The 57,671-nt window shown below is 58.5% G+C and carries 48 protein-coding genes and 2 tRNA genes (1 of these 50 running past the window's edge); 33 read left to right on the forward strand and 17 right to left on the reverse strand.

Annotated features, from left to right (window positions below; all coding sequences use genetic code 11):
- Position 1: 1 nt before the first annotated feature.
- A tRNA-Lys gene (locus tag KQ940_RS13875) sits at positions 2–77 on the forward strand.
- A 150-nt stretch (positions 78–227) separates the two neighbouring features.
- On the forward strand, positions 228–1,271 hold the full coding sequence (gene nadA / locus KQ940_RS13880) for a quinolinate synthase NadA (protein WP_217414311.1): 1,044 nt from the start codon (positions 228–230) through the stop codon (positions 1,269–1,271).
- Positions 1,272–1,343: 72 nt separating this feature from the next.
- Here nadA and KQ940_RS13885 read toward each other — a convergent pair whose 3' ends face one another.
- Complete coding sequence (locus KQ940_RS13885) at positions 1,344–2,759, reverse strand: M48 family metalloprotease (RefSeq protein WP_246590064.1); 1,416 nt, start codon at positions 2,757–2,759, stop codon at positions 1,344–1,346.
- Between the two features lie 120 nt (positions 2,760–2,879).
- On the opposite strand from KQ940_RS13885, the gene KQ940_RS13890 reads away from it, so the two are divergent.
- Positions 2,880–3,164, forward strand: coding sequence for a sulfurtransferase TusA family protein (locus tag KQ940_RS13890; protein ID WP_425515640.1), 285 nt, complete (start codon positions 2,880–2,882; stop codon positions 3,162–3,164).
- A complete protein-coding gene (locus KQ940_RS13895) occupies positions 3,157–4,236 on the forward strand; it encodes an AI-2E family transporter (protein ID WP_217414313.1) in 1,080 nt (359 codons plus the stop codon). Before KQ940_RS13890 ends, KQ940_RS13895 begins: the two co-directional genes overlap by 8 nt.
- Positions 4,237–4,261: 25 nt before the next feature.
- Here the strand turns inward: KQ940_RS13895 and bcp are convergent, their stop codons facing one another.
- Complete coding sequence (bcp, locus tag KQ940_RS13900; protein ID WP_217414314.1) at positions 4,262–4,711, reverse strand: thioredoxin-dependent thiol peroxidase; 450 nt, start codon at positions 4,709–4,711, stop codon at positions 4,262–4,264.
- A 188-nt stretch (positions 4,712–4,899) separates the two neighbouring features.
- On the opposite strand from bcp, the gene dapA reads away from it, so the two are divergent.
- The 5 genes from dapA (at position 4,900) to KQ940_RS13925 (ending at position 14,082) form a co-directional block, all read left to right on the forward strand.
- A complete protein-coding gene (dapA, locus tag KQ940_RS13905) occupies positions 4,900–5,775 on the forward strand; it encodes a 4-hydroxy-tetrahydrodipicolinate synthase (RefSeq protein ID WP_217414402.1) in 876 nt (291 codons plus the stop codon).
- 11 nt (positions 5,776–5,786) lie between these two features.
- Complete coding sequence (gene bamC / locus KQ940_RS13910) at positions 5,787–7,187, forward strand: outer membrane protein assembly factor BamC (protein WP_217414315.1); 1,401 nt, start codon at positions 5,787–5,789, stop codon at positions 7,185–7,187.
- 50 nt (positions 7,188–7,237) lie between these two features.
- Positions 7,238–7,951, forward strand: a complete 714-nt coding sequence (gene purC / locus KQ940_RS13915; protein ID WP_217414316.1) for a phosphoribosylaminoimidazolesuccinocarboxamide synthase — start codon at positions 7,238–7,240, stop codon at positions 7,949–7,951.
- A 240-nt stretch (positions 7,952–8,191) separates the two neighbouring features.
- A complete protein-coding gene (locus KQ940_RS13920; protein WP_217414317.1) occupies positions 8,192–13,024 on the forward strand; it encodes an NAD-glutamate dehydrogenase in 4,833 nt (1,610 codons plus the stop codon).
- Positions 13,025–13,128: 104 nt separating this feature from the next.
- On the forward strand, positions 13,129–14,082 hold the full coding sequence (locus KQ940_RS13925; RefSeq protein ID WP_217414318.1) for a 2-hydroxyacid dehydrogenase: 954 nt from the start codon (positions 13,129–13,131) through the stop codon (positions 14,080–14,082).
- A gap of 1 nt (position 14,083) precedes the next feature.
- On the opposite strand, the gene KQ940_RS13930 is transcribed toward KQ940_RS13925, so the two are convergent.
- On the reverse strand, positions 14,084–14,725 hold the full coding sequence (locus KQ940_RS13930) for an RluA family pseudouridine synthase (protein WP_217414319.1): 642 nt from the start codon (positions 14,723–14,725) through the stop codon (positions 14,084–14,086).
- Positions 14,719–16,074: a 23S rRNA (uracil(1939)-C(5))-methyltransferase RlmD gene (rlmD, locus tag KQ940_RS13935; protein WP_217414320.1), complete on the reverse strand. Its 1,356-nt coding sequence runs from the start codon at positions 16,072–16,074 to the stop codon at positions 14,719–14,721. The genes KQ940_RS13930 and rlmD overlap by 7 nt, the downstream gene beginning before the upstream one ends.
- Positions 16,075–16,213: 139 nt before the next feature.
- Here rlmD and KQ940_RS13940 point away from each other — a divergent pair, with 139 nt between their 5' ends.
- On the forward strand, positions 16,214–17,206 hold the full coding sequence (locus KQ940_RS13940; RefSeq protein ID WP_217414321.1) for a glycosyl transferase family protein: 993 nt from the start codon (positions 16,214–16,216) through the stop codon (positions 17,204–17,206).
- Here the strand turns inward: KQ940_RS13940 and KQ940_RS13945 are convergent.
- Positions 17,203–18,381 carry a cation:proton antiporter domain-containing protein gene (locus KQ940_RS13945; protein ID WP_217414322.1) on the reverse strand — a complete coding sequence of 393 codons (1,179 nt, stop codon included), beginning with the start codon at positions 18,379–18,381 and terminating at the stop codon, positions 17,203–17,205. The two genes, KQ940_RS13940 and KQ940_RS13945, sit on opposite strands and share 4 nt — an antisense overlap.
- Positions 18,382–18,529: 148 nt before the next feature.
- Here KQ940_RS13945 and nfuA point away from each other — a divergent pair, with 148 nt between their 5' ends.
- The 5 genes from nfuA (at position 18,530) to KQ940_RS13970 (ending at position 24,377) form a co-directional block, all read left to right on the forward strand.
- Positions 18,530–19,123, forward strand: coding sequence for a Fe-S biogenesis protein NfuA (gene nfuA, locus KQ940_RS13950; protein WP_217414323.1), 594 nt, complete (start codon positions 18,530–18,532; stop codon positions 19,121–19,123).
- A gap of 329 nt (positions 19,124–19,452) precedes the next feature.
- Positions 19,453–21,876 (forward strand): endopeptidase La, encoded by a 2,424-nt coding sequence (gene lon, locus KQ940_RS13955; RefSeq protein WP_246590066.1) that lies wholly within the window; start codon positions 19,453–19,455, stop codon positions 21,874–21,876.
- Between the two features lie 137 nt (positions 21,877–22,013).
- Positions 22,014–22,289 carry an HU family DNA-binding protein gene (locus KQ940_RS13960; protein WP_036191212.1) on the forward strand — a complete coding sequence of 92 codons (276 nt, stop codon included), beginning with the start codon at positions 22,014–22,016 and terminating at the stop codon, positions 22,287–22,289.
- 29 nt (positions 22,290–22,318) lie between these two features.
- Positions 22,319–22,395 (forward strand) — tRNA-Asp (locus tag KQ940_RS13965).
- A 104-nt stretch (positions 22,396–22,499) separates the two neighbouring features.
- Complete coding sequence (locus KQ940_RS13970; RefSeq protein WP_217414324.1) at positions 22,500–24,377, forward strand: SurA N-terminal domain-containing protein; 1,878 nt, start codon at positions 22,500–22,502, stop codon at positions 24,375–24,377.
- Between the two features lie 39 nt (positions 24,378–24,416).
- On the opposite strand, the gene KQ940_RS13975 is transcribed toward KQ940_RS13970, so the two are convergent.
- From KQ940_RS13975 to gloB, 7 genes are all read right to left on the reverse strand, one after another.
- Positions 24,417–26,039, reverse strand: a complete 1,623-nt coding sequence (locus KQ940_RS13975; protein WP_217414325.1) for an ABC transporter ATP-binding protein — start codon at positions 26,037–26,039, stop codon at positions 24,417–24,419.
- Complete coding sequence (locus KQ940_RS13980) at positions 26,036–27,061, reverse strand: ABC transporter permease (protein ID WP_217414326.1); 1,026 nt, start codon at positions 27,059–27,061, stop codon at positions 26,036–26,038. The genes KQ940_RS13975 and KQ940_RS13980 overlap by 4 nt, the downstream gene beginning before the upstream one ends.
- Before the next feature lie 4 nt (positions 27,062–27,065).
- A complete protein-coding gene (locus KQ940_RS13985; RefSeq protein WP_217414327.1) occupies positions 27,066–28,163 on the reverse strand; it encodes a microcin C ABC transporter permease YejB in 1,098 nt (365 codons plus the stop codon).
- Positions 28,163–29,968 (reverse strand): extracellular solute-binding protein, encoded by a 1,806-nt coding sequence (locus tag KQ940_RS13990; RefSeq protein WP_343222661.1) that lies wholly within the window; start codon positions 29,966–29,968, stop codon positions 28,163–28,165. The genes KQ940_RS13985 and KQ940_RS13990 overlap by 1 nt, the downstream gene beginning before the upstream one ends.
- Positions 29,969–30,008: 40 nt before the next feature.
- Complete coding sequence (locus KQ940_RS13995; RefSeq protein ID WP_217414328.1) at positions 30,009–30,281, reverse strand: hypothetical protein; 273 nt, start codon at positions 30,279–30,281, stop codon at positions 30,009–30,011.
- A gap of 4 nt (positions 30,282–30,285) precedes the next feature.
- On the reverse strand, positions 30,286–31,665 hold the full coding sequence (locus KQ940_RS14000; RefSeq protein ID WP_217414329.1) for a LysM peptidoglycan-binding domain-containing protein: 1,380 nt from the start codon (positions 31,663–31,665) through the stop codon (positions 30,286–30,288).
- 116 nt (positions 31,666–31,781) lie between these two features.
- A complete protein-coding gene (gloB, locus tag KQ940_RS14005) occupies positions 31,782–32,555 on the reverse strand; it encodes a hydroxyacylglutathione hydrolase (RefSeq protein ID WP_217414405.1) in 774 nt (257 codons plus the stop codon).
- 172 nt (positions 32,556–32,727) lie between these two features.
- Here gloB and KQ940_RS14010 point away from each other — a divergent pair, with 172 nt between their 5' ends.
- The 3 genes from KQ940_RS14010 to dnaQ are packed head-to-tail and all read left to right on the forward strand — an operon-like array spanning position 32,728 to position 34,699.
- Positions 32,728–33,504 (forward strand): class I SAM-dependent methyltransferase, encoded by a 777-nt coding sequence (locus tag KQ940_RS14010; protein WP_217414330.1) that lies wholly within the window; start codon positions 32,728–32,730, stop codon positions 33,502–33,504.
- Between the two features lie 41 nt (positions 33,505–33,545).
- Positions 33,546–33,986 carry a ribonuclease HI gene (gene rnhA, locus KQ940_RS14015; RefSeq protein ID WP_217414331.1) on the forward strand — a complete coding sequence of 147 codons (441 nt, stop codon included), beginning with the start codon at positions 33,546–33,548 and terminating at the stop codon, positions 33,984–33,986.
- Positions 33,983–34,699 carry a DNA polymerase III subunit epsilon gene (dnaQ, locus tag KQ940_RS14020; protein ID WP_217414332.1) on the forward strand — a complete coding sequence of 239 codons (717 nt, stop codon included), beginning with the start codon at positions 33,983–33,985 and terminating at the stop codon, positions 34,697–34,699. Before rnhA ends, dnaQ begins: the two co-directional genes overlap by 4 nt.
- Before the next feature lie 67 nt (positions 34,700–34,766).
- Here dnaQ and nhaB read toward each other — a convergent pair whose 3' ends face one another.
- Positions 34,767–36,275 (reverse strand): sodium/proton antiporter NhaB, encoded by a 1,509-nt coding sequence (gene nhaB, locus KQ940_RS14025; protein WP_217414333.1) that lies wholly within the window; start codon positions 36,273–36,275, stop codon positions 34,767–34,769.
- A 270-nt stretch (positions 36,276–36,545) separates the two neighbouring features.
- Between nhaB and nudC the strand changes: the two genes are divergently transcribed.
- Positions 36,546–37,280 carry an NAD(+) diphosphatase gene (nudC, locus tag KQ940_RS14030; RefSeq protein ID WP_343222663.1) on the forward strand — a complete coding sequence of 245 codons (735 nt, stop codon included), beginning with the start codon at positions 36,546–36,548 and terminating at the stop codon, positions 37,278–37,280.
- 28 nt (positions 37,281–37,308) lie between these two features.
- On the opposite strand, the gene KQ940_RS14035 is transcribed toward nudC, so the two are convergent.
- Entirely contained in the window at positions 37,309–37,641 is a 333-nt protein-coding gene (locus KQ940_RS14035) for an SCP2 sterol-binding domain-containing protein (protein ID WP_217414335.1), read from the reverse strand.
- A gap of 104 nt (positions 37,642–37,745) precedes the next feature.
- Here KQ940_RS14035 and sohB point away from each other — a divergent pair, with 104 nt between their 5' ends.
- Genes sohB through cydC form a run of 7 tightly spaced genes read left to right on the forward strand, consistent with a single transcriptional unit; the run spans position 37,746 to position 45,582 of the window.
- Positions 37,746–38,810 carry a protease SohB gene (gene sohB / locus KQ940_RS14040; RefSeq protein ID WP_217414336.1) on the forward strand — a complete coding sequence of 355 codons (1,065 nt, stop codon included), beginning with the start codon at positions 37,746–37,748 and terminating at the stop codon, positions 38,808–38,810.
- 46 nt (positions 38,811–38,856) lie between these two features.
- Entirely contained in the window at positions 38,857–39,513 is a 657-nt protein-coding gene (locus KQ940_RS14045; protein WP_246590067.1) for a TetR/AcrR family transcriptional regulator, read from the forward strand.
- Between the two features lie 17 nt (positions 39,514–39,530).
- Positions 39,531–39,995: a L,D-transpeptidase family protein gene (locus KQ940_RS14050; RefSeq protein ID WP_425515641.1), complete on the forward strand. Its 465-nt coding sequence runs from the start codon at positions 39,531–39,533 to the stop codon at positions 39,993–39,995.
- A gap of 7 nt (positions 39,996–40,002) precedes the next feature.
- Positions 40,003–41,019: a beta-N-acetylhexosaminidase gene (gene nagZ, locus KQ940_RS14055; RefSeq protein ID WP_246590068.1), complete on the forward strand. Its 1,017-nt coding sequence runs from the start codon at positions 40,003–40,005 to the stop codon at positions 41,017–41,019.
- A complete protein-coding gene (locus tag KQ940_RS14060; RefSeq protein WP_343222664.1) occupies positions 41,016–42,125 on the forward strand; it encodes a mechanosensitive ion channel family protein in 1,110 nt (369 codons plus the stop codon). Before nagZ ends, KQ940_RS14060 begins: the two co-directional genes overlap by 4 nt.
- A gap of 32 nt (positions 42,126–42,157) precedes the next feature.
- On the forward strand, positions 42,158–43,873 hold the full coding sequence (cydD, locus tag KQ940_RS14065) for a thiol reductant ABC exporter subunit CydD (RefSeq protein WP_217414338.1): 1,716 nt from the start codon (positions 42,158–42,160) through the stop codon (positions 43,871–43,873).
- Complete coding sequence (cydC, locus tag KQ940_RS14070; RefSeq protein ID WP_217414339.1) at positions 43,870–45,582, forward strand: thiol reductant ABC exporter subunit CydC; 1,713 nt, start codon at positions 43,870–43,872, stop codon at positions 45,580–45,582. Before cydD ends, cydC begins: the two co-directional genes overlap by 4 nt.
- A gap of 38 nt (positions 45,583–45,620) precedes the next feature.
- Here the strand turns inward: cydC and KQ940_RS14075 are convergent, their stop codons facing one another.
- Together KQ940_RS14075 and mfd are read right to left on the reverse strand one after the other, a co-directional pair.
- Entirely contained in the window at positions 45,621–46,193 is a 573-nt protein-coding gene (locus tag KQ940_RS14075) for a CsiV family protein (protein ID WP_217414340.1), read from the reverse strand.
- Positions 46,190–49,645 (reverse strand): transcription-repair coupling factor, encoded by a 3,456-nt coding sequence (gene mfd, locus KQ940_RS14080; protein ID WP_217414341.1) that lies wholly within the window; start codon positions 49,643–49,645, stop codon positions 46,190–46,192. Before mfd ends, KQ940_RS14075 begins: the two co-directional genes overlap by 4 nt.
- A 225-nt stretch (positions 49,646–49,870) precedes the next feature.
- Between mfd and KQ940_RS14085 the strand changes: the two genes are divergently transcribed.
- Positions 49,871–51,307, forward strand: a complete 1,437-nt coding sequence (locus KQ940_RS14085; RefSeq protein ID WP_217414342.1) for a glyceraldehyde-3-phosphate dehydrogenase — start codon at positions 49,871–49,873, stop codon at positions 51,305–51,307.
- A 61-nt stretch (positions 51,308–51,368) separates the two neighbouring features.
- Here KQ940_RS14085 and KQ940_RS14090 read toward each other — a convergent pair whose 3' ends face one another.
- Complete coding sequence (locus KQ940_RS14090) at positions 51,369–52,340, reverse strand: hypothetical protein (protein ID WP_217414343.1); 972 nt, start codon at positions 52,338–52,340, stop codon at positions 51,369–51,371.
- Between the two features lie 178 nt (positions 52,341–52,518).
- Here KQ940_RS14090 and KQ940_RS14095 point away from each other — a divergent pair, with 178 nt between their 5' ends.
- The 6 genes from KQ940_RS14095 to nqrE all read left to right on the forward strand — a co-directional run.
- On the forward strand, positions 52,519–52,983 hold the full coding sequence (locus KQ940_RS14095; RefSeq protein ID WP_217414344.1) for an Lrp/AsnC family transcriptional regulator: 465 nt from the start codon (positions 52,519–52,521) through the stop codon (positions 52,981–52,983).
- A 283-nt stretch (positions 52,984–53,266) separates the two neighbouring features.
- Positions 53,267–54,607 carry a Na(+)-translocating NADH-quinone reductase subunit A gene (locus tag KQ940_RS14100; protein WP_217414345.1) on the forward strand — a complete coding sequence of 447 codons (1,341 nt, stop codon included), beginning with the start codon at positions 53,267–53,269 and terminating at the stop codon, positions 54,605–54,607.
- A gap of 12 nt (positions 54,608–54,619) precedes the next feature.
- Entirely contained in the window at positions 54,620–55,828 is a 1,209-nt protein-coding gene (locus KQ940_RS14105; RefSeq protein WP_217414346.1) for an NADH:ubiquinone reductase (Na(+)-transporting) subunit B, read from the forward strand.
- Entirely contained in the window at positions 55,818–56,597 is a 780-nt protein-coding gene (locus KQ940_RS14110) for a Na(+)-translocating NADH-quinone reductase subunit C (protein WP_217414347.1), read from the forward strand. The genes KQ940_RS14105 and KQ940_RS14110 overlap by 11 nt, the downstream gene beginning before the upstream one ends.
- Before the next feature lie 3 nt (positions 56,598–56,600).
- Entirely contained in the window at positions 56,601–57,260 is a 660-nt protein-coding gene (locus tag KQ940_RS14115) for an NADH:ubiquinone reductase (Na(+)-transporting) subunit D (protein ID WP_217414348.1), read from the forward strand.
- Between the two features lie 16 nt (positions 57,261–57,276).
- A protein-coding gene (gene nqrE, locus KQ940_RS14120) for an NADH:ubiquinone reductase (Na(+)-transporting) subunit E (RefSeq protein WP_217414349.1) crosses the window boundary here: on the forward strand, positions 57,277–57,671 show its 5' portion. The gene runs 214 nt beyond the window's last position; only the first 395 of its 609 coding nucleotides appear in the window; its start codon is at positions 57,277–57,279; its stop codon lies beyond the right edge, outside the window.

A 57,671-nucleotide genomic window follows, 5' to 3' on the forward strand; every position in this document is an offset into this window, starting at 1 on the left:
CGGGTCGTTAGCTCAGTTGGTAGAGCAGTTGGCTTTTAACCAATTGGTCATAGGTTCAAGTCCTATACGACCCACCATTTTTTCCAGATCCCCGCCTGAATAAGGCTGCGAAAGCGATCAGTGCGGTGAATCCTTACAAGACCGGCCTGTCTAACATTTTGTTGTGATATACTTTGCGCCCTTTTCCACAGCCGCTCGGTTATTCCAGTTAAGCGAAGAACGAACCTATGCTGACCAAACCGGAACTTGATGATCGAATTCTCGTTCAGGAGCATTTTGCTCAGGAACATCTGCCCTCTGCCCTGAGCCCTGTTCAGGTGGAGGAGTACACTCAGCACATTCAGGCCCTGTTGAAGGAGAAGGATGCCTGCCTGGTTGCGCATTACTACACCGATCCAATGGTGCAGGAGTTGGCGGAGAAAACCGGAGGTCTGGTAGCCGACTCACTGGAGATGGCCCGCTTCGGCGCTCGCAGCCCCGCCAGTACGCTGATTGTGGCGGGTGTTCGCTTCATGGGTGAGACGGCCAAGATCCTGAGCCCGGAGAAACGGATCCTGATGCCAACGCTGGAAGCGACCTGCTCGTTGGATCTGGGATGTCCCATCGATGAGTTCTCCGCGTTCTGTGATGCGCATCCCGATCATGAGGTGGTGGTTTATGCCAATACTTCGGCGGCGGTGAAGGCGCGGGCGGACTGGGTGGTAACCTCCAGTATCGCCCTGCAGGTGGTTGAGCATCTGGCGGACCAGGGGAAAAAGATCATCTGGGCGCCGGACAAGCATCTGGGTGCTTACGTTCAGAAACAGACCGATGCCGAGATGCTGCTCTGGGATGGTGCTTGCATCGTGCATGAGGAGTTCAAGGCCAAGGGGCTCAAAGAGCTGAAGCAGGTCTACCCGGAAGCGGGCATTCTGGTGCATCCGGAATCGCCGGAGTCGGTAATCGAGTTGGCCGATGCCGTTGGCTCCACCTCGCAGTTGATCAAGGCGGCGCAGGAGCTGCCGCACCCGATGTTTATCGTGGCCACCGATCGCGGCATCTTTTACAAAATGCAGCAGGCCGCACCGGACAAGACCTTTATTGAGGCGCCGACGGGTGGTAGTGGCGCAACCTGCCGTAGCTGTGCCCACTGTCCGTGGATGGCGATGAACGGCCTGGACAATATCCTGCAGGCGTTGCAAACCGGGGCTGACGAGATCCATGTCGAGCCCGAACTGATCGAGCGGGCGCGGATCCCGTTGCAGCGGATGCTGGATTTCCAGGCACGCTAAGTCAGCTTTTCTACTGTTACTGTTGACAGGATCGCCAGGCCCGTAACTATGCGGGCCTGATTATTTAGCCGCTCAGGATAGATCCTCTTTCATCTGCTGGCGCAGCGCCTTGATCTCTACCTCCTTCTGGTCCAGTCGTGCCTTGTCGATATGGCTCAGATTGCGCTCTCGGCGGGCAAACTCCACCTGTCTCAGCGCCAGGTCCATCTGTCCGGTGAGCAGGTAGTACTCTATGCGCGCAAGGTGCACGGCATTGATCTGTCCGCTGAGTCCTTCGGTTTCCGCCAGCTGGTACCAAAAGTCGACATCGTTGGGGAAGTCGGTGATCAGCGCGCGAAAGGTGTCGGCCGCACGTTGATACTGCCCGGCCAGCCGTGCGGTAATCGCATAGCGGTAGCGTACCGGCATGCTGTCCGGGTATAGCGCGGCCAACTCCTCCGCGAGCGCCAATGCTTGCTGATTCTTGCCCTGAGACAGCAACAGATCGAGTTCACTCAGCTGCACATAGGGGTGTTGGCGCCATTGATCGGGCAGGGCATGCAGTGCTTCTCCGGCTTCCGCTGGTCTGTTCAGCGCTATCGCGGTAAGTAAGCGGCCGAAGTGGTTCTTCGGGGTGTTATCCTGCTTCGCGTCTGCGCTGAACTGCGCATGCAGTTGCTCAAGGTTTTGCGTGTAGTGAACGCGCAGTCGCTGGCGCACCAGGTCGTAGAGAAAGCTGGTGTGCAGGTTGTTTGGGCGTGGCAGGGTGGACGCCCGGTTCAGGGAGTCGGCAATACGCGATTCCGTCACCGGGTGGGTCAGCAGAAACTCGGGGGCGCGTTGGCCGGCGAAGCGGTAGGACTTCTGCAGGCGGGAAAACATACCGGGCATCGCGTAGGGGTCGTAGCCACTGGCGACCAGTGTCTGCATGCCGATGCGATCGGCTTCCTGTTCGTTGCGGCGGCTGAACGCCAGTTGTGCCGAGGCGGAACCGGCCAGTGTCGTGCTCAGTGCAGCTGTCCCCGCCTGGCTGTCAGCGGAGGCGACGAGAATGCTGGCGAGCAATCCTGCGAGCACCAGCGGACGATTGCGACGACTCTCCTCCAGCTGCTGCGCATAGTGGCGTTGGCTGAGATGGGCGAGTTCGTGCGCAATGACCGAGGCGGTTTCGGCCTCTGATTCGGCCGCGGTGATCAAACCGCCATTGATGCCGATTACGCCACCGGGAACTGCAAAGGCGTTAAGATTTTCGTTGTCCAGTACCACCAGCTCCAGCCGCCTGTCGGTGAGCTGGCTATTGGGGGCTATTGCCCAGAGCAGGTCATGGAGATACTGCTTGACGATGGGGTCGTTAAGCAGCTTGGCCTGTCCGCGCAGCGTTCGCACCCAGCTGCGGCCCAGGCGATACTCCTCCTCGAGGCTGATCGTGCTCGAGGTCGAGTCGGTCAGCACCGGTAGCGATGGATCGGCGCTGACAGTTTGCAACGGCAGCGCCAGAATGAGCGCCAAGGATAGCGATATCAGTGGTTTTGATGCCGATCTTTGCAGTCTGGCAGCATTATAATGGCGTCGAATCTGGTATAAAGTGCGTCGCATACAGCTCTTCATCGATCGGAGGTATTAAGTTTGGTGCAGCCAATTCCCGCTGATTCGGCGTTTACCCAGGTGCTTGATGCCAGTGGACTCAACTGTCCGTTACCGCTACTCAAGGCCAAGCAGGCGCTCAATAAGATGGCGCCGGGTGAGGTGCTGAAAGTTATCGCAACCGATGCCGGATCTGTCAGGGATTTTCGCGTCTATGTAGAGCATAGCGACCATGAAATGCTCAATTCGTTCACTGAAGGCGAACAGTACATCTATATCATAAAGCGCGGACCATCTGCTCAGGTAGGGGGCGATAAGCCGAATGCGTAAGATTCTGAACAAATGGATAGATCGCTATTTCTCCGACGAGGAAGCGCTGTTTCTGTTCCTGATCCTGGTTGCCAGCCTGGCGGTGGTGATCTTTTTGGGCGCACCGCTGGCGCCGGTATTCGCCAGCCTGATACTGGCGTTTCTGATGCAGGGGCTGGTGACCTGGCTCCAGGATCGTGGGGTGCCGCATCTACCCTCGGTGATCCTGGTGTTCCTGTTCTTCGTGGGCTTCGTGTCGGCGTTTCTGCTTTTTGTCATGCCGATCGCCTGGCGCCAGTTGGTTAACCTGTTCAACGAGCTTCCCAGGATGGTGGGACAGGTGCAGAACCTGCTGCTGTTACTGCCCGAAAAGTATCCGAATCTGGTCTCTGCGGATCAGATCAGGCAGTTGATCGGTGTGGCGGCAACCGAGCTCAGTCGCCTGGGGCAATGGGTGGTGACCTTCTCCCTGAACTCGCTGACCGGAATCGCTGCTCTGGCGATCTATCTGGTGCTGGTGCCGATCCTGGTGTTCTTCTTCCTCAAGGATGCGGACTCCATGCTCTCATCGTTCTCGGCCTTTCTGCCCGAGAAGCGGCAGATGATGACCCGTATCTGGCATGAGATGGATCTCCAGATCGCCAATTATGTGCGCGGCAAGGCGATCGAGATCTTGATCGTGGGTGGTGTTACCTGGATCACCTTCGTGCTGCTCGGTATCAACTACGCTGCGCTGCTGGCGCTGATGGTTGGGCTGTCGGTTCTGATCCCCTATATCGGCGCCGCACTGGTGACGCTGCCGATAGCGCTTATTGCGTTCTTTCAGTGGGGTTGGGGGTCGGAGTTCATGTGGCTGATGATCGCCTATGCGGTGATTCAGGCTCTCGATGGTAACGTTCTGGTGCCGCTGCTGTTTTCCGAAGCGGTCAACCTGCACCCGGTTTCGATCATCGTGTCGGTGCTGATCTTCGGCAGTCTATGGGGCTTCTGGGGGTTGTTCTTTGCCATTCCGCTGGCAACCCTGGTCAAGGCGATCCTCAATGCCTGGCCGAATGCAGCCGGCAGTTCGCAGGTCGAGCACAACCCTGGTTAAAGGGTTGTGCTCGCTTCGACAGAGGTTACTCGGATAACAGCTGCGCGGTGTGTTCTTTGGTCTTGACCTTCTTGATCACGTCGGTAATCAGACCGTTTTCGTCGATCAGGAAGGTGGTGCGTACCGTCCCCATATACTCCTTGCCGTAGTTCTTCTTCAACTGCCAGGTGCCATACAGCTCGTGGACGGTGTTGTCGGTATCGGCGATCAGTGGAAAGGGCAGCGAGTACTTGGCGATAAAGTTCTGGTGCTTCTTTTCGTTATCGGTGCTGACACCGATCACTTGGTAACCGGCGGCTTGCAGGCGATCATAGTTGTCGCGCAGGTCGCAGGCCTGGGCGGTGCATCCCGGCGTGTTGTCGCGGGGATAGAAGTAGAGCACAACCTTCTGGCCACGGAACTGGCTCAGGCTGATGGGGTCGCCATTCTGGTCTTTGGCGTTAAAATCCGGGGCTGGCTGTCCTGCTTCAAGCATGGCGATGACTCCTTGGGTGTCAGACGGTTGTGAAAAATGGCGCGACCCACTACGCTAGCGAGCGCTAATTCGTTTAAAATGCCAGCCTTTTACGATATCAAAAGCCTGTCGGATCTCAATCGGTCGTGTGGTTGTTCCTTCGGCATGGCGACAGTACCATACTCGGGCTCAAGTTGATGGAGAGAGAGATGATTCGCGGCAGTATTGTAGCGCTCGTGACCCCTATGCATGCTAACGGTGATGTCGATTGGGACGCGCTGGACAAACTGGTCGACCTCCATCTGGAGAAGGGTACGGCTGCTATCGGTGCCGTGGGGACTACGGGCGAGTCGGCCACGCTGGACTACGACGAGCACCTGGAAGTGATCAAGAGAACGGTTGAGCGTGTGGCCGGGCGAGTGCCTGTCGTGGCCGGAACCGGCGCGAACTCGACACGCGAGGCGATCGAGATGACCCGTCGCGCGAAAAGTGTCGGTGCCGATTACAGCCTTCTGGTCACCCCCTATTACAACCGTCCTACCCAGGAGGGGATGTATCAGCACTTCAAGGCGATCGCCGATGCGGTCGATATCCCGCAGATTCTGTATAACGTACCGAGCCGCACCGGCTGCGATATGAAGCCGGAAACTGTCTATCGTCTGGCCGATCACCCCAATATCGTCGGCATTAAAGAGGCGACTGGGGATCTGGTGCGTGCCCGAGAGCTGATCGACAATCTGCCGGCAGACTTCGCGGTCTACTCGGGTGACGACGCTACCGCTATCGAGCTGATTCTGCTTGGCGGCCAGGGCAATATCTCGGTAACGGCCAACGTTGCGCCGGCCGAGATGGCAGAGCTGTGCCGTCTTGGGCTTGAGGGCAAAAGCGAAGAGGCGCGGGCCCTTCAGCAGAAGTTGATGCCGCTGCATACCAAGCTGTTCGTGGAGCCTAACCCCATACCGGTTAAATGGGCGATGCACGAAATGGGGCTGATCGAGATCGGTATCCGCCTGCCGTTGACCGTGCTGGCTGAGCAGTATCATGAGGAAGTTCGTAACGCGCTGCGCGAAAGCGGCGTCATCTGACAGGCAGGGATATGAGCAAACAGGTTTCACATACTTTACTGGCCGTTGGACTCGCCGCCGCACTGAGTGGTTGTGGTGTGCTTAAGGACAACCCCCTATACGGTGAGAGCGGGCTGGTGCGTGATCGCGGGCAGGATTACGAGCGCGCCGGTGCCGGCGAGCGTTTGGCCCTGCCGCCGGGGATGCGGGCTCGACAGACCCAGGAGCAGCTGGTTGTTCCTGAAGTCGGCACCACTGCTACAGCTCTTCAGGGTGAGTTCAAGGTACCCAGGCCCGAGTTCTTTTACGTGGAGTCGGGTACCGACAAGGTTAACCTGAAACGTGAAGACGGTGAGCGAGTGCTTGTTGTCGATGAACCGATCGCCGATGTGTGGGTCAAGTTGCAGGAGTTCTGGGCCTTCAACAATATCGACCTGTCGTTGGTTGATCCCCGTCAAGGTGTCATGGAGACCGATTGGATCACGCTGGAAGGCGATAACTACGGTTTTGTCGATGGCTGGATCAAGCGGTTGACCTTCCAGGATATCGAAGGGGAGAGCCGAAACAAGCTGCGTGTCACTCTGCGTCCGGAACAGGATGACTACGAGCGCACGTCGATCCGCATGCAGCATGTGAAATATCCTCTGGAGCAGGAGGTCAGCGCTGTCGACTGGGATAACGATTCGCAGGAGATCGAATACAAGGCTGACATGATGTTCGAGATGCTGCGCTTCCTGAGCAAGTCCTCCGAACCTGATAGTCAAAGCCTGCTGGCAATGCAGAACAAGACCCATGCAGGTGCCCAGCTTGGTCGAGACTCTCGAGGCCACCCTGTGCTCCGCTTGTCGGCGCCGATCGATGAGTCTTGGGCGCAGCTGAACGAGGCGCTGGATGCAACGACTATTGATGTCGGTACGCGTGATCAGAAAGCCGGCAAGGTCTACCTGACCTATACCACCTCTACGCCGGTGGATGATACCGAGCGTATGGGCTTTTTCGAGTGGTTGCACTCGGACCGCGATGAGATCAAGTTGGATACCGGCTTCCTGGATTCGGCCCTCGGCGGTGGTGATGACGCTGACGCTGACGCCATTCAGTACAGCTCCGGTAAAGCGCCTAGCGGTGGCGATGAAGCCGATGGCAAGCTGGCGGGCTCGGATCTTGCGGATCCGAATAATCTGGCCAACCAGAAGGGCTACAAGATCTGGCTAGGCGGAAAGGTTATCTACGTATTTGGCGGGCAGGGGAGCGGAGTGTACAACTCCGAAACCAATGCCTACGAGCATACCGGGCGTTACCAGCTCAAGTTGAACCGTACCCGCAACGGTGTATTCCTGTCGGTGTTGACCGATCAGGGACTGGCTGCACCTAATCTGGTTGCGGAGGAGATCCTCTGGACCCTTAAAGACCACCTGCCGCAGGGCGATAGTTGAGCCTGACCGGCTCGTTTGATCCCTGAAGTTCAGGGTTTTTGGAGAAGTTGATGGAAAAGCGTGAAGAGCTTTACAGCGGTAAGGCTAAATCGGTTTACAGCACCGATGACCCGAATCTGATGGTACTGGAGTTTCGTAACGATACTTCGGCATTTGACGGCAAAAAGGTCGAGCAGCTTGATCGTAAGGGGATGGTGAACAACAAGTTCAACGCCTTCATCATGGAAAAGCTGGAGCAGGCAGGAATACCGACCCATTTCGTGCGTCTGCTTTCCGATACCGAAAGCCTGGTAAAACGCCTGGAGATGATTCCGGTCGAGTGTGTAGTGCGTAACGTCGCTGCCGGTTCGATCTGCCGCCGATATGGTGTGCAGGAGGGGATGGATCTGCACCCGCCGACCTTCGAGTTCTTCCTCAAGAACGACGCCCTGAGCGATCCGATGGTCAATGAGTACCATATCGAGTCTTTCGGCTGGGCGACCAAAGAGCAGGTGGCGCGTGCGAAAGAGCTGACCTTCGCGGTCAACGATGTGCTCAAGAAGCTGTTCGACGATGCAGGTATGCTGCTGGTCGATTACAAACTTGAGTTCGGCATGTGCGACGGTGAGCTGGTGCTGGGCGATGAGTTCTCTCCCGATGGCTGCCGCATCTGGGACAAGGAGACCCGTAAAAAGCTCGATAAGGATCGTTTCCGTCAAGGGCTGGGCGGTGTCATCGAGGCCTACGAAGAGGTGGGTCAGCGATTGGGAATCGATTTCGGCTGATACTCAGCCTCGCTCCTGCTTTAAAGTCTAAAAGCCCCGGCCTTGTCCGGGGCTTTTTGTTGTCTGGGGTGTATTGGCGTTATAAAAAAACTATTTAAACAATTATAAGTAAAATAATTTACTGGTAATTTGTTTGGGTATGGAATAATGGCTTATTCGGTATCATCTTTGGATCGCAAACCTCCGAGCACTGGGCTAGCCTTAGGAGGTGGAACTCTAAGCCCCGATGGAGAGAGGCAGATGTCAGAACAACGCACTGAAAAGAAAAATAAGATTCTGAACCAGCTTGCAGAGATGATCGCTGCTCGAGTCCCGGAGCACGATCTGCAACCCGTTATCGATTTCATGCAGCAGTATTACCGCGTTTCTCCGCTGGAGGAGTTGGCAGAGCGTAGCCTGGATAACCTCTATGGCGCGACCCTCTCGTGTTGGGAGCATCTTCAGCAGTGGGATGGCAGCAACCAAAAGGTGCATGTGTTTAATCCGGACCTGGAACGTCACGGTTGGCATTGCGGCCACACCGTGATTCAGATCTTGCACCGGGATATGCCGTTTCTGGTCGATTCCGTGCGCATGGAGTTGAATCGCAGAGGGCTGTCGATACATATCGTTCACAGTGGCGTTATCAGCGTCGAGCGCGAAGGGAACCGCGCGCTGGTGGCAACTGATCCGAAAAAAGGCAACCGTGAAGCACTGATCTATATAGAAGTCGACCGCCACAGTAATGTCGAAGAGTTGAAAGGCGCCGAGCAGGGCATTGCCGAGGTGCTGGAGCAGGTAAGGCTCGCGGTGGAAGATTTCGATGCCATGCGCCAGCGCATCGAAGCGCTGCGTAAAGAGGTGTCGAAACAACGGATACCGGATAAGGATACCTGTGTCGAGGCTGGAGAGTTTCTCGGCTGGATGCTGCAGAACCGGTTTACCTTTCTCGGTTATGAAGAGGTGGTATTCGATCGCAGCGGCGAGGAGATGAAGGTCGTGTATGTCGAAGACAGTGCGCTTGGCCTCTGCCGCCTGAAGAACCGGCAGGCACTTATTCCGCGCTCACAGGAGCACTGCTTTCTGCTGACACCGCAGCCGTTGATGTTTGCCAAAGACGATCAGCGTTCACGCGTTCACCGGCCGGCATACGGTGACCTTGTCGTGATCAAGAGATTCGATAAAGAGGGTAACGTTACCGGTGAGTGCCGTTTTCTGGGCCTCTACACCTCGCCGGTCTACGTTGAGCCGCCACAGAACATTCCTGTGCTGCGCCGGCGTGTGGAGTATGTGCTGGAAAAGGCCGGTTTTGCTCCAGGCGGTAACAGCGCCAAATCTCTGGCGCAGATACTGGGCGACCTGCCTCGCGATGAACTGCTGTTGTCCACCCAGACAGAGTTGTTCAACAACGCCATGGGGGTGTTCAATCTGCAGGAGCGGCGCAAAGTGCGTCTGCTGGTGCGTCGAGATGCCTGCGGCAAGTTTTACTCCATGCTCTATTACGTGCCGCGAGATATCTTCAATACCGCCCTGCGGACTCAGGTACAGGAGCTGCTGGTCAACCGGCTCGGTGCGCTCGACTCCGAGTTCACCACCTATTACAGCGAGTCGATTTTGACCCGTGTCTATTTTGTACTGCCGGTGGACCCTGACCGGGAAACCAGTTTTGATCTGAAAGAGCTTGAAGCGGAGGTGGCGGAGCTGTCACGCTCCTGGTCCGATGAGCTGCATCATGCGTTGGTCGATGCGTCCGGCGAGGAGCGGGGAAATCAGCTGGCAAACCGTTATCGTACAGCGTTCCCTTCCGCTTATCGTGAGCATTTTTCGCCGAGTAGTGCCGTCTTTGACATCGAGCATATCGAGAGGCTCGATCAGGGGCAGCGCATCAGCATGAGCTTCTACCGGCAGTTGGAACAGTCCCGTGAGTTGCTCAGATTCAAACTGTTCAACCGTGCAGAGCCGCTGGTGCTGTCGGACATAATTCCGTTACTGGAAAATCTGGGTATGCGCGTGGTCGGCGAGCATCCCTATATGGTGCGTCGTCGCGATGGCGAGAAGTTCTGGATTCATGATTTCACGCTCTACTACAACAGTTCGGAGACGGTGGAGCTGGAGGAGGTGAAGCAGATCTTCCAGGATGCTTTCTTCAATATCTGGAGTGGTCGGGCCGAGAATGACGAATTCAACCGTCTGGTCATCGGCGGTCGCCTGAACTGGCGTGAAGTGACGATGCTGCGTGCTTACGCGCGTTATAACCAGCAGATACGGTTTGGCTTCAGTCAGCCCTATATCGCGGATACGTTGTCGCGACATCTCTATATTACGCGCCTGTTAGTGGCGTTGTTCCGTGCCCGCTTCGAGCCGGAGCGTCAGGGGAGCTCCAAGGTTCAGGCGCTGGCCGAGCGCATCGCCGGCAGTATCATCGATGCGCTGGACAAGGTTGATAATCTCAACGACGACAAGATCCTGCGCCGGTACCTGGAGCTGATTAAGGCAACACTGAGAACCAACTATTTCCAGTCGGCAGCCGATGGCGAAGCAAAGGATTATTTTGTCTTCAAACTCAATCCGCATGAGATCGCCGATATGCCGCTGCCAAGGCCGATGTTCGAGATCTTCGTGTACTCGGCCAGGGTGGAGGGTGTCCACCTCCGGGGTGGTAAGGTTGCACGTGGCGGCCTGCGCTGGTCGGATCGTCGCGAGGATTATCGCACCGAGGTCTTGGGCCTGGTTAAGGCACAACAGGTGAAGAACGCGGTGATCGTGCCGGTCGGCGCCAAGGGGGGATTTGTCGCCAAACAGTTACCCGCCAATGGCAGTCGTGAGGAGGTGCTGGAGGAGGGGATCAACTGCTATAAAACCTTCATCCGCGGCCTGCTCGATGTGACCGACAACTATGTCGAAGGCGCCGTGGTGCCGCCGGCTGAGCTGGTACGTCACGATGAAGATGATCCCTACCTGGTTGTCGCGGCGGACAAAGGCACGGCAACCTTTTCCGATATCGCCAACTCAATCGCCGACGAGTTCGGCTTTTGGCTCGGGGATGCGTTTGCCTCAGGCGGCTCTCAGGGCTACGACCACAAGAAGATGGGGATTACGGCGCGTGGTGCCTGGGAATCGGTCAAGTTGCATTTCCGTGAACTGGGCATCGATACGCAGACTCAGCCGTTTACGGTGGTGGGTATCGGTGACATGGCCGGCGACGTATTCGGTAACGGCATGCTGATGTCGGAGCATATCGAGCTGGTCGCGGCATTTAACCATCTGCACATTTTCATCGATCCGCAGCCGGATGCCGCGGCCAGTTTTACCGAACGCAAGCGCATGTTCGAGCTACCGCGCTCCAGCTGGGCCGACTACGACGAATCGCTGATCTCGGCTGGTGGCGGTGTCTTTTCTCGTGCAGCAAAGTGGATCGAGATCACGCCGCAGATGAAGGCGCGTTTCGACATAGAGGCGGATCGACTGGCGCCGAGTGACCTGATTTCGGCGCTGCTCCGCTCGCGCGTCGATCTGATCTGGAACGGTGGTATTGGCACCTACGTGAAAGCAAGTTTCGAATCCCACGCCGATGTGGGTGACAAGGCAAACGACAGCCTGCGCATCGATGGCAGGGATCTGCGCTGCCGCGTGTTGGGCGAGGGGGGCAACCTGGGCTTCACCCAGCTCGGACGGATCGAGTTTTCGCTCAATGGCGGTGCCTGTAACACCGACTTTATCGACAATGCCGGTGGTGTCGACTGCTCGGACCATGAGGTCAACATCAAGATCCTGCTTAATGAAGTGGTGGAGAACGGTGACCTGACCGTCAAGCAGCGCAATAACTTCCTGCGCGATATGACCGATGAAGTGGCGCGGCTGGTACTGCAGAACAACTACAGTCAGACACTGGCTATCAGTCTCGCTCAGGATAATGTGCGTCGCGCCGTGGACGATTACCGACGTCTGATCAATGAGCTCGAAAGTAGCGGTCGATTGGTGCGCACACTGGAGTTCATTCCCGCCGATGACGCCATCGTCGAGCGCAGGGAGCGCGGGGGATCGCTGACTCGGCCAGAACTGTCGGTACTGATCTCCTATGTCAAAGCTGAGCTCAAAGAGGTGCTGACCGGTAGCTGGCTCTCTGACAACCCCTATATCGCACGTGAGATACTGGGTGCGTTTCCCCAGGCGCTGGTCGATCGTTATAACGAGCAGGTCGACCGTCACAGACTGCGTGCCGAGATACTGGCGACCCAGGTGGCCAACGGCATGATCAACCGTATGGGGATCACCTTCCCGCTGAGAATGCAGCAGGCAACAGGACGGGATATCGCCGATATCGCCGCGTCTTACATCGCTGCCCGCGATATCTTCGGTATGGATCGACTCTGGGGGCGGATGGAGCAGCTCGACAATCGGGTACCCGCGAAGATGCTTCAGGGGATGATGGCGGACCTGCAGCGCCTGGTACGCAGGGCCGCGAACTGGATACTGAACACCTATCGACAGCAGCTCGACCCTGCTCAGCTGGTCGACCAGTTCCGCCCCGGTGTGGAAAGCATGTCGATGACCCTGGCCGAGCGCCTGACCGGCGAGCCGCTGGCCGCCTGGCAGGCACGCTATGACGAGCTGGAACAGGAGGGCGTGCCGCCGGAGCTGGCCGTACAGGCCGCCTCCTTCGACAGTCTCTATACGCTGCTCGGCATTATCGCCACCGAACAGCAAACCGGCGAGCCGCTTGCACGAGTGGCGGATGTCTACTTCATGCTCGGCGATCGCCTGGATCTCTATCGTGTCGATCGCCAGATCAAGGCGATGAAGCAGGACAGCCACTGGAAGTCACTTGCCCGCGACGGGTTCCGCGAAGAGCTGAATACTCAGCAGCGCGCGATTACACACTCGGTGTTGACCCGCTCTTGCGGCGATGAGGTGGCGGAAGGGGAGGAGGTCTTGCCCAGCCAGATCTGCGTCGAGCGTTGGCTTGCTGCCAACGAAGTGCTGTTGGCACGATGGAACCAGGTGCTGTCCGACCTCGGTGCCGTCAGTGAGCCGGACAGTGCCGTATTCGCCGTCGCAATCCGCGAATTGGTGGAGTTGGCGCACGGCAGCTGAAGTCGGCACGGTTGTTAACCGAGCGAAGTCGTGTAGGATCGACTGATTCGCTAGCGTACAGGGGGAGGGTTGATGCCTCCCCCTTCGGTTGTTGGAGTAAGTAGATGCGCGCTGTATTTCTCGATACCGAGAGCCTGGACGATCTGGATCTGAGCCTGATCCGTAACTGCGTTGACGAACTTGTCTGTTACTCGGGTACCCTGCCTGAGCTGGTGGCCGAGCGTATCGCGGGGTTCGAGCTGGTGATCGTCAATAAGGTGCCGTTGAGTGCCGATCTGATCAGTGGTTCTGCTGAACTGAAGTTGATCTGTGTGGTGGCGACCGGCGTCAACAATGTGGATCTGGCTGCGGCCAGTGCTCGCCACATACCGGTTTGTAACGCCCAGGGCTACGGTGTGACCTCAGTGGCACAGCATGTGCTGACTCAAATGTTGGCGCTGCATACTCATCTGCTCGATTACGATCGGGCTGTACGTGAAGGGAAATGGGGGCAGGCGACTCAGTTTTGTCTGCTCGATTACCCGATCCTGGAGCTGGCAGGGCGCACGCTCGGCATTGTCGGCTACGGTGCCCTGGGGCAGGCGGTGGCACGTTTGGCCGAGGCGCTGGGGATGAACGTAATCGTATCGGCGCGACCGGGTAGCGACCAGGTGCCGGCGGGACGTGTCGCGTTTACCCATCTGCTGGAGCAGGCCGACGTGATCAGCCTGCACTGTCCGTTGAGCGAAGAGACCCGCGACCTGATCGATGCCGATGCGTTGTTGAAGATGAAACCGGGGGCGTTTTTGATCAATGCGGCCCGTGGCGGTATCGTCAACGAAACGGCGTTGGCAGAGGCGTTGCGCTCAGGCCATCTGGGCGGTGCCGCGGTCGATGTGTTGACCGAGGAGCCGCCGCGCAACGGTAATGTGTTGTTGGCCGATGATATCCCCAACCTGATCCTGACACCGCACTGCGCCTGGGGCAGTGTACGTGCGCGCAGCCGCATTATCGAGCAGACGCGGGAGAATATTCTCGCGTTCAAAGCCGGGCGTTACGAGCGCTGTGTGAATCTCTGATTCAGAACGGGCAGGGGGCACTGAACTCCAGCCACTGCCCGCTGCTCGGTTGCGTCAGCGCGAGCCGCTCGGCATGCAGTAAAAGTCGGGGGCTGAGTTCGCGGATCGGTTCGGGGGCGTAGAACGGATCGCCGATGATCGGGTGACCGATCGCCATCATATGAACCCGAAGCTGATGAGAACGGCCGGTGACGGGATAGAGCAGTATGCGACTGCCCAGCCTGGTGGTTTCCACCTGCTGCCAGCGGGTCAGCGCGGGTTTGCCCTGCTCATGATCGACGATCTGCATGGGGCGGCGCTCCCAATCACAGCGCAGCGGCAGGTCGATTTCGCCCGCCTGCTGTTCCGGCTGACCGCTGATGATCGCCTGATAGCGTTTGTCGGTTTCTCGCTCCTGAAACTGAATGCTCAGAGCGCGGTGGGACGCCGCGCTCAGCGCCAGAACCATCAGCCCCGAGGTGGCGTAATCCAGCCGGTGCACGATGCGGGCGGTAGGGTGGGTGCGTTGCACGCGACGCCAGAGACAGTCCTGCTTGTCAGCCCCCCGGCCGGGTACTGAGAGCAGCCCTGCGGGTTTGCTGACGACGACGATATCCTGATCCTCGTAGATCAGCTCGGGGGCTGGCGTATCGGTACTCAGCATTCGAACAGCGCCATCGACTCGACATGGGCGGTATGCGGGAACATATCCATCACCGCGAAGCGGGTCATGCGATAACCCGATTCGATCAGCAGCTGAGCATCCCGCACCAGCGATGCCGGGTTGCAGGCGATATAGAGCACCGCTCGGGCGCCATACTGGCGTAGCTGGCGCACACACTCCTCGGCACCGGCTCGCGGTGGATCGAGCACGATCAGATCGAACCCCTTGAGACTGGCCTGTTGGTACCAGGAGGTATCGCGGATGTCCCGGCTCAGATCGCTCTTGAATACGCTGATATTCTCCAGACCGTTGCGCTCGGCATTATCGCGGGTTCGTGCCACCATCTCGGCAGACCCCTCGACGCCGATCACCTCGCCAGCATGCTGTGCCAGCGGCAGGGTGAAGTTACCCAGGCCGCAAAACAGGTCGAGCGCACGTTCGCCGGCGCTGGGGGCGAGCCACTGCAGGGCGCGTATCACCATCTGGCGGTTGATCTCGGCGTTCACCTGCAGAAAATCGCCTGGAGCAAAGCGCAGCTCCGGCCCTGTTTCGAATGGTCTATAACTGGGATCGGGTACGTCGGTGGCGATCGCCTGTAACTGGTTGTCGTTGCCCAGTAGATAGAGTTGGAATCCCTGCTGGTCGCAGAGCTGCTGCAGCGCCGATATGGACTCATCGGTGAGCCGGCGGGTGTGCCTCAGGGTGAGCGAACCCGATTGGTCTCCGCAGCTGATATCGAGGTGGGTGATATGCTTGATATTCCCGGCATCCCTGAGCAGGGGGCGAAGCTCGATCAGCAGTCTGTTGATTCTGGGCTCCAGCACCGGGCAGCTGTCGATATCGATCAGCTTGTTGCTGCCCTGGCGACGGAAGCCGATCAGTGCTTCGCCATCGCTGCGCTGGTTTACACCGATGCGGGCGCTGCGCCTGTAACCGAGATCGGCGGAGTGCAGTGCAGGTTCGACAACCTCGGGTGTTATGTTGGCAAAGCGCTGCAACTGATCCAGGACCAACCGCTCCTTGTACTGGATCTGGGCGTCCGGTTTCAGGTGTTGTAGCTGGCATCCGCCGCAGCGGCCGTAATAGACGCAGGGGGGCGATTGGCGCTCACTGCTGGCCTCCAGTACCTCCAGGGTCTCCGCTTCATCGAAACGCTTGTGCCGGTTCGTTATCCGCGCTCGTACGCGCTCGCCGGGCAGGGCGCCACTGATGAACAGCGTCTTGCCATCCTGGCGGGCAACGCCGCGCCCCTCCAGACTGAGGCTGTGGACGTCGGCATCAAGCTGAGTGGGGGTGGTGTCGGCACTCTGGCGTGTCGGACCGCCGAAGCGAATACGTTTGCGGCTCATCGAAGGAATCCCGGAAAAGAGCTGGGCATTTTAAAGTTTGGAGTCCGCTGTTGTCACCTGCTGACCGCCCATGGCTCTGATGTAGAATAGGCGAAACAGGTCCACCCCGGACCACAGGTTTTGATGGAGGCGCAGCCGTATGGCGCAGGAACACCCGTTTGCACAGTATGTTCGTATCCTTGGCAAGGGGAAAAAAGGTAGCCGGTCGCTGACGCGCGAGGAGGCACGGGATGCGATGGGGATGATTCTCGATCAACAGATCCGGCCCGAGCAGTTGGGGGCGTTCCTGATGCTGCTGCGAGTCAAAGAGGAGGCGCCGGAGGAGCTGGCCGGCTTCGCCGATGCGGTGCGAGCGCGCTACCAGCCGCCGCAAGGTATTCAGGCGGCAATAGATTGGGCCACCTACGCCGGCAAGAAGCGCCACCTGCCCTGGTTCATGTTGACCGCACTGCTGCTGGCCGAGCAGGGAACGCCCGTGTTCATGCACGGTGCCCGAGGCCATACTGCCGGACGTCTGTACAGTGAGGATATGTTGAGCCTGTTCGGTATCGAGCCCTGCCGGGATTGGACGGCGGTCGATGGTGCGCTCAATGACAGTGGCTTCGCCTTTATGTCGATCGATCGACTCTGTCCGCCCCTGGGCGAGATCATTCAGTTGCGCAGCATCCTGGGGCTGCGCTCTCCGGTACACACCCTCTGTCGTATGCTGAACCCGCTGGATGCCGAGGTGACCATTGACGGAGTTTTCCACCCGCCCTATGCGCCGATGCATCAGCAAACCGCGCTGCTGCTCGGCACACAGCAGGCGGTGACGGTGCGGGGTGACGGCGGCGAGGCGGAAGTGAAGCCGGATAGCGACTGCGAGCTGCACTGGATATTGAACGGCGAGTTGAGTACCGGCGTCTGGCCGCGGCTCTATCCCCAGCGTCTGGTCAAGGACGAACAGCTCGATCCCGAGGATCTGCTGCGCCTGTGGCGGGGCGAGATTGACCACCCCTACGGTGAAGGCGCGGTCATCTCGACGCTGGCTATGGTGTTGCGACTGCTGGAGCCGGATCAGCCGGTCGATACCGACCGGCTGATCGAGCAGGCACGCGAGCGCTGGGCGCGTCGCGACCGCCGCCGTTTCTAGTCTCGGCGTAGTCGGTCCGATACGGCGATCGGGGAGGGGTAGCGGAAGATCACCACATAGGTTGAAAGCAGGAAGCTGAGTATCGCCGTGGCCTGGATTACATGGGATGCCTCGGTTCCGATCAGGCCACCGGCAAACGCCAGATAGGCGATCAGTAGAGAGAATTCGCTGATCTGGCCAAGCCGGAAGCCGATCTCCCAGCCGGTGTCGGCCGACTCACTGATCCCCTGCAGCAGGTAGCGGAACACCACCGGCTTGAGTGCCAGTACGGCGGCGGTCAGGGCAAGCGCCGGCAACAGAATGTCATCGATCAGGGTCAGGTTGAAGCTGGCGCCAACCGAGAAGAAAAACAGGATCAGGAAAAAATCCCGCAGTGGCTTCAGGCTGGTGGCGATGTACTGGGAGATCGGGCTGGTGGCCAAGGCCACACCGGCAATGAAAGCGCCCATTTCCGCCGAAAGCCCGACATATACCGCCGCCTCGGCGAGCCCCAGACACCAGCCGATGGCGGCGAGAAAGATGTACTCATGAAAACGGTCGAAGCGTTGCAGTAACGGGAGCAGCACCCAGCGTACGAAGCCCCAGGCGAACAGCGCAAGAAGCGGCAGAGCCAGCATCGAGCGGGCAAAGCTCATGCCAGTACCCATCTCTGAGCCCGCTTCACCGCCGCTGTTGAGCAGTAGCAGTACCAGTATGGCGACCACGTCCTGCAGCAGCAACAGGCCAACGACCAGCTCACCGGTATGGCGGTGATGCAGGACGGTGGTCGGTAGCAGCTTGATGCCGATAATGGTGCTGGAGAACATCAACGCTGCGCCGATGACCAGCGCCTCCAGCTGGCTGAAGCCGAACAGAACGCCGACACCATAGCCCAATCCCATGAACGCGATCGAGCTGGCCACTGCAACCAGCGTGGCCTTGCGCAGCATATGCAACAGATGCGCCGGCTGCATGTCGAGGCCGAGCAGAAACAGCAGGAAGATAATGCCGACGTGTGCGATGTCGGACAGCAGGTTGGTATCGGTGACCGCCTTGATGCCCCAGGGACCGAGTGCGGCACCGAGAACCACATAAGCGACCAGCAGCGGTTGTCGTGTATAGAGTGCGATGGAGGCGAGAATCGCAGCACCACTGAAAATCAGGAAAAAAGAAAAGACAACCGAATGTTCCACCATGCTCAGTCTCCTTACGGCAGGAGGGTCAGTCTATCAGAGACAGGAGTCAGGCTGCAGCCGTTGTTACAATACCTTATCAATTTACTCGGGTTTGATAAGCGTGTATGCTGTTGGCTGTTCGAAATGTACTGATAGGTTTTTGTGAACTATGGATATCAACGTTACTCAAGGCGCTGAAGCATACCTGGCTGAACTGCTGGCCAAGCAGGAGGTTGAGGGGATCGCAGTGCGGCTGTTCGTAACCCAGCCCGGTACGCCCTATGCCGAAACCTGTCTGGCGTATTGCCGCCCCGATGAGGTCAATCCGGAAGACGAGATCATGGATATGGAGCTGCTGCGCTTCTATATCGAGCGCACCAGCATGCCGTATCTGGAGGAGGCGACCATCGATTTTGCCCAGGATCGGATGGGCGGTCAGCTGACGATCAAGGCACCGAACGCCAAGATGCCGAAGGTGTCGGCCGATAGCCCGATCGATGAACAGATCAACTATATCCTCTACTCCGACATCAACCCTGGTCTCGCGTCCCATGGCGGTGAGGTGAAGTTGGTTGAGCTGGTTGACGGGGAAGCGGGCAAGATTGCCGTATTGAAGTTCGGCGGCGGTTGTCAGGGTTGCAGCGCCGTCGATCTGACGCTCAAGGATGGTGTGGAGCGAACTCTGCTTGAGCGTGTGCCGGGTCTCGCCGGCGTACGTGATGTGACCGATCACACGGAAACCGCAAACGCCTACTACAAGTAATACGATCACCGATGGGCGGAATCCCGGTTCCGCCTGCTGCCGATTCCGCCTGCCCGGTAACGGGCTCTGGTCCAGGCACGGCGCCTTGCCGATAGACCCCCTTCGACGCTGGATGAATTTCTTTCCTGCAAGACTGTTTATCCGGGTTTTGAGGTTTGTGAGCCTTCAACATAGCTGTTATAACTTCAATTAAGTCCCACTCTCTCCCGCCGAACGACGCAAATTGGACCAGACCGGTTGCAATATACCAATCGGCCCCCATAGATGGACCAAATCCAGATTTTTTTGCATTGGCCCCAAGGCTGGTGCACTGCAAAGAGGCACTCATCATGGATCAATATGAAGCAAACGAAGCGATGACCGTAGAGCTTCCGGTATTGCCACTGCGCGATGTGGTGGTGTACCCGAACATGGTCATCCCGCTCTTTGTCGGTAGGGAAAAGTCGATACAGGCGCTGGAGCTGGCGATGGAGAGCGATAAGCAGATCCTGCTGGTGGCTCAGCGCAGCGCGTCCGAGGATGAGCCCTCTTTCGATGACCTGTTCAAGACAGGAACGGTCGCCACGGTACTGCAGATGCTCAAGCTGCCCGACGGCACGGTCAAAGTGCTGGTCGAGGGGGACGATCGCGCACGTGTCGTCGAAATGCTGGATCAGCAGGATCACTACTCTGCAACCGTAGAGGTGCTGCATACCGACAACATCGGCGAAACCGAAACCGACGTTTACAAGCGCACAGCACTGGATCAGTTCGAGCGTTACATCCAGGTCAACAAAAAGATCCCGTCCGAGGTGCTCTCGTCGCTGCAGAATATCGATGACGTAAGCCGTCTGGCCGATACCATCGCGGCGCACATGGCGCTGAAACTGGACGAGAAGCAAAATCTGCTGGAGATGCTCAGCGCCCGTCAGCGCCTGGAACATCTGATGTCGCTGATGGAGGCGGAGATCGACCTGGTCGAGGTCGAGAAACGGATCCGCGGCCGCGTCAAGAAACAGATGGAGAAGAGCCAGCGCGAGTACTATCTGAACGAACAGATGAAGGCGATTCAGAAAGAGCTGGGCGATATGGATGAGTCCGGCGGCAGCGACCTGGACGAGCTTCAGCGCAAGATCGAGGCCGCCGGCATGCCGAAAGAGGCCCTGGACAAGTCGCTGGCCGAGTTCAACAAGCTGAAGATGATGTCGCCGATGAGCGCCGAGGCGACGGTTGTACGCGGTTACATCGACTGGATGCTGCAGATACCCTGGACCAAGAAAACCAAGGTCCGTATGGATATGAAGCGGGCAGAGAAGATCCTCAACGAAGATCACTACGGTCTGGAAGAGGTCAAACAGCGCATCATCGAATACCTGGCGGTGCAGAAACGCGTCAAAAAGCTGCGTGGGCCGATTCTTTGCCTGGTTGGGCCTCCGGGTGTGGGTAAGACCTCGCTCGGCCGCTCCATCGCCCGTGCGACCAACCGCAAGTACGTGCGCATGGCGCTCGGTGGTGTGCGTGACGAAGCCGAGATCCGCGGTCATCGCCGGACCTATATCGGCTCTATGCCGGGCAAGCTGATCCAGAAGATGTCCAAGATCGGGGTCAAGAACCCGCTGTTCCTGCTCGACGAGATCGACAAGATGGGTATGGATCATCGCGGTGATCCGGCATCCGCGCTATTGGAAGTGCTCGATCCGGAACAGAACAGCACCTTCAACGACCATTATCTGGAGGTTGATTACGATCTGTCCGACGTGCTGTTTGTCTGCACCTCCAATTCGATGAACATCCCGGGTCCGCTGTTGGACCGTATGGAGATCATCCGTATCCCCGGTTATACCGAGGATGAAAAACTCAATATCGCCCGTAAATACCTGATTCCGAAGCAGGTCAAGCAGAATGGTCTGCGTGCGAAAGAGCTTGAGATCGACGACTCTGCTGTGATCGGCATGATCCGTTACTACACGCGTGAAGCGGGTGTTCGCGGTCTCGAACGGGAGATTGCCAAGGTCTGCCGCAAGGTGATCAAGGAGATCACGCTGGGCGGTGAGGCGAAGAGCCAGGTCGTGACCGGCGATGATCTCGAACACTACTGTGGCGTGCGCAAGTACAACTACGGTATGGCCGAAGAGCAGGATCTGGTCGGCCATGTTACCGGCCTGGCTTGGACTCAAGTCGGCGGGGATATCCTCACCATCGAGGCGGCTGTGGTACCGGGTAAAGGCAGGTTGACCCATACCGGCTCTCTCGGTGATGTGATGAAGGAGTCGATCCAGGCGGCAATGACAGTGGTCAGAAGCCGGGCTCGTACCCTGGGGATACGTTCGGACTTCCATGAAAAGCATGATCTGCATATCCATGTGCCGGAAGGGGCAACACCGAAAGATGGCCCCAGTGCCGGTATCGGCATGTGCACGGCACTGGTTTCTGCGTTGACTCAGATCCCGGTACGTTCAGAGGTCGCAATGACCGGTGAGATCACCTTGCGTGGCCAGGTTCTGCCTATCGGCGGACTCAAAGAAAAGCTGCTGGCAGCACACAGGGGTGGCATAAAAACCGTGATAATCCCTGACGAAAATCAACGCGATCTTAAGGAGATTCCGGACAATATCAAAGCTGATCTCGACATAAAGCCGGTCAAATGGATCGACGAAGTGCTCGACATTGCACTCTCCTTTCAGCCCAAACCTTTGACCGATGAGGAGGATAAAGTGGTTGCGGGGGAGCCCAAGAACGGCAAGAATGAGTCCGGCCAATTGAGCACTCATTAGCCGCAGGCCGCGGAATAAAAGGGCTGCGGCCAGTTGACACCTGTTTTGGGCAGTTGGTATAAAGTGCCTGACTACAAGCTGGGTAAGACTTTAAGTTATAGCAAAATAACGACTCGATACATTAAAAGGGGAACAATGTGAACAAGTCTGAACTGATCGACGCAATTGCCGATTCAGCCGATATTCCTAAGGCCGCTGCCGGTCGTGCACTGGATGCTGCACTGGAAGCTGTAACCGGTGCACTGCAGAAAGGTGAATCCGTTGCACTGGTAGGTTTCGGTACCTTCTCTGTGAAAGAGCGTGCTGCACGCACTGGCCGCAACCCGCAGACCGGTAATCCGATCGAAATCGCGGCGGCTACTCTGCCGACTTTCAAGCCGGGTAAGGCTCTGAAGGACGCTGTTAACAAGTAACAGTCCGTTCCGTTTACTGATCAGGTTCGGGAGCGGTAGTTCAGCTGGTTAGAATACCTGCCTGTCACGCAGGGGGTCGCGGGTTCGAGCCCCGTCCGTTCCGCCAGATAGAAAAAAGCGCATTCAGCCCGAATGCGCTTTTTTGTTGAACCTGTTCCGGGTATTTTGATCAATTCAGGGCAACAGACCAAAACAGGGTTATTGCAAACAATGCTTCAAACCATCAGGGAAAACTCGCAGGGCATAATCGCTAAGGTGATCGTGGGCCTGATCGTGCTGACATTCGCGCTTTGGGGCGTTGAATCGCTGGTTAGTCTTACCAACAAGGAGCCGGCACCGGCTGAGGTCAACGGAGAAGATATCACCAAGCAGGAGCTGTTCCAGGGTATGGAACTGCAGCGCCGTCAGCTGTTGGCCCAGATGGGGGAGAACGCGGATCCTTCGGCCATTGACGAAAACATGCTGCGGCAAATGGTCATCGAGGGGCTGATTTCGCGCAGGGTGATGCTGCAATCGGCAAAAGATATGGGCTTCCATCTGTCGGATCAGATGGTCGATCAGATTATCGTGTCGACACCTCAGTTCCAGGTCGATGGCAAGTTCGACCGTGATCAATACGAGGCTGTACTGCGCAGCGCCGGCTTTACGCCGCTGATGTACCGCGATCTGATCCGCAAGGAAAAGTTGATTCAGCAGGCCCAGGCAGGCTACATGCTGTCAGAATTTACCACCAGTGAGGAGCTTGAGCGCCTTATCTCACTGGATCGCCAGGTGCGTGATCTGGCCTATGTGACATTGGAAGCCGATTCCGCCGCGATCGATATCGATGAGCAGGAGCTACAGGCCGCATACGATAAACAAGCGTCAGCGCTGGTCACCGAAGAGCAGGTGGCGGTTGATTATGTTCTGCTGGACCGGGTTGCACTGGCGAAGCCTGACGAAGTGAGCGAGTCCGAGATCAAGGCCGCCTACCAGCAGATGATCGCTGGCTTCAAGTCGGAAGAGCAGCGCTCCGCGCGTCACATTCTGATCGATATCAACAGCGAGCGCGATGCTGATGCCGCACTGGCTCGCGCGCAGGAGCTGCGCCAGGAGATCGAGGGCGGAGCCGATTTCGCGGAGCTCGCCAAGAGTGAATCGGCGGATCTCGGCTCGGCACAAGAGGGTGGTGACCTGGGGTTCAATGCGCGTGGGGTCTTTGTCGAGCCGTTCGAAGAGGCGCTGTTTCAGCTCAAGCCGGGTGAAGTGTCTGAGCCGGTGCGTACGGAGTTCGGTTATCACCTGATCAAGCTTGACTCGATCAAGGCGACCGAAGCGCCGACGCTGGCTGAAGCGGAAAACGATCTGCGTGATCAGGTCGCGCAGGACAAGGCTGAGCTGGATTATGTTGCAGCGCTTGAGCGTCTGTCGGATCTGGCGTTCTCCTCAAACGACCTTAAAGCGGTGTCCGAGGAGCTTGGCTTGAAGATCCGTTCGAGCGGGCTGTTCTCGCGTGCGGGCGGTTCCGATCTGGTCAGCAGCTCACAGAAGGCGATTGAGGCAGCGTTCAGCGATCAGGTATTGAACGATCAACTCAACAGCGACCCTATCGAGCTGGATTCCGGCCGCACGCTGGTACTTCACCTGCGTGAACACAAGGAGCCAAGGCAGTTGAGCTTCGACGAGGTGCGCGATCGTATCGAGTCTGAGGCGCGTGCGGAAAAGGCTGCCGCACAACTGGCCGAGCAGGCGGATAGCTGGTTGGCAGCGCTGCGTGAGGGTAAACAGCTTGCGGACCTGGACGCCGATAAGGCGTGGCAGGAGGCCGTGGCCGTCGATCGTGGCGATCAGTCTGTACCGGCAGCGGTGCTGCGTGAAGCCTTCGCCATGCCGCGTCCTGAGGGCGAGACGCCACGCTACTCCAGTGTTGCTCTGGGTGATGGGTCCCGTGTGATCGTCGCGCTGAAAGGCGTTACGGACGGCTCAACGGAGCTGAGCGATGAAGAGCGCAAGGCGTTGTCGACGATGATTGCGAACCAGCGCGGTCAGCAGATCTATCAGATGCATGCTGAAGAGCTGCGTCAGCGTGCGGAAGTCGAGATCAACTGATTCTCAGGTCGATTGTCATGACAGGTAAAAAAGCCGGCTTCAGAGCCGGCTTTTTTCATCTTGCTCCATCGTGAATCCGGCGGCGGATAGCAGTTCTCGCGTATAGGCATGCTGAGGGGTGAAGAAGATGGCGTCGGCGGGGCCGCTTTCGACCACCTTGCCGTGGTGCATCACCATAACGCGGTGACTTAATGCCCGGACAACGGACAGATCGTGGCTGATAAACAGGTAGCTCAGGCGATAACGGCGCTGTAGCTCGAGCAGCAGCTCAACGATCTGTTTCTGCACCGTGCGGTCGAGTGCCGAGGTGGGTTCGTCCAATACGATCAGTTCCGGTTTCAGTATCAGTGCACGGGCGATGGCAATTCGCTGGCGCTGGCCACCGGAGAACTCATGCGGGTAGCGCTGGCGCACTTCCGGATCGAGGCCGACATCACGTAATACCTGAATGACCCTGGCTTCGACATCGCCCGGGTCCCGTATCCCCTGTACCCCCAATCCCTCCGCAATTATCTCGGCGATCGACATGCGCGGGCTGAGGCTGCCGTAGGGATCCTGAAACACGATCTGCATCTGCTGGCGCAGCGGTTTTATCTCGGCCTGTTTGAGCTGTTCGATCGCCCGGTCTTTGAAGCGGATCTGACCCTTTGATGAGGTCAGGCGCAGCAGCGCCATGGCCAGGGTTGTTTTGCCCGAGCCTGATTCCCCGACGATACCCAGGGTTTCACCGCGCTGCAGTTCAAGCGAGACGCCGTCCACCGCTTTGAAGTGATCGACCGTGCGCTTGAACAGGCCTCGCTGGATCGGAAACCAGACCCTAAGGTGGTCGGTGCGAAGCAGCGGTGCCGGGGTTGAGTTCAGCGGGTGCGGGCGTCCGCTGGGCTCGGCGTCGAGCAGCTTGCGGGTGTAGGGGTGGCTGGGGGACTCGAATAGCGCACGACAGCCCTGCTGCTCCACGATCTCGCCCTGGTACATGACACAGACGTGATCGGCGTAGCGACGCACGATGTTGAGATCATGGGTAATCAACAGCACCGACATGCCTAATTTCTGCTGCAGCTCCCTGAGCAGCTCCAGTATCTGCTGCTGGATAGTCACGTCCAGTGCCGTGGTGGGCTCATCGGCGATCAGCAGTTCCGGTTCGTTGGCCAGCGCCATGGCGATCATGACACGCTGGCGCTGGCCGCCCGAAAGCTCATGGGGGTAGTGGCTCAAGCGCTCCCTGGCATTATCGATACCGACGAGTTCCAGCAGCTCCAGGGCACGGGTACGTGCTTGAGGCCCGTTCATGCCTCTGTGCAGACGCAGCGTCTCGGTAATCTGGCGCTCTATTTTGTGCAGCGGATTGAGCGACGTCATCGGCTCCTGAAAGATCATGCCGACCCGGTTGCCGCGGATCTCGCGCAGGCGGGTTTCGCTGGCCTGCAACAGGTTCTCCCCCTGATACAGTACCCGCCCGCCGGGATAGTTGGCCTGGTGGGGGGGAAGAAGCTTGAGCAGCGACAGTGCCGTGACCGACTTGCCGGAGCCTGATTCGCCGACCAGTGCCAGGGTTTTGCCGCGCTCCAGTGTGAAGCTTACGTTCCTGACCACAGGTTCGCTCTGCGCCGGGTCGCCGAAGCCGACCGACAGCTCTTCGATGGTGAACAGGGTTTGCGTCATAGCATCTTCCTCGGATCGAAGGCGTCGCGTACCGCTTCGCCGATGAAGATCAGCAGGGTCAGCATCAGTGAGAGTGCAATAAACGCTGTTATCCCAAGCCAGGGGGCGTGCAGGTTCTCCTTGCCCTGGGCGACCAGTTCACCCAGTGAGGGGGAGCCGGGCGGCAGGCCGAAGCCAAGGAAGTCCAGTGCCGTCAGGGTGACGATGGCGCTGTTGAAGATGAACGGCATAAAGGTCAGCGTCGCCACCATGGCGTTGGGCAGTACATGCCGATACATGATCAGTTGGTTGCTCAGGCCCAGCGCCCGCGCTGCCCGGACATATTCAAGATTGCGTCCACGCAGGAACTCGGCACGGACCACGTCAACCAGGTTCATCCAGGAGAACAGCAACATGATGCCGAGCAGCCACCAGAAGTTGGGCTCGACCAGGCTGGCCAGGATGATCAGCAGGAACAGCACCGGCAGACCGGACCAGATCTCGATAAAGCGTTGAAACAGCAGGTCGATCTTGCCGCCATAGTAGCCTTGGGTCGCGCCGGCCATGACACCGATCACCGAGCTGATCAGGGTCAGCACCAGGGCAAAGAGTACCGAGATGCGAAAGCCGTAGATTACCCGTGCCAGCACGTCGCGGCCCTGGTCATCTGTGCCCAGCCAGTTCTCCGCCGAAGGCGGGGAGGGGGCCGGGACCGGCAGGTCGTAGTTGATGGTGTCGTAGCTGAAGCGGATCGGCGGCCAGAGTAGCCAGCCGCCGCTGTCGGAGATCAGCGCCTGAATATAGGGGTCCTTGTAGTCGGCCGGGCTGTCGAACTCGCCGCCGAAGGTGAGTTCGGAGTAGTTCACCAGCATCGGGGTGTAGAGTTCGTTGTTGAACTGGACCAGTAGCGGCTTGTCGTTGGCGATCAGCTCGGCGGCGAGACTGAGCAGGAACAGTGCGAGAAAGATCCACAACGACCAGTAGCCGCGGCGGTTGCGCTTGAACGCACGCAGTCGCCGTTGTTGGATGGGTGTCAGCTGCATCCCGTTACACCTCCCGGCTCTCGAAATCGATGCGTGGATCGACGAAGGTGTAGGTGAGATCGGAGATCAGCTTCATGATCAGGCCGATCAGGGTGAAGATATAGAGGGTGCCGAAGATGACCGGGTAATCGCGGTTGATTACGGCCTCGTAACCGAGCAGACCAAGGCCGTCGAGCGAGAAGATCACCTCGATCAGCATGGAACCGGTAAAGAAGATCCCGATCAGTGCGGCCGGCATGCCGGCGATGATCAGCAGCATGGCGTTGCGGAATACATGGCCGTAGAGAACGCCGGATTCGGTAAGACCCTTGGCACGAGCGGTCAGTACATACTGTTTGTGGATCTCGTCGAGGAAGGCGTTCTTGGTCAGCATGGTCAGGGTGGCGAAGCTGCCGACCACCGAGGCGAAAACCGGCAGTGTGATGTGCCAGAAGTAGTCCCGAATCTGCTCGCCCAGGCTCATCTCGTCGAACCCCGGTGAGGTCAGTCCGCGCAGCGGGAACCACTCAAGATAGGTGCCGCCGGCGAACAGGACGATCAGCAGAATGGCAAACAGGAAGTTGGGTATCGCGTAGCCCAGAATCACCAGGCTGCTGGTCCAGACATCGAAGGTGGAGCCGTCTCGCACCGCTTTGCGTATGCCGAGCGGTATGGAGATCAGGTAGGTCAGCAGGGTGGTCCACAAGCCGATCGAGATCGATACCGGCATCTTCTCGATGATCAGTTCGACCACTGTTTTGTCGCTGAAGAAGCTACGGCCGAAATCGAAGCGCAGGTAGTCGCCGAGCATCTTCAGAAAGCGCTCATGGGCCGGCTTGTCGAAGCCATACATCTTCTCTATCTGGGCGATCAGAGCCGGATCCAGCCCTTGGGCGCCCCGGTAGCCGCTGCCGTTGCTGTCTCTCCCGGGCGCGGCTGCGATATCGGATTGTACGCCGGAGCCGATGCGGTTGCTGGCATCGACACCAAGCCCCTGCAGGTGGGCGATGGTCTGCTCGACCGGGCCGCCCGGGGCGAATTGAACGATCAGGAAGTTGAGCAGCAGGATCCCGAGCAGGGTTGGAATCATCAGCAGCAGGCGGCGGACAATATAGGCAGCCATCAGGGTTTAATCCACCAGGTATCGAAGCCAAGATCATAGCGCGGCGCCTGGGCCGGCATGCCGAACTTGTCCCAATAGGCGATGCGGTAGGCGCTGATGTGATACTGCGGGATGACGTAGTGATTCCATTGCAGCACCCGGTCGAGTGCGCGGCAGCGCAGTACCAGCTGCTTGCGGTCGGGGGCCTGGATGATCTGCTCCACCAGGTAGTCGACAGCTGGGTTCTCGATGCCGATATAGTTGCGGCTGCCGGGCTGGCTGGCGGTACTGGAGTGCCAGTATTCGCGCTGTTCGTTACCCGGTGAGTTGGATTGGCCGAAGCCGCTGACGATCATGTCGAAGTCGAATTGACGAACCCGGTTCACGTACTGAGAGACGTCGACAATGCGGATGTGGGCGCTGATCCCCATGCGCTCGAGATTGCGGATCATCGGCGAGACCACGCGCTCGAAGCCTTTCTGCACCAGCAGAATCTCGAAATCGAAGGTCTCTCCCTGCTGGTTCTTCAGCACCCCGTTGTCGAGCTCCCATCCCGCTTCGCGCAGCAGACGCAGTGCTTGGCGCAGTTGGCCACGGATCTGGCCGTCGCCGTTGGTGGTCGGTGCCTTGTAGACTTGGGTAAAAACCTCGGGTGGAACCTGATCCCGTATCGGTTCCAGTATTTTCAGCTCCTCCTCCGTAGGCAGTTCGGTGGCGGCCATCTCGGAGTTTGCAAAGTAGCTGTGGCTGCGGGTGTAGGCACTGTAGAACAGGTTCTTGTTGGTCCACTCGAAATCAAAGGCGTAGGCGAGTGCCTCGCGCACCCTCGAGTCGCTGAACAGCGGGCGTCGGGTGTTCATGATGAACGCCTGCATGCCGGCCGGGTTCTGGTTGGGAACGGATCTCTTGATGATGCGGCCGTCATCGAAGGGTGTACCGGTATAACCGGTGGCCCAATCCTTGGAGGTGTACTCCTGACGGAAGTCGTACTCGCCGGCCTTGAACGCTTCCAGGGCAACGGTGGTATCGCGGTAATAGTCGTAGGTGATGGTAGCGAAATTGAAACGGCCGCGGTTGACTGGTAGATCTCTCCCCCAGTAGTCCGGATTGCGCTTAAAGGTCACCGAGCGGCCGGCATCGAAACTGTCGATGATATAGGCGCCGGAACCGACAGGGAGATCCAGGCTGGGTTTGGTGAAATCGCGCTTTTCCCAATAGTGCTTAGGCAGGATAGGGATCTCGCCGACAATCAGCGGCAGCTCCTTGTTGTCGGTGTTGCCGAATTCGAAACGCACGCGGGTTGGCGTCAACGCCTTGATGTCGGTGATGCCGGCGTAATAGGCGCGATAGAAGGGCGCTCCCTGTTCACGCAGCAGTTTAAAGGTGTAGACCACATCCTCTGCCTGTACCGGCTCGCCATCGCTGAAGCGGGCGTTGTCGTGTAACTCGAACTCTATCCAGCTGCGATCCTCCGGCAGGTAGATCGCCTTGGCCAGTTGGCCGTACTCGGAAAACGGCTCGTCCTGTGACTTGGCCGTCAGGCTGTCGTAGATAAGGCCGATTCCGTCCGCCTCGGTGCCCTTGATAATAAACTGGTTGAAGCTGTCGAAGGTGCCGAACGCGGATAATCGGACATCACCGCCCTTGGGGGCGTCAGGGTTGGTGTAGTCGAAATGGGTAAAATCGCCGGCATATTTCAGGTCGCCGTGCATGGCGATGCCATGGGTGGCGAGCGGCATTTCGTTGGCGAGCGAAGCACCGGAAAAGGTCAGGGTCAGTGAGGTAATCAGTGCGTGAATGAGGGAACGGGATTTACGATAATACACTGCATACTCCCTGTAATATCAGTTGCTTGCAGATAGATTCTTACTGATCAGGTGAGACAGTCGTTTGGCGCTCCGGTTCAAAATCTTGGGCCAGCTGTTCGAGTCTACGATGACGTTCGGCGCGCTTGATACCTGCCTCACGCAGTGACAGGTCGGTAGCCATCAGCTGTGAGTGCAGCTGCATGTCCTGCCCGGATAGGCCGCGTATCAGGTCCTGATCGATCCAGCGCTGGATGCGGCGAAACAGGTACCATTTGAACGCGACCGCAAGCACGACCGAAACGACGATGATAAATAGACTAAGACTGTCCATGGGTTCAACCCGGATCACGACTCTCTGGATAAAGGATCAGATCTTGTCCGGGGCGCAGGCTGCGGACATCACTGATGCTGTTCCAGTCTGCCAGTTGCTCGGTGCTTACGCCATAGCGCTGTGCGATTTTCCAAAGGTTGTCGCCACTGCTTACGCGGTGAACCTGCTGTTTGCCCTGTTCCTGCTGCCGGGCGGCAACGGAGGTTACGGTATTGCCGGGGGATGGGATCAGCAGGCTTTTACCGGCGCGGATTCGATTTGAGTCAAGCTTGTTGCTTTTACGAATCACCGCGACACTGGTATTGAACTGCGCTGCGATTCCGGACAGCGTATCGCCGGACTTGATCTGGTAATGGGCCCAGCGCACCCGCTCGGATGGGGGGAGGTTGCTCAAACCTTCGCGCAGCCGGTCGGCGTTGGCGACCGGAACCAGCAAGCGGTGGGGGCCTTCCGGGTCGGTAGCCCAGCGGCTAAAGCCCGGATTCAGGCGTTTGATCTCGTCCAGTTCAACGCCGGCCAGGCTGGCGGCCTTGGCCAGATCTATCTGGCCATCCAGATCGACAATATCGAAATAGGGGGTGTTGTTGAGTTTGGGTAGTTCAACGCCCAGCTGGTCTGCGTTTTTGACCAGCCGTGCCACCGCGATCAGTTTGGGAATGTAGCGGCGTGTCTCTCGCGGCAGTGACAGATGCCAGTAGTCAGTTGCCTTACCCTTACTGGTATTACGCTTTACCGCACGCGCGATGCAGCCCTCGCCGCAGTTGTATGCCGCCAGTGCCAGCAGCCAGTCACCCTCGAAGCGGTCGTTGAGGTATTCAAGGTAGTCCAGGGCCGCGTCGGTCGATTGGACGATGTCCCGGCGACCGTCATACCACCAGTTGCTCTTGAGGCCGAACAGTGCAGCGGTGCTGGGGATGAATTGCCAGGCGCCGGCGGCATGGCTGGGTGAGACCGCCTGTGGGTTATAGCCGCTTTCAATAAAGGGTAGAAGGGCGAGTTCGGCCGGCAGGTTGCGCTCGAGTACTTCGCTAAGCACGAAATAGTAGTAACTTTCAGCTCGCTCAGACGCCTGTGCCATGTAGCGGCTGTGCTTGAGGTACCATTTCAGTTGATCGTCGACACTGGGTTGGTCGATAACAGGCTCTAGCTTCAGATTCTCTCGGGTTAACGTCCACAGGTCGCTAACAGGGCGCGCGGAGGGGGGCGCCGTTGCCTGGAGCTTGCGGTGCCCCTGGCGCCACTGTGCGACGCTCTCGGCCTGGGGCAGATCACCCTGAAAGGCGCCCAGACTCTGCGGTTGGGTTTTGGTCGACGCTGTTTGACAACCCGCCAGTATCAGGCCACAAACAAGCGTGGCCACGGCCTTGTGAATACCTGGCTTCAAACCCCAACCCCCTGAAATGCAAAATAATCTGCCGCATTTTATGGGTGTGTCGCATTTGCGTCAAACTTAAGCCGGAGATGGGGTGCTGTTTGAATCTTTGAGCAGGTTGGTGAGCGTCAGAAGCGGTTTTTCCACTCGCGCAGAGTCGCTAACACCTCGACCGGATCCGCCTGTCCGATGCCGGCGTGCTGCCGGGCTGCCGCGATTACAGCGTCCTCTGCCGTCCGCATAAAAGGGTTGATCCGTTTTTCGCTGCCGATGGTGGAGGGAAGCGTGGGGCGGTCCTGCTCTCGCTGCACCTTGCACTGTTCAATGATCGCGTCGATCGCCGGGTTTTTTGGCTCAACCGCTTTGGCAAACATCAGGTTGGCCAGGGAGTACTCATGGGTGCAGTAGACAAGAGTGGCGTCGGGTAGCGATGCAAAATAGTTCATGGCATCGTGCATCTGGGCCGGCGTTCCCTCAAACAGTCGGCCGCAACCGGCCAGAAACAGCGTGTCGCCGCAGAACAGCTGGGGTTGCTCCCCAGGTTGGAAGTAGCTGATATGGTCAAGGGTATGCCCCGGTACCGCTCTGATCTCGAGCCGCTGACCGAGTAGCTCGATCTGCATGTTGTCGCTCAGTTGATGCGTAATACCGTTGAACGGTGAGTTTTCGGGGCCATATACGGGAATCCCGCGATGCGCGGTGAGATCGTCTACGCCACCTGTGTGGTCGGGGTGGTGATGGGTGATCAGGATTGCGGCGAGGGAGAGATTGTTTTGTGCAAGATACTGTTCAACCGGTGCTGCATCGCCTGGGTCAACCACGGCAACCTGGCCGGGCTGGTCACCCTGCAGAGCCCAGATGTAATTGTCTCGAAAGGCGGGAATGGGCGCTACGTTGTACATGTTGTCTGCCTCTTGCTGAAAAACGGAACTTGCCATGCAGGTGTTCTATTATCCGGCCAGTATGACGCCTCGGTGTTTAAGAGCTGGCCCGGACACTATAGACTTGTAGGCGGTCAGGGTACTTTATAATGACAGGTGATGTTAATCGCGTGTTGGCGAAACCAGAGCAGATATGACCTTCCACCAGCCCCTCAATATCAATCAGTTGACCCCGGCAATCATGCAATGGTTCGATTCGCCCCTGGGCCGGGAGTTGTTAGAAGTCGAACAGACACTGCTGGAGCAGGTTTTGCCGACGCTTTTTGGTTATCACCTGCTTCAGATCGGGGTCGATAGCCGCAAGTCCATGTTCGATGCCAGCCCTGTGCCCCATCGTATTCTGCTTGGGCCGAGCCTCGAGCTGGGCATGGGCAAGCGTTCCATCGTGGCTTCTAACAGTGAGCTGCCGGTGCAGAGCGATTCGATGGATGTCGTGCTGCTTCATCACGCACTGGATTTTGCCGAGAATCCGCATCAGGTGCTGCGCGAGGCGGCCCGTGTACTCAGGCCAGGTGGGCATTTGGTGATCATGGGTTTCAATCCGGCGAGTCTGTGGGGTATTGCCCGCTACCTGCGCCGGCGCAAACAGGTCCCCTGGTCAGGGCATTTTATTCGCCACGGCCGGCTGCAGGATTGGCTGGGGCTGCTGGAGTTGACCGAGGTTCGTTCCATGTCCGACTTCTACATGCCGCCCTTCGAGAGTATTCGTTGGCGCCAGCGCTGCGCCTGGTTGCGCACTCTGGCCAAGCGAGCGCCAGCCCACTCCGGTGCGGCGCTGGTCGTTGTTGCACGCAAGGATGTGCCCGGCATGACGCCGCTGCGCACACCCTGGCGCCGCAAGCTGATCAGCCTGCCGGTCATAGAGCCAAAACCCACGGCGCGAGGCCATATGCGGTCGCGGCGTCGTTAGCTTTGTACCGTTAGTTTTGTAAACAAAGGGAAAGTCACGATTTGAAAGTGGTTGAAATATTTACCGATGGCGCCTGCAAGGGGAATCCAGGGCCCGGAGGTTGGGGGGCTATTCTGCGTAGCGGCAAACATGAGAAGGAGCTGTACGGAGGCGAACCTCATACCACCAACAACCGGATGGAGATGACAGCTGCGATTGAGGCATTGGCGGCGCTTAACCAGCCATGCAAGGTCAGGCTGACAACCGACTCGGAGTACCTGCGTAAAGGGATCACGGAGTGGTTGGCGGGCTGGAAGCGCAAGGGGTGGAAAACAGCTTCACGTCAGCCGGTTAAGAACGCGGATCTCTGGCAGATGCTGGATCAATTGGTATCAAAGCATGAAATAAGTTGGGAGTGGGTTAAAGGCCACAGTGGCCACCCGGAGAATGAACGCGCCGATCAGCTGGCGAACAGGGGTGTAGAGGAGTTTGGTAAGCGATGAGTACACGGCAGATCGTGATGGATACGGAGACCACGGGTCTCGAGCCGGAGCAGGGGCATAATATCATCGAGATCGGCTGTGTCGAGATGGAGCGCAGACGTGTAACCGGTAATACCTACCACCAGTACATCCGGCCCGATCGTGAGGTGGATGCCGAGGCGATGGCGGTACATGGCATCAGCAATGAGTTCCTGGCCGACAAGCCCTCCTTTGCCGATATTGCTGACCAGTTTCTCGACTTTGTACGCGGCGCCGAGCTGATCATCCATAACGCGGCGTTCGACATTGGCTTCCTTGACAAGGAGCTGGAGCGTAACGGTTACGCCGAGCGGATGGCCGATATCTGCACGATTACCGACTCGCTGGCGTTGGCGCGGCGTAAGCACCCCGGTGCAAAGAACAATCTCGACGCCCTATGTAGACGCTACGAGATAGATAACTCACATCGAGAACTGCATGGCGCATTGCTCGACTCGGAGATCCTGGCCGACGTTTATCTGGCGCTGACCGGTGGTCAGACCTCTCTCCAGCTTGGTCAGGAGGGCAGTGGCGGCGACGAGGGCGGTGGCGAACCTCTGCGGCGAGTAGAGGGAGCGGCGGACCTGGTCGTGGTAACGGCCAGTGCCGAAGAGCAGGCAGAGCACGAGGCGTTCCTGAACCTGCTGGATAAAAAGGTGGGTGGCAGCTGCGTGTGGCGTAGCTCGACAGAATAGTCCTCAGTGAAACTGCCATGATAAAAAAACGCGGGGGATCCCGCGTTTTTTTCTGCCCGGTTTAAAGTTAATGCAGTTTCACCAGGACCATGGTAAAGGCTACGCCGCTCATGACCACCGTGTAGGGCAGTGCCATCCATACCATGCGGCCGTAGGATAGGCGGATCAACGGAGCCAGTGCCGACGTGAGCAGGAACAGGAAGGCTGCCTGCCCATTGGGCGTCGCCACGCTGGGGATGTTGGTGCCGGTGTTGATCGCTATCGCCAGACTGTCGAAATGCTCGCGGCTGATGTCGCCGCTTTTATAGACATCGACGACCTCGTTGATGTAGACAGTTGCAACAAACACGTTGTCGCTGATTGCGGAGAGTACGCCGTTGGCGATAAAGAACAGGCCGGGTTGCCGGGATTCTTCCATCGCCAGTACCGCGTGGATGATCGGCTGGAACAGGTGTTGTTCGTGGATCACGGAAACGATGGTGAAGAACACCACGAGCAGCGCGGTGAACGGCAGTGCCTCTTCGAAGGCGTGCCCGATCTGATGCTCCTCCGTGATACCGTTGAATGCTGTCAGCAATACGATAACGGTGAGGCCTATAAGTCCGACTTCGGCGAGGTGGAAGGCCAGTGCCAGTACAAGGAAGATGGCAACAAGAATCTGCACGATAAGAATCGCATGGTCGCGTTTGGTCTGCTTCTTATCTTGCTCCAGGGCGTATTCGAGGAGGATATTACGGACCGAGCGAGGCAAGCGGGCACCGTAGCCAAAAATCTTGCTCTTCTCCAGCAGTACACAGGTGATCAGGCCAGCCGCGAGGACGGGCATGGTTACAGGCGCCATCAGCTTGAAGAACTCAACGAAGTCCCAGCCCGCTTTCTGCGCGATCAGCAGATTCTGCGGCTCTCCGACCAGCGTGCAGACGCCGCCCAGCGCGGTTCCGACGGCGCCATGCATGAGCAGGCTGCGCAGGAAAGCGCGAAAAGTCTCGAGATCGCTGCGCTTGTCCTCCTGAACCTGGCCATCGTCGGAGTGGTCATGATCGACGAGTTCCATCTGCTTTCCGGATGCGACCTTGTGGTAGACCGCATAGAATCCTACCCCCACGCTGATCAGAACCGCGGTGACGGTCAGTGCGTCGAGGAAGGCGGATAGAAATGCGGCGGAAAGGGAGAAGAGCAGGGCCAGGGTTGATTTCGACTTTACTTTTAGCAGGATGAGGGTAAATACCCAGAGCAGCATGCTTTTCATGAAGTAGATCCCTGCTACCATGAACATCAATAGCAGGATCACCTCCAGGTTGCCCGCTACTTCGTGGTAAACGGACTCCGGCGATGCAAGGCCGATCAGTACCGCCTCGATGGCCAGTAATCCGCCGGGTTGCAAGGGATAACACTTCAACGCCAGCGCCAGAGTAAATATGAACTCGAAGATCAGCAGCCAGCCGGTGACTGCAGGGCCTACTACGTAAAGCAGGATAGGGTTTAGGATCAGGAATCCGACAACTGCCTGCTTGTACCATATTGGCGAGTTGCCTAGAAAGTTGCGCATGAGCGCCTTTGTCAACGTTTGGCTCATTGGGTATGGGTTCCTTAGCTTTATCTCAAATGCTCTGTATGAGGGCCTTTGTAGTTGCTTTAATTAGGCCTCATGAACACTTCGAACTGTCCGCCCTCGAAGTATCCCGTGTCCGGGTGGTGAGTATCTCATGCGGGGGCATAAATAGAGTTGCTTCACGACAAGTGGTGGTGAAGAGTCTCCGGGGTCCGTGACAGAGCGGGCCAATCCTAGCAGCAGATTGCCAATCGAGGAAGTCGCACCGAGGTGCGAGATGAAATGGGGGAAGTGGTGAAATATCTGGTAAGTCATCAAGGGAAGCTGCTGTCGGATCGATTTTCCGAGCCGCTGTTTGGCGTGCGGCCATTCGATGATGTCGAGTGCGAAGCGCAATACCCGCTGGCCGAGGGTGTGAGCCTGTTGGTTTTGGAAACAGAGCCGCCGGAACTGCTGGCTCTGGATCTTAGAAGCAAACTGGCGGAGGTCGACGAGACTGAGTTTGGGTTGCTCGCGCGGGCTGCGCAGATTGCCGTCTGGCACGATCGGCATCGTTACTGCGGACACTGCGGAACTGCTGTTGAGGCGGATGCCGTTGAGCTGGCCAAGGTGTGTCACGCCTGTGGCTTGAGCGTATATCCCCGGATATCACCCTGCATCATCGTGCTGGTGGTCGATGGCGAGCGGTGTCTGCTCGCACACAATCCGCGCTTTCCGCCAGGGCGGTTCAGTACGCTTGCCGGGTTTATCGAGGCGGGCGAAAGTGCAGAGGCGGCGGTGGCAAGGGAGATACGCGAAGAGGTCGGTGTCGAGGTGTGTAATATACGTTATGTCACCAGTCAGGCCTGGCCCTTTCCGCACTCGCTGATGCTCGGTTTCCTGGCAGACTATGCCGGCGGTGAATTGACCCCGGATGGTGTGGAGATCACGGAAGCGGGCTGGTTCACGCGTGATAACCTGCCCGACTTGCCGCCGCGCTTCGCGATTTCACGGCTGCTGATCGAGCGGTTCATCGAAGGTCGATACTGAAGTGCGTCGCGCTTGCGGGCGGGGAGTGTTAGCGCTTGTGTCCACTGAACAGCTTGCTCAGGCGCGTCGCCAGCATGACGTTGCCCTCTGCACGCAGTTGGCCTTTCATGAACGCGCTCATGCCATCCTGCTCGCCGGTCACGACGCGGATCAGCGTGGCTTCGTCGAGATGCAGCGTTATATCCGGATCCTGATGTTCTCCCGACTGTCCTGTGCACTGCTGATCGGCGATGGCGATGTAGAAGGGGGCGGCGTCGCTTAGCTGGAACTGGAAGGTCGCCTTCAGGCCCGTCGCCTGCTCGGGGTTGAATCGGGATGGAAGCTTTTCGATGATCTGTTCTACAGTGATGGCGGTGCTCATGAATGGGGAGGGCCCTGTTCGAAAACGGTGTTTTAATCGGATGTTATGTTACAGTACGCGCCCCCGCAGCGCTAATACCGTGTGTTGCGTGACAGGAGAGAGTTGTGAGCGAATTTCTTGCTGATTATGGCCTGTTTTTGGCCAAGACATTGACCGTTATTATCGGCATTCTGCTTGTTCTTTCGGGCGTAGGGTCTCTGGTGGCAAGACGCAGAGAGGCGCGAGAAGGGCACGTTGAAGTCAAGAACCTTAACCAGCATCTCGAAGAGATGCAGCAGGATATCGAAGACGAGGTTTTTGACGAGCAGCGTTTAAAACAGCTGCACAAAGAGCAGAAAAAAGCAGACAAGCGTGAGGCCAAGGAGCGCAAGAAGGCGTTGAAGAAGGGCGAGGAACCGGCGCCCGAGCGCAAGCGCCTATTCGTGCTCGATTTCGATGGCGATCTGCACGCCTCGCAGGTGGACTGGCTGCGCGAGGAGATCAGCGCGGTGTTGACGCTGGCGCGGAAGGAGGATGAGGTGGTCGTGCGCCTCGAGAGCGGTGGCGGGCTCGTGCATGGCTATGGCCTGGCGGCCTCGCAGCTTGAGCGAATTCGCAAGCGTGAAATACCGCTGACAATCTGTGTCGATAAGGTCGCGGCGAGCGGTGGCTATATGATGGCCTGTATCGGCAACAAGCTGATCGCAGCGCCTTTTGCCTTGGTCGGGTCGATCGGGGTCGTGGCGCAACTGCCGAACTTTCATCGTCTGCTGAAAAAACACGATGTCGACTACGAGGTATTCACCGCTGGTGAATATAAGCGCACGCTGACGCTGTTTGGTGAGAATACAGACCATGGGCGGAAGAAGTTCGTCGAAGAGCTCGAGGATACGCACGGCCTGTTCAAGGAGTTCGTACGAGAATACCGCCCGGCCCTCGATCTGGAGAAGGTGGCCACCGGTGAAGTATGGTTCGGCCGCCGGGCGCTGGATATCGGCCTGATCGATGAGGTGGGGACCAGTGATGACTACCTGTTCGAGGCTTGTGAAAACGCCGATGTCTTCCAAGTTCGTTACGAACTGAAAAAGGGGTTGCAGGAGCGCCTGAGCGAGTTCTCGGTGCAGGTGGCGGATCGCACCCTCAATCGGCTTGCCCAGCGGCTGTACAACAGTCGTTTCTGGTCGCGTTGAGCAGGGTGGTATGGGCGGTGATAGAAGGGTGGTAAGTGAGGTAAGGATGAATATGCAGGAATCGGATACAGCAACACGGATCGTGCTGGCGGCGGAGGCGCTATTCGCCGAGCAGGGATTCATCGAAACCACTATGCGTCAGATTACCGCGCGAGCGGAGGTTAATCTGGCTGCGGTCAATTACCATTACGGTTCCAAGAATGGATTGATCGAAGCCGTTGCACAACGCTTTCTCGAGCCTCTGTGCGATCAGCTCGACCAGCGGCTGGCTGATCGGAATATTCAGGGAAATCAGTTTCCCAGTGTCGAAGAGCTGCTGGAGATCCTGATGCGTGCGCTGCTGGTGGTGAAAGAGGTCAATCCGCATGCATTGTCGCTGTTCATGCGCTTGCTGGATCTGGCTTATGCTCCGGGACAGGAGGGGCTGCGGGCTTTCCTGATCCGGGGGTATGGCCGCCGGGTTCAACCGCTGATTGAGCTGGTGCGGCGCAATGCGGCTCCGGTCGAGGAGGACGAGTTCTTCTGGCGCCTGCATTTCCTGCTCGGTGCGATGATATTTACGCTGTCCAACTATGCCACGCTCAGCGCTTTTTCCGCACCGGAGTCCGAGGTGGATGTCGAACGCACGCTTCACCGCATGATACCGGTGATCAGTGCGGGCTTTCAGGCGCGCGGTGAGTCGACCTGGTTCTGTAAGGTCTGATTGTGAAACGGCTCGAGATCTCACTGTCCGGACAGCGGATAGACCTGTTTGAAGAGGAACAAGAGATCGGATCCTGGCCCGTATCCACCGCCTCCAACGGCGCAGGGGAGATCAATGGCAGCGGCTGTACGCCGCGTGGTGCGCACTATATTCGCGCCTGTATCGGTGCCGGTGAACCGGAGAATGCGGTGTTCATCGGTCGTCGCCCCACCGGGGAGATCTACTCTCCCGCGCTGGCCGGCGCGCATCCTCAGCGGGACTGGATCCTGACCCGCATCCTGTGGCTTTGTGGCCGGGAGCCGGGAGTTAACCGGCTGGGTAACCGCGATTCACAGCGACGCTATATCTATATTCATGGAACTCCCGACAGCGAGCCGATGGGAATCCCGCGTTCTCATGGTTGTATTCGCATGCGTAATCGCGACCTGATCCAGTTGTTCGATCTGGTCTCTCCCGGCACGCCTGTCGACATATACGAATGAGGACATTATGACCATCGGATCACTGATGCTGGACCTGGAGGGGCTGGAGCTGAGCGCCGAGGAGGAGCGGTTGCTGGCTCAGCCAGAGGTTGGTGGGCTGATCCTCTTCGCCCGCAACTACGCCGCGCCCGAACAGCTGCATACCCTGATGAAGCAGGTTAGAACGGTGCGTCCGGAGCTTCTGGTCGCGATCGATCAGGAGGGCGGGCGCGTACAGCGAATTCGCACGGGAGCCACCGTGCTGCCACCGATGGCCGCGCTGGGCAAGCTTTGGCAGCGAGACGCGAAGCAGGCGGTTGAGCATGCTCGCGAGCTGGGTTGGCTGATGGCGGCGGAGCTGCGTGAATTCGATATCGATTTCAGCTTTGCACCGGTGCTCGATATCGACTGGTCGCGCAGCGGCGTGATCGGCGATCGGGCCTTTGCCGACTCTATTGAAGGGGTGGCAGAGCTGGCGACCGGTTTCATGCTGGGGATGCACGACGCGGGTATGGCGGCTACCGGCAAACACTTCCCCGGGCATGGCTGGGTTCAGGCCGATTCCCATCTGGAGATTCCGGTGGATGAGCGGCCCGGGGAGCAGCTGGAGTCTTGCGATATGCAGCCCTTCGCCCGGCTGATCGAGGCCGGGCTCGATGCGATCATGCCCGCCCATGTGATCTATTCGCAGCTGGATGCTGATCCTGCGGGGTTTTCCAGCTATTGGTTGCGTGAGCAGTTGCGTGGGCGGCTGGCATTTGATGGTGTGATCTTCAGCGACGATCTGACCATGGAGGGGGCCAGTGTTGCCGGTGGTTTCCCCGCACGGGCGGAGAAGGCATTGCACGCCGGATGCGACATGGTGCTGGTCTGCAACCATCGGGCGGGAGCGCTTGAGGTGTTGGATTATCTGCAGGCCACCGGCATTGCGGCGTCACCGCGTCTGGAGCGGATGCGGGCCGGGCCGAAGATCGTTCATGACCTGGCCAGATTGCAGCGTGCGCGCCATATCGCCGGGCGATTGCGCGGGGAGGTGTCGGCGTGAACGAGCAGGCTGTATTCAACTGGCTGGATCCGTTGATCGCCTATATGCCTGTGTTTCAGGACTACCGTTGGCAGTTGGCCGTGCTGTTGCTAACGCTGGGCTCGCTGCTGGTGGCGCTGATTGTGGATCGCATCCTGTGCCGCCTGGTCAGTACGTTGGCGCGCACCTCGCCGGTGTGGGACGATCTGCTGATCGATGCGCTGCGGCACCCGCTTATCCTGCTGATCCTGATGCTGTCGCTGACGCTGTCGCTGCAGCTCTCCGCCCCACACCTGCAGATGGTCGAGAGCGAGCTGCCCAGCCGCGTACGCGAGGTGGGGTTTATCCTGCTGTTGAGCTGGGCGCTGATCCGCTTTGTGGTCCGTGCCGAGGAGGCGATTCTACATCGCGACAGCAGTATCGATCGCACCACGGCGGATGCGATCTGCAAGCTGGTCAAGTTGATCATCGTTGTCCTTACCGCGCTGGTGTTGATGCAGTACCTCGGTTACAGCATCTCCGGTATTTTGGCGTTCGGCGGTATCGGGGGGCTGGCGGTCGGTTTTGCGGCCAAGGATCTGCTGGCCAACTTTTTTGGCGGGTTGATGATCTATCTGGATCGCCCGTTCAAGGTGGGTGACTGGGTGCGCTCGCCGGATAAGCAGATCGAAGGTGTGGTGGAGAGGATCGGCTGGCGGCTGACGATTATCCGCACCTTCGATCTGCGTCCGCTGTATATCCCCAATGCAACCTTCGCCAGTATCTCGGTGGAGAACCCCTCGCGCATGACCAATCGCCGCATCTACGAGTATGTCGGCGTGCGCTATGAGGATGCCGGGGTGGTCAAGCAGGTGGTGGACCGAATTCGGGAGATGCTGATCGCCCACCCCGAGATCGACGAGCACAGCACGCTGTTCACTCAACTCAACCGATTCGGTCCCTCGTCGCTGGATATCATGATCTACTGTTTCACCCATACTACCAATTGGGGGCGCTACCTGGAGATCCGCGAGGATGTGATGCTTCGTATCATCGATATCATTGATGAGCTGGGCGCCGAGATCGCCTTCCCGACCACTACGGTGCATCTGCAGGAGCAGGCGCCAGGTGCTGTCGAGCCCGGTTGATCGGCAGGGGGTGAGCATGAAGGAGTTCCCGCGTGACATCACGAACTGAAGGTCGCAATCGCGCGCGCTGGTTGAAGTCCTGTGCCGCTGCGCAGCGGCATTGGGTGCTCCTTTCGGTTTTGGCCGGCCTGGGTGGAGGTTTGGCCATGGTGCTGCAGGCCGGCCAGCTGGCTGGCGTGATATCCGGCATCGTCAGCGGCGGTGAAATGTCGCAGTACCGATCCGCATTTGCGTTACTGCTGCTGGCTATCCTGTTGCGGGCGGCGCTGGGCTACCTGCGCGAGTGGAGTGGTGTGCGCGCATCGCTTGGAGTGCGCAGGCGAATGCGAACCGAACTGCTGGCCAAACTGGACCGGCTGGGGCCGGGTTACTGCCATTCCCGGCAGACCGGCGACCTGAGTACGCTGCTGCTCGAGCAGGTTGAGGCGCTGGACGGATATTTTTCGCGTTATCTGCCACAGATGTGGCTGTCGGTGACGCTGCCTTTGCTGATTTTGCTGTTTATCCTGCCGCTTAACTGGGCGGTGGCCCTGATCTTCCTGCTGACGGCCCCGCTGGTGCCGCTGTTCATGGCGCTGGTGGGGATGAAAGCCGCGGCGGCAAACCGGCGCAACTTCCAGGCCTTGGCCAACATTTCCGCCTATTTTCTCGATCTCGTGCAGGGCGTGGCGACACTCAAACTGTTTCAGCGCAGTCGCGGTGAGGCTCGCGTGCTGGGGCAGGTATCGGAGGCGTTTCGCTTGCGTACCATGGAGGTGTTGCGGCTGGCTTTCCTTTCCTCCGCGGTACTGGAGTTCTTCGCCTCGGTATCGATTGCGTTAACGGCGGTATACCTGGGCTTCAGTTTTCTCGGGGAGTTAAGTTTTGGCGCATGGCAGGGTCCGATTACGCTCTACCAGGCGCTGTTTATCCTGCTGCTTGCGCCGGAGTTTTATCTGCCGTTGCGTGAGCTGGGTACCCATTACCATGCCAAGCAGGAGGCGATGGCCGCCAGCGAGCGTTTGAAAGCGTTGCTGGATGAGACCGAGCATGCGGTAAAGGGCGGGGATCTGGTGCTTGAGCCCGGGCCGGTCGAGATCGAGTTTCGTGATCTCGGTCTGACCTATCCTGGACGTGAGCAGCCGGTGCTCAAAGGCCTGAACCTGCGGCTGGCGGCCGGCGAGCGGGTTGCGATTCGTGGTCCCAGTGGAGCCGGCAAATCCTCTTTGATGAACCTGCTGCTCGGTTTTTATCCGCTCAACAAGGGAGAGCTGCTGGTCAATCGACGCCCCTTGGCGCAACTTGAGCGCGATGGCTGGTTGCAGGCTATCGCCTGGGTCAGTCAGCAAACGACGCTGTTTGCCGGTACTTTGCGCGACAACCTGACGCTGGCGCGTGCCGATGCCAGTGACGAAGAACTGATGCAGGCCTGTGTCGATGCGCATGTCGTCGAGTTTCTGGATCGTCTGCCTGCGGGCCTCGATACCGAGGTCGGTGAAACGGGGCACGGGCTGTCGGGCGGCCAGATCCAGCGCATAGCCTTGGCCCGGGCGTTTTTGAAGGATGCACCGCTCTTGCTGCTGGATGAGCCGACGGCGAATCTGGATGCGCAGAGTGAGTCGCTGGTGCTGGATGCGTTGGCACGCCTCAGTCAGGGGCGTACGGTGCTGATCCTGACTCATCGGGAGGCGGCGCAACTCAATGCCGACCGGGTGCTGGAGCTGGTTGACGGAGATCTTGTGGCGGTTGAGAGCGGGAGGGTGTCATGAAGCTGCTCTGGCCCTATATTCGGCAGATGCGCGCCCATATCGGTTGGGTGGTGCTGGGCTCGTTGCTGGGGTTGCTGACGCTGCTGGCCAGTATCGGCTTGCTGACCTTGTCTGGCTGGTTTATTACCGCCACCTCGTTGGCGGGCGTCGCGGTCAGCTTTAACTTTTTTACCCCGGGCGCCGGGGTCCGGGGCTTTGCCATTTTGCGCACGCTGGGCCGGTATGGCGAGCGCCTGGCCACGCATGAAGCCACCTTCAGGCTGATCGCGCGCCTGCGGACCTGGTTTTACCAGCGCATGGAGCCGCTGCGGCCGGCGCGGCTGAATGCGATAGGCTCCGCCGAGCTGCTCAACCGACTGATCGCCGATATCGGCGCGCTGGATAATCTCTACCTGCGCATTCTGTCGCCGACGCTGATTGCGCTGTGCGTGGTTGCGCTGGTGTGTGGCTTCCTCTACCTGTACAGCGGCTCCCTGGCGCTGATTGCGCTTTGCGGTTACCTGGCTGCCGGGTTGCTGGTGCCGCTCCTTGGCTACTGGCTGGGGAGTGAAAAGGGGGCTGAGCAAGCCAGGACCCAGGCCCGGTTGCGCACCCGAATGGTCACGCTGATTCAGGGTATGGCGGATCTGCGCATCTATGGCGGCATGGCGCGTGCTCAGGCGCAGATCGACCAGGCTCAGCACGCGTTTCTTGATACCCAGGCGCAGATGGGGCGTGTCAGTGCCCTGGTCAACAGCCTTATGCTGCTGGTGGTCGGCGGCACCCTGGTCGCGGTGTTGGTCGAAGGCGTCAGCCTGGTTCAGGCGCAGCAGTTGCAGGCGATTGAGCTGGCCTTTCTGCTGTTCTGTGTGCTGGCCTCGTTTGAGGCTGTGATCTCGCTGCCGCTGGCATACCAGTATCTCGGAAAAACCCGAGAGTCCGCGGCGCGCTTGGCCGTTGTAGCGGAAAAAGAGGCTGAGCGGCTGTTTCCCGAACAGGGGGCTGAGCCGATCCGCCCCGGCACCATCCGCTTTGAGGCTGTCGAGTTCGCTTATGGGCGCCACAGCCGCGCACTCGACAATGTGAGCTTCAATATCGAGCCGGGCGAAAAGGTGCTGGTATTGGGGCACTCCGGCAGTGGCAAGAGTTCGCTGATCAACCTGCTGGTGCGCTTTTGGGATCCGGATTCGGGCAGTATCGAACTGGGCGGCAGGCCGATAGCGTCCTATAACGAAGAGGTGTTGCGCGGACAGGTCAGCGTCATGGGGCAGCCGGTGCAGCTGTTTGCCGGCACCATTCGCGACAACCTGAAGATAGGCCGCGATAGCGCCAGTGACGAGGAGATGCTCGATCTGCTGGAGCGCTTGAGGTTGACCCAGGCGCTGGACGGTCAGGGACTCGATTACCAGGTGGGTGAGGCTGGATCGCGGCTGTCGGGCGGCCAGCGCAAGCGGTTGGCACTGGCCCGTGCGCTCTTGCGTGAGGCGCCGATCCTGCTTCTGGATGAGCCTACCGAAGGGCTGGATCCGCAAACGGAACAAGCGGTGCTGGAGCTGATACTTCACTACCGGGCGGATCAGACGGTGCTGCTGATCAGTCATCATGCCGCTGCGCTGGCGTACTTCGACTCCACGATTCTGATGGACCGTGGGCAGGTGTTGGAGCAGGGGAGTATAAAGCGGCTGCTCGAGGATCCGGGCAGCCGTATCAGCCAGCTCAAATCACTTTAATCACGTTGAGCTGGCTGCAAAGGGTTGTGCTATCGGGCTCAGTTGAGCGGCTTGATCACGACCAGCATGCCGAAGTGGGGATGATCCAGATAGTGCAGTTGTTCAGAGCGCATCCGGCGTGACTGCTGCAGCCGGTAACGCACAGGGAGCGCCTCGACGGCGGCATCGCGGCTGAGCAGCAGGTCAGGTTTGAAGTGCAGGTAGCGCCCGCGATCCACCTTGATTACGCCATCCACGCGGCCGTCAGCGGTGTCGATACGGACACTGGGGTTGCGTCCGGTGCTGACGTTCTGGAACCAGCCGCTGTGCCATAGGATCTGGAACCCTTCACGTCTCAGTCGCGCGGCATCGTCACCCAGAGCCAGGCGCTCCCTGGGCAGGGCTTCGAGCTGGCTGAAGGGGGCTCCGTCGTAAGGGCTGGGGTACCGTGCGTCGGCGATCGCGGGCGGCGCCCGTTCCGGATCCATGGCGTCATAGGGCTGCGCGCCGTCACCGTATGTGTTCTGGGTGAAGATGAGCACTTCTATGGTGTAGTCGCCCTCTGCGGCCCAGGCTGGCAGCGTCCAGCACATGAGCAGCGTGAGTAACAGGGCGTTGAATCTCGTGGTCATTTGTCATCCTCATTGGGTGTCAGCTGGCTTAACAGGCCTTCGATGCAGTGGAAGCGATCGTCCGGCTTGGCCATGGGCAGAGTGAAACGCAGCGCGCTGGCGCCGTCCAGTTTATACCGGTTGGGTTGCTGTTGTACCAGCATCACCAGGGTCAGCGGCTCGACCCGGGTGTCGCTGCCGAACTCAAGGCGGCCACCGCGATCATTGGCTTCGAGCTTCTCGATCCCCAGCTCATCGGCTCGCAGCTTTATCGCCGTCAAACGGAACAGGTTACGCGTTTGTGGCGGCAGCAGACCAAAGCGATCGATCATCTCCACTTGCAACTCATCCAGCGCCTTGGCGCTGTTGGCGTTGGAGATCCGCTTATACATGATCAGGCGGTTGTGCACGTCCGGCAGATAGTCATCGGGGATCAGTGCCGGAAGGCGCAGGTTGATCTCGCTGCCGTGGCTCATCGGCTTGTCCAGGTTCGGTGTTTTACCCTCGCGGATCGCCTGGATCGCCTGATCCAGCATCTCCATGTACAGGCTGAAACCGATGCTCTGGATCTGGCCGCTCTGCTCCTCGCCGAGCAGCTCGCCGGCACCGCGGATCTCCAGGTCATGGGTGGCCAGAGTGAAGCCCGCGCCAAGGGTGCTGGATTGGCTGATCGCCTCCAGACGCTTGGCGGCATCGGGGGTCATCGCCTTGGGCGGCGGTGTCAGCAGGTACGCGTAGGCCTGGTGGTGTGAACGGCCGACGCGGCCGCGCAGCTGATGCAGCTGGGCCAGACCGAATTTGTCGGCGCGCTCGATGATGATGGTGTTGGCGTTGGGCACGTCGATACCTGTCTCGATGATGGTGGTGCAGACCAACACGTTGAAGCGCTTGTGGTAGAAATCGGTCATCACCTGCTCGAGTTCGCGCTCGCGCATCTGGCCGTGGCCGATGGCAACACGGGCCTCGGGTACCAGTTCGGCGACGGCGCGCGCTGACTGTTCGATGGTTTTGACTTCATTATGCAGGTAGTACACCTGTCCACCACGCAGCAGCTCACGCAGGATCGCTTCCTTCAGCAGCGGCTTGTCCGATTCCCGGACGAAGGTCTTGACCGACAGGCGGCGCGCCGGCGGCGTGGCGATGATCGACAGATCGCGGATGCCGGACATCGCCATATTAAGCGTTCGCGGAATCGGCGTGGCGGTCAGAGTCAGAATGTCGACCTCGGCACGCAGGGATTTCAGGCGCTCCTTCTGCTGTACCCCGAAACGGTGCTCCTCATCGATGATCACCAGCCCCAGCGTCTTGAACTGCAAGTCGCCCTGAATCAGCTTGTGGGTGCCGATCAGTATGTCGACCTTGCCTTCACTGAGGTCGCTGGCGATCGCCTGCTGCTGCTTGGCGCTGCGAAAGCGCGAGATCAGCTCCACATTGACCGGCCAGTCGGCGAAGCGGTCGCGGAAGTTGTCGTAGTGCTGCTGTGCGAGCAGGGTGGTGGGCACCAATACCGCGACCTGCTGTCCGGCCTGTACGGCCACGAAGGCCGCGCGCATCGCGACCTCTGTCTTGCCGAAGCCTACGTCGCCGCAGACCAGGCGATCCATCGGCTGGGGCGCGCGCATATCGCGAATTACGGCATCGATGGCGTTGGCCTGATCGGGAGTCTCCTCGAACGGGAAGCCAGCGGCAAACTGCCGGTAGGACTCCTCGGGGCATTCGAAGCTTTTGCCCTCGCGGGCGGCGCGGCGGGCATAGATATCGAGCAGTTCGGCGGCGCTGTCGCGCACCTTCTCGGCGGCCTTGCGCCGTGCCTTGCTCCACTGCTCGGTACCCAGGCGGTGTAGCGGCGCTGCTTCATCGGAAGCGCCGGAGTAGCGGCTGATCAGGTGCAGCGAGGATACCGGCACGTACAGCTTGGCGTTATTGGCGTATTCCAGCGTAAGAAATTCATTGACCTCGCCCTCGGTGGCGATGGTCTGCAAACCCAGGTAGCGGCCCACGCCGTGATCGATATGCACCACCGGCGAGCCGATACTGAGCTCCGACAGGTGGCGTACCGACTGATCGCTGTCGGTCTGTTCCCGCTCACGGCGGCGGCGCTGGAACACCTGCTGGCCGAACAGCTGGGTCTCGGTGACCACCTGCAGCGATTCGCGCAGGTTCAGTCCCTGCTCCAGCGGGTAGACGCAGATGCCCAGCGCGCTGGGTGCTGCGCTAAAGTCAGCCCAGCCCTGGTACTCTTTAAGTTTCAGTCCGGCGCGGTTGGCCAGGTTCAGCAGCGCCTCACGACGACCGGCCGACTCGGCGCACAGCAGTAGCGTCTGGCCCGATTCTTCATGAAGTTTTTTGAGCAGAGCCAGCGGCTCGTTGCTGCCCTGGGGGGCGGTCAGATTGGGCGGTGGATCGCAGGGCAGGTTATCACGCCCGGGGCGGCGCTCCTCTTCATCCTGGTTCAGTCGGATAATGGGATAGGCGCGGAGCGCGGTATTCAGGGCTTCCGGTGGCAGAAACAGCTGGTCCGGTGCGATTACCGGGCGTTGCACATCCCAGGCTCGCTCCGAATGGCGCGACTGAACCTCCTGCCAGAACTGCTGAGCGGCCTCGTTCAGACCGGACTCCTGGATCAGCAGGGTGTTGTTGGGCAGGTAGTCGAACAGCGTGGCGCAGTGGTCGAAAAACAGCGGCAGGTAGTATTCGATACCGGCCGGGGTCAGGCCTGAGGCGACATCCTGGTACACCGGGCAGCGGGTGTAGTCGACGTCGAACAGCTCGCGCCAGCGCTGTTTGAAGCGGTTGATCGCGTCCTTGTTGAACGGGTACTCGCGTGCCGGCAGCAGGCGGATCCGCTCGATCTGCTCCACCGAGCGCTGAGTTTCCGGGTCAAAGGTGCGCAACGTGTCGATCTCGTCATCGAACAGATCGATACGGTAGGGTGTGTCGCTCCCCATCGGGAACAGGTCGATCAGTGCGCCGCGGATGGCAAACTCACCGTGCTCGTACACGGTATCGACCAGAGAGTAGCCGGCATCGGTCAGTCGTGAACGCATCTGTTCCGGATCGAAGCGCTGTCCGCGCTCCAGCCAGAGCGAGTTGCCGGTGACGAAGCTGGGTGGCGCGATGCGCTGCATCAGGGTTTGCGCCGGTACCACCAGAACACCGCTGCTCATCTCCGGTAGCTTGTACAGCGCTTCGATCCGGGTCGAGATGATGTCCTGATGCGGCGAAAAGTTATCGTAGGGCAGGGTTTCCCAGTCGGGGAACAGGTGTACCGGGTACTGCCTGTCACCAAAGAAACCGATCTCGCTGCGGGCGCGGGCGGCGCTTTCGCTGTCGCGACAGACCAGCAGGATAGGCCCCTTGTGCTGCTCGCTGATCGCGCGGATCAGCAGCCCGGTGGCGCTGCCGAGTACCTGGCCAATGCGTTTGATGTCGCCAGGGCTGTGAGGTAGCGGGGGCTGAAAACGGCTGGGCACGCGTGACTCCTTATTAACGACCCGTTGGAGAGCAGCCTATTCTAACGGCGCACGCACTAATTCGCAGCCCGAATCGCAGCTCGAAAGCCGACGGATTGCACTGCAGAGGTGAGAAAATGGCGGGAGTGGTACAAAAGTCTAGGATCGGTTGTTTGCCCAGGGCCGCATAAACAGGGATAATACGCGCACCCAAATTGAGCTGACACAATTTCGGAGTTTCCGCCTGTGACCCAAGAACTGATTTTAGCCGACTGGAATGCTCGTGAAGCGATCGCTGAAGCGATGGTACCCCTGGTCGGTCGTCTATACCGTGATCGCAACGTTGAGATATCAATTTACGGACGATTGATCGTAAAGCGCTCCGTGATCGATATCCTCAAAGCCCACCGTTTCGTGCGTCAGGTAGAAGGCGAAGAGCTGTCCGTGGTCGACACCTTCCCGGTGCTCGAAGCGGTTAGCGAGATGAGCGTCAACGAGGCTCATATCGATATCGGCAAGCTGGCGGTCAAATTCCGCGCAGAGGGCGCCGGTCGGCCGCTTAAAGAGTTTCTTGCCACTGAGCTGGCCGGTGCTACCGTCCAGGGTAACGGTCGGCCGTCCACCGATGTGGTGCTTTACGGTTTCGGTCGCATCGGTCGCCTGCTGGCGCGTTTGATGATCGATCGCTCCGGCGCCGGTCACTCGCTGAGCCTGAAGGCGATTGTGGTGCGCAAGGGTAGTGCACCCAACGATCTGGAAAAGCGTGCTAGCCTGCTGCGTCGTGACTCCGTGCACGGCTCGTTCAAGGGTACCATCCTGGTCGACGAAGAGAGCCAGTCGCTGATCGTCAATGGTAACCTGATCAAGGTGATCTTTGCCGATGCCCCGGATACGATCGATTACACCCAGTACGGCATCAACGATGCGCTGGTCATCGATAACACCGGTAAATGGCGTGACCAGGAAGGGCTGTCTCTGCACCTGAAGTCGAATGGGGTTGCGCGCGTGATCCTGACCGCCCCGGGCAAGGGTGTGAAAAATATCGTCATGGGCGTCAACGATGGCGATGTGCTCGATAGCGACACCATCCTGTCCGCTGCATCCTGCACCACCAACGCGATCACCCCTATCCTGAAGGCGATGAACGACAAGTACGGTGTTGCCAACGGTCACGTTGAAACCGTTCACTCCTACACCAACGACCAGAACCTGATCGATAACTACCACAAGGGTGATCGTCGCGGTCGTGCCGCGGGCCTGAACATGGTTATCACTGAGACCGGTGCTGCCAAGGCGGTATCCAAGGCGCTGCCCGAACTGGAAGGCAAGCTGACCGGTAACGCGATCCGCGTGCCGACGCCGAACGTCTCCATGGCGATTCTGAACCTCAACCTCGAAACTGCGGTTGAGAAGGATGAGCTGAACGATTACCTGCGCAACATCGCGTTGCACTCCAAGCTGCAGAAGCAGGTCGACTACAGCAACTCTCCTGAAGCCGTGTCCAGCGATTTCGTCGGCTCCCGCGCTGCAGGGGTGGTTGATGGTCTGGCCACCATCGCCAGCGGCAAGAGTTGTGTGCTGTACGTTTGGTACGACAACGAATTTGGCTACAGCTGCCAGGTCGTGCGTTTGGCGCAGCGAATCGCCAAGTGCACGCTGCCGGCTTACCCGATCGAAGCCTGATCCGGTAGCGAAAAAAAAGCCGCCTGCGGAGACTCCGCCGCAGGCGGCTTTTTTGTGTGTCTCAGGCTTGGTCGGTGGTGGGGGCAGTATCGGGCTTGCGTTGCACGAACGCTAGCCGGGCAAGGATGGCGATGGCCAGGATCGCGAAGGCCAGACGTGCCCAGAGGATGGCGGATAGATCGGCGCCCAGTAGCATGATCAGCAGGGTATCTTCGATCAAGCTGTGGCAGAGTCCGAGAAAGCTCAGGGTCAGGAAAATATCCCTCTGGCTGATCCGGCCGGAGCGTGCCTCTCGAATCAGCAGTCCCGCACCGAAGGTTAGGCCGAGCACCGTGCCGATGACGGTGACATTCGCCGCTGCCTTGCCGATGCCGAGGAGGCGCAATACCGGAAACAGCAGGTAATGGATCAGGCGCTCGATACCCAGTAGCTGCAGCAGGCGCAGCAGGGCAAGCAGCGTCAGGATGATCGGGAAGATCAAGAGCAGGGTCTCGGCCTGATTCAGTGCCCACTCTGCAAGGCTTGTATCCAGGCTGCCTTCGGGGCGCCAGAGCAGGGTGCTGGGCGTCTGCAACAGCTCGAAGTGGCTGTAGATCAGGTTGGTCAGGGCGCCCAACACCAGGGCGCCTCCGATTCTGATGCTCAGGGTGGCTCGCCAGCCTACGCCTGCCGAACGGGCGACGGCGCCTTCGATCGGCAGGGAGTGCGCGAGCAGCATCAGGATGCCGAGTACGCTGACCTGGGCGACGCTCAGCGGCTGCTCCAGTGCGAGATTGAAAAATACCATCATCCCGGTATAGATATTGGTCAGCAGCGTTGCTGCCCAGACCAGTGCGATTGCGTCCGGTAATCCAAGCAGTTGCATCACTGGAGACAGCAGATAGGCCAGTGCCTCCGTGCCGCCGATCATGTCGAGCAGTTTGACGGCGATCAGGGTCGGTACCATCACCTTGACCAAGGTCCAGTACACCCTGGCCGTCTCCTTGATAATCTGGCTGCATTCCTGTCCTGCCTTCAATAGCGCAGTGGTCATGAGTCTGTCGTCCTTAGCTGGTTTGTCAGTGGTTGGGCGCTTTCGGTAGGGTGCGCGAATGGTGCTTATTTTAGGGATGTGCGGAAAAATAATTTCCAATAACTCAGCTGAAAATTTTCTAAAAGTTCATTTTTTTTGTTAGTTTCGAAACTAAATTAACTTCGCGGGTAGAATTGGGATGCTGGATCGAATTGATCGGCGGATACTCGGGCTGTTGCAGCAGGACTGTAGTCTCACCAATGTGCAGCTGGCAGAGCAGGTGGGGTTGTCTCCGCCGGCCTGCCTTAAGCGGGTGAGGCGCCTCACGGATCAGGGCTATATCGATAAGCGGGTGGCGCTGCTGGTGCCGGAGCGTTTCGGGCCGTCACTACACATGGTGGTGGAGGTGGAGATGGTCAGCGATCAGCGCCATGTGAACGAGGCATTTGCCAATCGGGTGCGGGCCTCCGCCGAGGTGAAACAGTGTTACCGGGTAACGGGGGAGGTGGATTTCGTGCTGATTGTGATGGTGTCCGACATGTCGGCGTATGAGGCGTTTTGCGAGCGGGTGCTTTATGCGGAGCCCAATATGAAAAAATTTAGAACGTTGATCTCGATGCGCAGAGAAAAATTCGATACGGCGATCGATGTCGATCGATCCTGAGATCGTGGGAGGCGCGTTATCGTGCTCTTGTCATGAGTGTTCGGCCTCGTTGTCGTAACCGAGCTCTCAAGTGGAGGAAGAATTGCCACTGAAAGTGCCTGATCGGAAAGGTACTTTGTAGAAAAATGACAAGGCGCTCAGGTATACTTGTGCGGATTTTTGGTGGCGTCTGGCAAATGCCTCTGTGAGACGTTCTGATCGATCGCTTAAATCGGTCAGGTAAGGGGGAGCGTGCAGAGCATAAACCAGGCGCCAGAACAGTTCATATTATTAGGTGAGGCGTATGATCAAGATCAATAAAGGTCTGGATCTACCTATTACAGGTGCACCCGAGCAGGCTGTTTCAGGCTCTGTCGATGTGCGCTCTGTAGCCCTCGTTGGCTTTGACTATGTCGGCATGAAGCCGTCCATGTCGGTCAAAGAGGGGGATCGGGTCAAGCTCGGTCAGGTGATCTTTACCGACAAAAAAACACCCGGCGTTCAATACACCGCACCGGGCGCAGGCGTAGTTCGCGAGATCAATCGCGGCGAACGTCGAGTCCTGCAGTCCGTTGTGATCGAATTAGATGACCAGGAAGATGCGGTCGAGTTCAATAGTTATTCGGCTAATGAACTTGGCGGGCTCAGCCGGGAACAGGTTGAGGACAACCTGATCCAGTCTGGGCTGTGGACAGCATTTCGAACGCGTCCGTTCAGCCGCGTGCCGCAGCAGGGTACGACACCGAACTCGATTTTCGTTACCGCAATCGATACCAATCCTCTGGCGGCCGATCCCGCTGTTGTTATCAAGGGTGAATCCGAAGCCTTCAAGCAGGGGCTTCAGGTGTTGACTCGTCTTGGTGGCAAGAAGGTGTTCCTGTGCGCGGCAGCCGGTGCGGGCTTGCCGAGCGTCGAGGGTGTGACCACTGAGGAGTTTGCCGGTGTGCACCCTGCGGGTAATGCCGGTACTCATATCCACTTCCTCGATCCGGTCTCCCGCGACAAGATGGTGTGGAGCATCGGTTATCAGGACGTAATCGCCATCGGTAAGCTGTTTACGACCGGTAAACTGGCGGTGGAGCGTGTGATCGCGCTCGGCGGTCCGCAGGTCGAAAAGCCCACTCTGTTGAAAGTACGCCTGGGGGCCTCGCTGGACGAGATCGTCTCCGGGCGCGTCAAGAGCGGCGAAAACCGCGTTATCAGCGGGTCGATCTGGAACGGCAGCACGGCTGAAGGGCCGCTGGCCTATCTTGGTCGCTACCACTCTCAGGTCAGCGTTTTGGCTGAAGGTAACTCACGGGATTTCATGGGCTGGATCGCCCCTGGTGCGGAGAAGTTCTCCGTGCTGCGGATGTTCTCCTCCATGCTGTCACCGGGTAAGAAGTTCAACTTCACCACCACGACCAACGGTTCCGAGCGTGCCATGATGCCCGTGGGTCAGTTCGAAGGGCTGATGCCGCTGGATATCCTGCCGACCCAGTTGCTGCGTGCACTGGTGACCGGGGATATCGTAACGGCGATGCAGCTCGGTTGTCTGGAGCTGGATGAAGAGGACCTCGCGCTGTGCACCTTCGCGTGCCCGGGTAAGTACGAGTACGGTCCGATCCTGCGTGACAACCTGACGCGCATCGAGCAAGAGGCGTAAGCGAGGCTGGCCATGAGTTTGAGATCTTTTCTGGATAATCTCGAGCCGCACTTCCACAAGGGCGGTAAATACGAGAATTGGTATGCGCTTTACGAAGCGGTCGATACCATCTTCTACACCCCGGGTAAGGTGACCAAGAGCGCAGCGCACGTGCGTGACGCTGTCGACCTGAAGCGCATCATGATCCTGGTGTGGATGTGTACATTCCCGGCAATTTTCTTCGGTATGTACAACCTGGGCCTGCAGGCCAATACGGCGATGGCCGAGCTGGGGCTGACCGAAGCTACCGGTTGGCGCGGCGCCATCATCGGCTCGCTAACCGGGTTCGATCCGAACAGTGTTTGGGACAACCTGATCTACGGTGCCGTGTACTGGCTGCCGGTGTATATCACCACCTTTGTGGTGGGTGGATTCTGGGAAGTGCTGTTCGCGATGAAGCGCGGTCACGAGGTCAACGAAGGTTTCTTTGTCACCTCTGTGCTGTTTGCCCTGATCCTGCCACCGACCATTCCGCTGTGGCAGGTAGCCTTGGGCATCAGCTTCGGTGTCGTGATCGGCAAGGAAGTGTTCGGTGGTACCGGCAAGAACTTCCTTAACCCGGCGCTGACCGGCCGCGCCTTCCTGTTCTTCGCCTACCCGGCCAACATGTCAGGTGATGCGATCTGGACGGCTGTCGACGGTTTCTCCGGCGCAACGCCTCTGGGTCTTGCGGCTGCCGGCGGTGTTGACCAGATCCTGGCCAACAACATCACCTGGATGGATGCCTTTATCGGTACGATTCAGGGCTCCGTTGGCGAGACATCGACTCTGGCGCTGTTGATTGGCGGTGTGATCATCATGTTCGCGCGTGTCGCGGCCTGGCGTATCGTTGCCGGTGTGTTGCTCGGTACTGTCGTCATGTCGGTGCTATTTAACATGATCGGATCCGACACCAACCCGATGTTCTCCGTGCCGTTCTACTGGCATATGGTACTGGGTGGTTTTGCCTTCGGTATGTTCTTTATGGCGACCGATCCGGTTTCCGCTTCGATGACCAACACCGGTAAATGGGTATTCGGTGCCCTGATCGGTGTGATGGTGGTCCTGATCCGTGTCGTGAACCCGGCCTTCCCGGAAGGGATGATGCTGGCGATTCTGTTCGGCAACCTGTTCGCCCCGCTGATCGATAGCTTTGTCGTGCAGGCGAATATCAAACGGAGGATGAAGCGCAATGTCGTCTAATAACGATACTATCGGTAAAACGCTTACCGTTACGATCCTGCTTTGCGTAATCTGCTCCGTGGTTGTGTCTGCTGCAGCAGTTATGCTCAAGCCCAAGCAGGTAGCCAACAAGGATCTGGACCGCAAGTCCAATATCCTGGCGGCTGCCGGTATTGCCGATCCGTCGAAATCGGTTGATGAGCTATTCAAGCAGATCACCACTCGCTATGTCGATCTGGACAGCGGCAAGTTCGTTGAAGCGCCTGTTGCCAACTACGACGCCCGAAAGGCTGCCAAAGATCCCCAGTTGGGTGAGAAGCTTGGCCGTAGCGAAGATATCGCATCGATCAAATACCAGGCGAAGGTGATGCCGGTCTATCTGGTTGAATCCGGCGATGGTTCGATCGAAAAGGTGATTCTGCCGGTTCACGGTTACGGTTTGTGGTCTACACTGTACGGTTTCCTCGCATTGGAGGGTGACCTGAATACGGTGGTGGGGCTGGGCTTCTACTCCCATGCCGAAACACCGGGGCTTGGTGGTGAGGTGGATAACCCGCTGTGGAAGGCGCTATGGCCTGGTAAGAAGGTCTACGCCGACGATACCTCTGATCCGGAAATTCACCTGGTTAAGGGTAGTGTGGATCCCTCGACGCCAAATGCCGAGTACAAGGTAGATGCACTGTCCGGTGCGACGCTGACCAGTAACGGTGTAACCCACCTGATCCAGTTCTGGATGGGTAAAAATGGTTATGCGCCGTTCCTGAACAACCTGCGTGCAGGGGAGGCTTAACAGATGTCCAAGACAAATGAGGTCCTGGTAGGGCCGATAGTCAAAAACAACCCGATTGCACTGCAGATCCTCGGTATCTGCTCTGCACTCGCGGTTACGTCAAACCTTAAAACCGCGTTGGTAATGGGTATTGCCGTATCGCTGGTAACGGCGTTCTCCAACCTGTTCATCTCCGCAATCCGCAACCAGATTCCGGGCAACATTCGTATCATCGTACAGATGACGATCATCGCCTCCCTGGTAATCGTGGTAGACCAGATCCTGAAGGCGTTTGCCTACGAGATCTCCAAGCAGCTGTCGGTATTCGTTGGTCTGATCATCACCAACTGTATCGTCATGGGACGCGCGGAAGCCTTCGCCATGAAGAACCCGCCGGGTATCAGCTTCCTCGATGGTATCGGTAACGGTCTCGGCTACTCACTGGTGCTGATGTTCGTTGGTACGATTCGTGAGCTGTTCGGCTCCGGTTCGTTGTTCGGTATCGAGATCCTGCCGTTGATCAACAATGGTGGCTGGTATCAGGGTAATGGTCTGTTGCTGTTGCCACCGAGTGCGTTCTTCATCATCGGTATGTTCATCTGGATCATCCGCTCCTGGAAACCGGAGCAGGTCGAGAAGCCGGAGTACGTGTTGGCGTCGAACACCAAAGGCGCTGAGCATTAAGGGGGCTGCGTAAGTTATGGAACAGTATATCAGCCTTGCTGTCAGGGCGATTTTCGTTGAAAACATGGCGCTGGCCTTCTTCCTCGGGATGTGTACCTTCCTGGCGATCTCGAAGAAGGTGCAGACCGCTATCGGTCTGGGTGTTGCCGTTGTCGTGGTCCTGGTGATCACGGTTCCGGTCAACAACCTGATTTACAACTATCTGCTTCGTGAGGGAGCGCTGTCCTGGGCGGGCTATCCGAACGTGGATCTGAGCTTCCTGGGTTACATCTCCTATATCGGGGTTATCGCGGCGATCGTTCAGATCCTCGAGATGTTCCTCGATAAGTTCGTGCCGGCACTGTACAACGCGCTTGGCGTGTTCCTGCCGTTGATCACCGTAAACTGCGCCATCATGGGTGCTGCACTGTT

It is taken from the genome of Marinobacterium ramblicola (assembly GCF_019084545.1).
Classification (GTDB): Bacteria; Pseudomonadota; Gammaproteobacteria; order Pseudomonadales; family Balneatricaceae; genus Marinobacterium_D; species Marinobacterium_D ramblicola.

Coding starts and splice junctions, on each gene's coding strand:
- nadA (WP_217414311.1), top strand. CDS start 228: ATGCTGACCAAACCGGAACTTGATGATCGAATTCTCGTTCAGGAGCAT.
- KQ940_RS13895 (WP_217414313.1), top strand. CDS start 3,157: ATGCGTAAGATTCTGAACAAATGGATAGATCGCTATTTCTCCGACGAG.
- bcp (WP_217414314.1), bottom strand. CDS start 4,711: ATGCTTGAAGCAGGACAGCCAGCCCCGGATTTTAACGCCAAAGACCAG.
- dapA (WP_217414402.1), top strand. CDS start 4,900: ATGATTCGCGGCAGTATTGTAGCGCTCGTGACCCCTATGCATGCTAAC.
- bamC (WP_217414315.1), top strand. CDS start 5,787: ATGAGCAAACAGGTTTCACATACTTTACTGGCCGTTGGACTCGCCGCC.
- purC (WP_217414316.1), top strand. CDS start 7,238: ATGGAAAAGCGTGAAGAGCTTTACAGCGGTAAGGCTAAATCGGTTTAC.
- KQ940_RS13920 (WP_217414317.1), top strand. CDS start 8,192: ATGTCAGAACAACGCACTGAAAAGAAAAATAAGATTCTGAACCAGCTT.
- KQ940_RS13925 (WP_217414318.1), top strand. CDS start 13,129: ATGCGCGCTGTATTTCTCGATACCGAGAGCCTGGACGATCTGGATCTG.
- KQ940_RS13930 (WP_217414319.1), bottom strand. CDS start 14,725: ATGCTGAGTACCGATACGCCAGCCCCCGAGCTGATCTACGAGGATCAG.
- rlmD (WP_217414320.1), bottom strand. CDS start 16,074: ATGAGCCGCAAACGTATTCGCTTCGGCGGTCCGACACGCCAGAGTGCC.
- KQ940_RS13940 (WP_217414321.1), top strand. CDS start 16,214: ATGGCGCAGGAACACCCGTTTGCACAGTATGTTCGTATCCTTGGCAAG.
- KQ940_RS13945 (WP_217414322.1), bottom strand. CDS start 18,381: ATGGTGGAACATTCGGTTGTCTTTTCTTTTTTCCTGATTTTCAGTGGT.
- nfuA (WP_217414323.1), top strand. CDS start 18,530: ATGGATATCAACGTTACTCAAGGCGCTGAAGCATACCTGGCTGAACTG.
- lon (WP_246590066.1), top strand. CDS start 19,453: ATGGATCAATATGAAGCAAACGAAGCGATGACCGTAGAGCTTCCGGTA.
- KQ940_RS13970 (WP_217414324.1), top strand. CDS start 22,500: ATGCTTCAAACCATCAGGGAAAACTCGCAGGGCATAATCGCTAAGGTG.
- KQ940_RS13975 (WP_217414325.1), bottom strand. CDS start 26,039: ATGACGCAAACCCTGTTCACCATCGAAGAGCTGTCGGTCGGCTTCGGC.
- KQ940_RS13980 (WP_217414326.1), bottom strand. CDS start 27,061: ATGCAGCTGACACCCATCCAACAACGGCGACTGCGTGCGTTCAAGCGC.
- KQ940_RS13985 (WP_217414327.1), bottom strand. CDS start 28,163: ATGGCTGCCTATATTGTCCGCCGCCTGCTGCTGATGATTCCAACCCTG.
- KQ940_RS13995 (WP_217414328.1), bottom strand. CDS start 30,281: ATGGACAGTCTTAGTCTATTTATCATCGTCGTTTCGGTCGTGCTTGCG.
- gloB (WP_217414405.1), bottom strand. CDS start 32,555: ATGTACAACGTAGCGCCCATTCCCGCCTTTCGAGACAATTACATCTGG.
- KQ940_RS14010 (WP_217414330.1), top strand. CDS start 32,728: ATGACCTTCCACCAGCCCCTCAATATCAATCAGTTGACCCCGGCAATC.
- dnaQ (WP_217414332.1), top strand. CDS start 33,983: ATGAGTACACGGCAGATCGTGATGGATACGGAGACCACGGGTCTCGAG.
- nhaB (WP_217414333.1), bottom strand. CDS start 36,275: ATGAGCCAAACGTTGACAAAGGCGCTCATGCGCAACTTTCTAGGCAAC.
- KQ940_RS14035 (WP_217414335.1), bottom strand. CDS start 37,641: ATGAGCACCGCCATCACTGTAGAACAGATCATCGAAAAGCTTCCATCC.
- KQ940_RS14045 (WP_246590067.1), top strand. CDS start 38,857: ATGAATATGCAGGAATCGGATACAGCAACACGGATCGTGCTGGCGGCG.
- nagZ (WP_246590068.1), top strand. CDS start 40,003: ATGACCATCGGATCACTGATGCTGGACCTGGAGGGGCTGGAGCTGAGC.
- cydC (WP_217414339.1), top strand. CDS start 43,870: ATGAAGCTGCTCTGGCCCTATATTCGGCAGATGCGCGCCCATATCGGT.
- KQ940_RS14075 (WP_217414340.1), bottom strand. CDS start 46,193: ATGACCACGAGATTCAACGCCCTGTTACTCACGCTGCTCATGTGCTGG.
- KQ940_RS14090 (WP_217414343.1), bottom strand. CDS start 52,340: ATGACCACTGCGCTATTGAAGGCAGGACAGGAATGCAGCCAGATTATC.
- KQ940_RS14095 (WP_217414344.1), top strand. CDS start 52,519: ATGCTGGATCGAATTGATCGGCGGATACTCGGGCTGTTGCAGCAGGAC.
- KQ940_RS14100 (WP_217414345.1), top strand. CDS start 53,267: ATGATCAAGATCAATAAAGGTCTGGATCTACCTATTACAGGTGCACCC.
- KQ940_RS14105 (WP_217414346.1), top strand. CDS start 54,620: ATGAGTTTGAGATCTTTTCTGGATAATCTCGAGCCGCACTTCCACAAG.
- KQ940_RS14110 (WP_217414347.1), top strand. CDS start 55,818: ATGTCGTCTAATAACGATACTATCGGTAAAACGCTTACCGTTACGATC.
- KQ940_RS14115 (WP_217414348.1), top strand. CDS start 56,601: ATGTCCAAGACAAATGAGGTCCTGGTAGGGCCGATAGTCAAAAACAAC.